Origin of the sequence: Methylobrevis albus (assembly GCF_015904235.1) — a bacterium.
GTDB classification, from domain to species: Bacteria; Pseudomonadota; Alphaproteobacteria; order Rhizobiales; family Pleomorphomonadaceae; genus Methylobrevis_A; species Methylobrevis_A albus.
The window spans coordinates 1-56,537 of the sequence record NZ_JADZLT010000039.1 but is presented as its reverse complement, the minus strand read 5'-3'; the positions used below and the strand labels follow the sequence as shown (position 1 = coordinate 56,537).

At 69.0% G+C, this 56,537-nt stretch carries 52 protein-coding genes; 19 read left to right on the top strand and 33 right to left on the bottom strand.

Annotation, left to right across the window (positions count from 1 at the left end; translation table 11 throughout):
- Nucleotides 1-168: 168 nt before the first annotated feature.
- Together I5731_RS01980 and I5731_RS01975 are read left to right on the top strand one after the other, a co-directional pair.
- Nucleotides 169-465 carry a DUF3572 domain-containing protein gene (locus tag I5731_RS01980; RefSeq protein ID WP_197309680.1) on the top strand — a complete coding sequence of 99 codons (297 nt, stop codon included), beginning with the start codon at nt 169-171 and terminating at the stop codon, nt 463-465.
- 96 nt (nt 466-561) lie between these two features.
- On the top strand, nt 562-1,866 hold the full coding sequence (locus I5731_RS01975) for a DNA polymerase IV (RefSeq protein ID WP_197309679.1): 1,305 nt from the start codon (nt 562-564) through the stop codon (nt 1,864-1,866).
- 183 nt (nt 1,867-2,049) lie between these two features.
- On the opposite strand, the gene I5731_RS01970 is transcribed toward I5731_RS01975, so the two are convergent.
- From I5731_RS01970 to I5731_RS01955, 4 genes are all read right to left on the bottom strand, one after another.
- Entirely contained in the window at nt 2,050-2,844 is a 795-nt protein-coding gene (locus I5731_RS01970; protein WP_197309678.1) for an amino acid ABC transporter ATP-binding protein, read from the bottom strand.
- A gap of 26 nt (nt 2,845-2,870) precedes the next feature.
- Nucleotides 2,871-4,001 carry an amino acid ABC transporter permease gene (locus I5731_RS01965; RefSeq protein WP_197309677.1) on the bottom strand — a complete coding sequence of 377 codons (1,131 nt, stop codon included), beginning with the start codon at nt 3,999-4,001 and terminating at the stop codon, nt 2,871-2,873.
- Nucleotides 4,002-4,007: 6 nt separating this feature from the next.
- Nucleotides 4,008-5,213, bottom strand: coding sequence for an amino acid ABC transporter permease (locus I5731_RS01960; protein WP_197309676.1), 1,206 nt, complete (start codon nt 5,211-5,213; stop codon nt 4,008-4,010).
- 344 nt (nt 5,214-5,557) lie between these two features.
- Nucleotides 5,558-6,577 (bottom strand): amino acid ABC transporter substrate-binding protein, encoded by a 1,020-nt coding sequence (locus I5731_RS01955; RefSeq protein WP_197309675.1) that lies wholly within the window; start codon nt 6,575-6,577, stop codon nt 5,558-5,560.
- A 370-nt stretch (nt 6,578-6,947) separates the two neighbouring features.
- On the opposite strand from I5731_RS01955, the gene metC reads away from it, so the two are divergent.
- The gene (metC, locus tag I5731_RS01950) at nt 6,948-8,138 is read left to right on the top strand and encodes a cystathionine beta-lyase (RefSeq protein ID WP_197309674.1); all 1,191 of its coding nucleotides are present in this window, start codon (nt 6,948-6,950) and stop codon (nt 8,136-8,138) included.
- 102 nt (nt 8,139-8,240) lie between these two features.
- On the opposite strand, the gene I5731_RS19905 is transcribed toward metC, so the two are convergent.
- Complete coding sequence (locus I5731_RS19905) at nt 8,241-8,366, bottom strand: hypothetical protein (RefSeq protein ID WP_268926550.1); 126 nt, start codon at nt 8,364-8,366, stop codon at nt 8,241-8,243.
- A 396-nt stretch (nt 8,367-8,762) separates the two neighbouring features.
- Here I5731_RS19905 and I5731_RS01945 point away from each other — a divergent pair, with 396 nt between their 5' ends.
- Both I5731_RS01945 and I5731_RS01940 read left to right on the top strand, forming a co-directional pair.
- Complete coding sequence (locus I5731_RS01945) at nt 8,763-9,455, top strand: DUF599 domain-containing protein (RefSeq protein ID WP_210336221.1); 693 nt, start codon at nt 8,763-8,765, stop codon at nt 9,453-9,455.
- Nucleotides 9,452-9,790: a DUF3253 domain-containing protein gene (locus I5731_RS01940; protein ID WP_197309673.1), complete on the top strand. Its 339-nt coding sequence runs from the start codon at nt 9,452-9,454 to the stop codon at nt 9,788-9,790. The genes I5731_RS01945 and I5731_RS01940 overlap by 4 nt, the downstream gene beginning before the upstream one ends.
- 34 nt (nt 9,791-9,824) lie before the next feature.
- Here I5731_RS01940 and I5731_RS01935 read toward each other — a convergent pair whose 3' ends face one another.
- From I5731_RS01935 to I5731_RS01870, 14 genes are all read right to left on the bottom strand, one after another.
- Nucleotides 9,825-11,111, bottom strand: a complete 1,287-nt coding sequence (locus I5731_RS01935; RefSeq protein WP_328837953.1) for an allantoate amidohydrolase — start codon at nt 11,109-11,111, stop codon at nt 9,825-9,827.
- Nucleotides 11,108-11,623 (bottom strand): 2-oxo-4-hydroxy-4-carboxy-5-ureidoimidazoline decarboxylase, encoded by a 516-nt coding sequence (gene uraD, locus I5731_RS01930; RefSeq protein ID WP_197309672.1) that lies wholly within the window; start codon nt 11,621-11,623, stop codon nt 11,108-11,110. The genes I5731_RS01935 and uraD overlap by 4 nt, the downstream gene beginning before the upstream one ends.
- Nucleotides 11,620-12,801 carry a urate hydroxylase PuuD gene (locus I5731_RS01925; protein WP_197309671.1) on the bottom strand — a complete coding sequence of 394 codons (1,182 nt, stop codon included), beginning with the start codon at nt 12,799-12,801 and terminating at the stop codon, nt 11,620-11,622. Before I5731_RS01925 ends, uraD begins: the two co-directional genes overlap by 4 nt.
- Before the next feature lie 326 nt (nt 12,802-13,127).
- Nucleotides 13,128-14,195 (bottom strand): BMP family ABC transporter substrate-binding protein, encoded by a 1,068-nt coding sequence (locus tag I5731_RS01920; protein ID WP_197309670.1) that lies wholly within the window; start codon nt 14,193-14,195, stop codon nt 13,128-13,130.
- 133 nt (nt 14,196-14,328) lie between these two features.
- Nucleotides 14,329-15,294: an ABC transporter permease gene (locus I5731_RS01915; protein WP_197309669.1), complete on the bottom strand. Its 966-nt coding sequence runs from the start codon at nt 15,292-15,294 to the stop codon at nt 14,329-14,331.
- Between the two features lie 8 nt (nt 15,295-15,302).
- The gene (locus I5731_RS01910; protein ID WP_197309668.1) at nt 15,303-16,385 is read right to left on the bottom strand and encodes an ABC transporter permease; all 1,083 of its coding nucleotides are present in this window, start codon (nt 16,383-16,385) and stop codon (nt 15,303-15,305) included.
- A complete protein-coding gene (locus I5731_RS01905; RefSeq protein ID WP_197309718.1) occupies nt 16,385-17,905 on the bottom strand; it encodes an ABC transporter ATP-binding protein in 1,521 nt (506 codons plus the stop codon). Before I5731_RS01905 ends, I5731_RS01910 begins: the two co-directional genes overlap by 1 nt.
- Before the next feature lie 76 nt (nt 17,906-17,981).
- Nucleotides 17,982-18,980, bottom strand: coding sequence for a xanthine dehydrogenase accessory protein XdhC (gene xdhC / locus I5731_RS01900; protein ID WP_197309667.1), 999 nt, complete (start codon nt 18,978-18,980; stop codon nt 17,982-17,984).
- A 3-nt stretch (nt 18,981-18,983) separates the two neighbouring features.
- Entirely contained in the window at nt 18,984-21,623 is a 2,640-nt protein-coding gene (gene xdhB / locus I5731_RS01895) for a xanthine dehydrogenase molybdopterin binding subunit (protein WP_235981480.1), read from the bottom strand.
- A complete protein-coding gene (gene xdhA, locus I5731_RS01890) occupies nt 21,616-23,094 on the bottom strand; it encodes a xanthine dehydrogenase small subunit (protein ID WP_197309666.1) in 1,479 nt (492 codons plus the stop codon). The genes xdhB and xdhA overlap by 8 nt, the downstream gene beginning before the upstream one ends.
- A 4-nt stretch (nt 23,095-23,098) precedes the next feature.
- Nucleotides 23,099-23,449, bottom strand: coding sequence for a hydroxyisourate hydrolase (gene uraH / locus I5731_RS01885; protein WP_197309665.1), 351 nt, complete (start codon nt 23,447-23,449; stop codon nt 23,099-23,101).
- Between the two features lie 125 nt (nt 23,450-23,574).
- The gene (locus I5731_RS01880; RefSeq protein ID WP_197309664.1) at nt 23,575-24,528 is read right to left on the bottom strand and encodes a LysR family transcriptional regulator; all 954 of its coding nucleotides are present in this window, start codon (nt 24,526-24,528) and stop codon (nt 23,575-23,577) included.
- A gap of 45 nt (nt 24,529-24,573) precedes the next feature.
- Complete coding sequence (locus I5731_RS01875; RefSeq protein ID WP_197309663.1) at nt 24,574-25,548, bottom strand: quinone oxidoreductase family protein; 975 nt, start codon at nt 25,546-25,548, stop codon at nt 24,574-24,576.
- Nucleotides 25,549-25,694: 146 nt separating this feature from the next.
- On the bottom strand, nt 25,695-26,843 hold the full coding sequence (locus I5731_RS01870; protein WP_197309662.1) for an MFS transporter: 1,149 nt from the start codon (nt 26,841-26,843) through the stop codon (nt 25,695-25,697).
- A 301-nt stretch (nt 26,844-27,144) separates the two neighbouring features.
- Between I5731_RS01870 and I5731_RS01865 the strand changes: the two genes are divergently transcribed.
- Nucleotides 27,145-28,806, top strand: a complete 1,662-nt coding sequence (locus I5731_RS01865; protein WP_197309661.1) for a SulP family inorganic anion transporter — start codon at nt 27,145-27,147, stop codon at nt 28,804-28,806.
- On the opposite strand, the gene I5731_RS01860 is transcribed toward I5731_RS01865, so the two are convergent.
- The 10 genes from I5731_RS01860 to I5731_RS01815 all read right to left on the bottom strand — a co-directional run bounded on the left by I5731_RS01860 (nt 28,791) and on the right by I5731_RS01815 (nt 37,958).
- A complete protein-coding gene (locus I5731_RS01860; RefSeq protein ID WP_197309660.1) occupies nt 28,791-29,264 on the bottom strand; it encodes a type II toxin-antitoxin system RatA family toxin in 474 nt (157 codons plus the stop codon). The two genes, I5731_RS01865 and I5731_RS01860, sit on opposite strands and share 16 nt — an antisense overlap.
- A gap of 15 nt (nt 29,265-29,279) precedes the next feature.
- Nucleotides 29,280-30,242 carry a lipoyl synthase gene (gene lipA, locus I5731_RS01855; RefSeq protein WP_197309659.1) on the bottom strand — a complete coding sequence of 321 codons (963 nt, stop codon included), beginning with the start codon at nt 30,240-30,242 and terminating at the stop codon, nt 29,280-29,282.
- 144 nt (nt 30,243-30,386) lie between these two features.
- Nucleotides 30,387-30,635: a GlsB/YeaQ/YmgE family stress response membrane protein gene (locus I5731_RS01850; protein WP_197309658.1), complete on the bottom strand. Its 249-nt coding sequence runs from the start codon at nt 30,633-30,635 to the stop codon at nt 30,387-30,389.
- 319 nt (nt 30,636-30,954) lie between these two features.
- Nucleotides 30,955-32,367, bottom strand: a complete 1,413-nt coding sequence (gene lpdA, locus I5731_RS01845; RefSeq protein WP_197309657.1) for a dihydrolipoyl dehydrogenase — start codon at nt 32,365-32,367, stop codon at nt 30,955-30,957.
- 70 nt (nt 32,368-32,437) lie between these two features.
- The gene (locus I5731_RS01840; RefSeq protein WP_197309716.1) at nt 32,438-32,707 is read right to left on the bottom strand and encodes a GIY-YIG nuclease family protein; all 270 of its coding nucleotides are present in this window, start codon (nt 32,705-32,707) and stop codon (nt 32,438-32,440) included.
- A gap of 536 nt (nt 32,708-33,243) precedes the next feature.
- The gene (locus I5731_RS01835) at nt 33,244-34,638 is read right to left on the bottom strand and encodes a pyruvate dehydrogenase complex dihydrolipoamide acetyltransferase (protein ID WP_197309656.1); all 1,395 of its coding nucleotides are present in this window, start codon (nt 34,636-34,638) and stop codon (nt 33,244-33,246) included.
- Between the two features lie 19 nt (nt 34,639-34,657).
- Nucleotides 34,658-34,954 carry a DUF5076 domain-containing protein gene (locus I5731_RS01830; protein WP_197309655.1) on the bottom strand — a complete coding sequence of 99 codons (297 nt, stop codon included), beginning with the start codon at nt 34,952-34,954 and terminating at the stop codon, nt 34,658-34,660.
- A gap of 8 nt (nt 34,955-34,962) precedes the next feature.
- On the bottom strand, nt 34,963-36,363 hold the full coding sequence (locus I5731_RS01825) for a pyruvate dehydrogenase complex E1 component subunit beta (protein ID WP_197309654.1): 1,401 nt from the start codon (nt 36,361-36,363) through the stop codon (nt 34,963-34,965).
- 16 nt (nt 36,364-36,379) lie between these two features.
- On the bottom strand, nt 36,380-37,438 hold the full coding sequence (gene pdhA, locus I5731_RS01820) for a pyruvate dehydrogenase (acetyl-transferring) E1 component subunit alpha (protein WP_197309653.1): 1,059 nt from the start codon (nt 37,436-37,438) through the stop codon (nt 36,380-36,382).
- Between the two features lie 190 nt (nt 37,439-37,628).
- A complete protein-coding gene (locus I5731_RS01815) occupies nt 37,629-37,958 on the bottom strand; it encodes an FtsB family cell division protein (RefSeq protein WP_197309652.1) in 330 nt (109 codons plus the stop codon).
- A gap of 574 nt (nt 37,959-38,532) precedes the next feature.
- Between I5731_RS01815 and I5731_RS01810 the strand changes: the two genes are divergently transcribed.
- From I5731_RS01810 to I5731_RS01795, 4 genes are all read left to right on the top strand, one after another.
- Nucleotides 38,533-39,948, top strand: coding sequence for a cytochrome P450 (locus I5731_RS01810; RefSeq protein ID WP_197309651.1), 1,416 nt, complete (start codon nt 38,533-38,535; stop codon nt 39,946-39,948).
- 11 nt (nt 39,949-39,959) lie between these two features.
- Entirely contained in the window at nt 39,960-40,955 is a 996-nt protein-coding gene (locus I5731_RS01805; RefSeq protein WP_197309650.1) for a lysophospholipid acyltransferase family protein, read from the top strand.
- Between the two features lie 255 nt (nt 40,956-41,210).
- Entirely contained in the window at nt 41,211-42,620 is a 1,410-nt protein-coding gene (locus tag I5731_RS01800; RefSeq protein WP_197309649.1) for a cytochrome P450, read from the top strand.
- Nucleotides 42,621-42,628: 8 nt separating this feature from the next.
- Entirely contained in the window at nt 42,629-43,609 is a 981-nt protein-coding gene (locus tag I5731_RS01795; protein WP_197309648.1) for a lysophospholipid acyltransferase family protein, read from the top strand.
- A 10-nt stretch (nt 43,610-43,619) separates the two neighbouring features.
- On the opposite strand, the gene I5731_RS01790 is transcribed toward I5731_RS01795, so the two are convergent.
- Nucleotides 43,620-44,072, bottom strand: a complete 453-nt coding sequence (locus I5731_RS01790; protein ID WP_197309647.1) for a PaaI family thioesterase — start codon at nt 44,070-44,072, stop codon at nt 43,620-43,622.
- A gap of 350 nt (nt 44,073-44,422) precedes the next feature.
- Here I5731_RS01790 and I5731_RS01785 point away from each other — a divergent pair, with 350 nt between their 5' ends.
- The 8 genes from I5731_RS01785 to I5731_RS01750 all read left to right on the top strand — a co-directional run bounded on the left by I5731_RS01785 (nt 44,423) and on the right by I5731_RS01750 (nt 51,761).
- Nucleotides 44,423-45,298 (top strand): ABC transporter permease, encoded by an 876-nt coding sequence (locus I5731_RS01785; protein ID WP_197309646.1) that lies wholly within the window; start codon nt 44,423-44,425, stop codon nt 45,296-45,298.
- A gap of 13 nt (nt 45,299-45,311) precedes the next feature.
- On the top strand, nt 45,312-46,106 hold the full coding sequence (locus I5731_RS01780; RefSeq protein ID WP_210336220.1) for an ABC transporter permease: 795 nt from the start codon (nt 45,312-45,314) through the stop codon (nt 46,104-46,106).
- Between the two features lies 1 nt (nt 46,107).
- Nucleotides 46,108-47,184, top strand: a complete 1,077-nt coding sequence (locus I5731_RS01775) for an ABC transporter ATP-binding protein (RefSeq protein WP_197309645.1) — start codon at nt 46,108-46,110, stop codon at nt 47,182-47,184.
- A 63-nt stretch (nt 47,185-47,247) separates the two neighbouring features.
- Entirely contained in the window at nt 47,248-48,129 is an 882-nt protein-coding gene (locus I5731_RS01770; RefSeq protein ID WP_197309644.1) for a phosphorylase family protein, read from the top strand.
- 87 nt (nt 48,130-48,216) lie between these two features.
- Entirely contained in the window at nt 48,217-49,704 is a 1,488-nt protein-coding gene (locus tag I5731_RS01765) for a 6-hydroxynicotinate reductase (RefSeq protein ID WP_197309643.1), read from the top strand.
- 14 nt (nt 49,705-49,718) lie between these two features.
- Nucleotides 49,719-50,603, top strand: coding sequence for a UPF0280 family protein (locus I5731_RS01760; RefSeq protein WP_197309642.1), 885 nt, complete (start codon nt 49,719-49,721; stop codon nt 50,601-50,603).
- A complete protein-coding gene (locus I5731_RS01755) occupies nt 50,596-51,180 on the top strand; it encodes an amino acid synthesis family protein (protein WP_197309641.1) in 585 nt (194 codons plus the stop codon). The genes I5731_RS01760 and I5731_RS01755 overlap by 8 nt, the downstream gene beginning before the upstream one ends.
- Nucleotides 51,177-51,761, top strand: a complete 585-nt coding sequence (locus tag I5731_RS01750) for an amino acid synthesis family protein (protein ID WP_197309640.1) — start codon at nt 51,177-51,179, stop codon at nt 51,759-51,761. The genes I5731_RS01755 and I5731_RS01750 overlap by 4 nt, the downstream gene beginning before the upstream one ends.
- Nucleotides 51,762-51,998: 237 nt before the next feature.
- Here the strand turns inward: I5731_RS01750 and I5731_RS01745 are convergent, their stop codons facing one another.
- The 3 genes from I5731_RS01745 to I5731_RS01735 form a co-directional block, all read right to left on the bottom strand.
- Nucleotides 51,999-53,303: an NtaA/DmoA family FMN-dependent monooxygenase gene (locus tag I5731_RS01745; RefSeq protein WP_197309639.1), complete on the bottom strand. Its 1,305-nt coding sequence runs from the start codon at nt 53,301-53,303 to the stop codon at nt 51,999-52,001.
- Between the two features lie 164 nt (nt 53,304-53,467).
- Complete coding sequence (locus I5731_RS01740) at nt 53,468-53,920, bottom strand: MarR family winged helix-turn-helix transcriptional regulator (protein WP_235981478.1); 453 nt, start codon at nt 53,918-53,920, stop codon at nt 53,468-53,470.
- A gap of 107 nt (nt 53,921-54,027) precedes the next feature.
- Complete coding sequence (locus tag I5731_RS01735; protein ID WP_197309637.1) at nt 54,028-54,984, bottom strand: LysR substrate-binding domain-containing protein; 957 nt, start codon at nt 54,982-54,984, stop codon at nt 54,028-54,030.
- Between the two features lie 189 nt (nt 54,985-55,173).
- Here I5731_RS01735 and I5731_RS01730 point away from each other — a divergent pair, with 189 nt between their 5' ends.
- Complete coding sequence (locus I5731_RS01730; protein WP_328837938.1) at nt 55,174-56,358, top strand: acyl-CoA dehydrogenase; 1,185 nt, start codon at nt 55,174-55,176, stop codon at nt 56,356-56,358.
- Nucleotides 56,359-56,537 lie beyond the last annotated feature (179 nt).

Sequence of the window (56,537 nt, the reverse complement as noted above, 5' to 3'; positions counted from 1 at the left end):
TGCTGTTCTTTCCGCCGACGATCCCGTCCGCCGGTGTTCGGGGTACGCTCCTCCGGACCGGCGACCATCACTGTCCCGGCGATTCCGGCGAACGGTCGCCCTGTCCACGAGTTCCGTGATAGACACCTGTTTATTACCAAGGATTCCTTTCGGAAACGCAAACACTTCATGAGAAACAAGGGTCACGATCGGCTCAATGCCGCCGATTCCGAGGCGATCGCCATCGCCGCGCTCGGGCATCTCGCCGGCGACAGCGAAGCGCTCGGACGCTTCCTCGCCCTCTCCGGCATCGGTCCCGCCGACCTGCGCGCCGCCGCGCAAGAACCCGGCTTCCTCGTCGGCGTGCTCGAGTTCTTCCTCGAGGACGAGACCCGCCTGCTGGCATTCGCGGCCAACGAGGGGCTGCGGCCGACGATGATCGCCGCCGCACGCTTCGCCCTCGCCGCCGAGATCGACGACGGCTGACGCCCTGCCCGCGATCCCTGCCCGCGTCGTCCTTGCCCGCCCAGGTCCCGCGGGCCTATCCTCGCGCCGCATCCCACGCCATCGGAGCGGCCGCCCGTGTCGACGATCGATCCGGCCCAATCATCCGGCGGCTTCTGCCGCGACTGCCTGACGCCGGCTTCCGCGACGGTGCGGCGCTGCACGGCCTGCGGCAGCCCGCGGCTCCTGCGCCACCCTGAGCTCGACCGCCTGACCATCGCCCACGTCGACTGCGACGCCTTCTACGCCGCGATCGAGAAGCGCGACGACCCGGCCTTGCGCGACAAGCCGCTGATCATCGGCGGCGGCCGGCGCGGCGTGGTCTCGACCTGCTGCTACATCGCCCGCATCCGCGGCGTGCGCTCGGCGATGCCGATGTTCAAGGCGCTGGAAGCCTGCCCGGACGCGGTGGTGATCAAGCCGAACATGGCGAAATACGTCGAGGTCGGCCGCGCGGTCCGCGCCATGATGCTGGATCTCACCCCGCTCGTCGAACCGCTGTCGATCGACGAGGCCTTCCTCGATCTCGGCGGCACCGAGCGCCTGCACAAGGCGATCCCCGCCCTTGTGCTCGCCCGTTTCGCGGCGAAGGTGGAAGCCGAACTCGGCATCACGGTGTCGGTCGGGCTCAGCGTCAACAAGTTCCTCGCCAAGATCGCCTCCGACCTCGACAAGCCGCGCGGCTACGCCGTGATCGGCGGCGCCGAGGCAAAGAGCTTCCTCGCCGGCCGGCCGGTCGGGGCGATCTGGGGCGTCGGCAAGGCGATGCAGGCGCGGCTCGCCGCCGACGGGCTGCGCACGATCGGCGAACTCCAGGCCCTCCCCGAGCGCGACCTCGCCCGCCGCTACGGCGCCATGGGCCTGCGCCTCGCGCGGCTCTCGCACGGCGTCGACCCCCGCAAGGTCTCACCCGATCACCAGCGCAAAAGCGTCAGCGCCGAGACCACCTTCGACGACGACCTCGCGGCTCTGGCCGACCTCCGGCCGGTCGCCCGGCGCCTCGCCGAAAAGGTCTCGAAGCGGCTGAAAGCCGACGGCATCGCCGGCTGGACGGTGACGCTGAAGCTGAAGACGCACGACTTCCGCATCCTCACCCGCAGCCGCCGGCTCGCCGACCCGACCCAGCTCGCCGACCGGATGTTCCAGACGGTGGAGGACCTCTTGCGCAAGGAAGTCGGCGGCCTGCGCTATCGCCTGATCGGCGTCGGCATCTCCGACCTCGTCGCCGGCGACCAGGCCGACCCGGTCGACCTCGTCGACCCCGGCATCGCCCGCCGCGCCGCGGCCGAGCGCGCGATGGACAAGGTGCGGGCGAGGTTCGGCGGCGGGGCGGTGGAAACGGGGCTGGTCTTCACGGCGCCGGGACGACGCAAGCCGGAGTGAGGCGCGGGTGACCGTCCCTTCTCCCCTCGCGGGAGAAGGTGGCGCGAAGCGCCGGATGAGGGGGCGCGGCGCATCCTGATGCGCCGCCGTCGCGGCGGCGCTGGACCCCTCATCCGCCCTTCGGGAACCTTCTCCCGCAAGGGGAGAAGGGTTCTTGCCGACGCTCCCCTGCGGAAAGCCCCCTCAGTGCAGGATCTGGCTGAGGAACAGCTTGGTGCGTTCGTGCTGCGGGTTGGAGAAGAACGCGTCGGGCTCGTTCTGCTCGACGATCTGGCCCCGGTCCATGAAGATCACGCGGTTCGCCACCTGGCGGGCAAAGCCCATCTCGTGCGTGACGCAGAGCATGGTCATGCCTTCCTCGGCGAGGCTGATCATGGTGTCGAGCACCTCTTTCACCATCTCCGGATCGAGCGCCGAGGTCGGCTCGTCGAACAGCATGATCTTCGGGTTCATGCACAGCGAGCGGGCGATGGCGACGCGCTGCTGCTGGCCGCCGGAGAGCTGACCGGGGTATTTGTTGGCCTGCTCCGGGATCCGCACGCGCTTCAGATAGGTCATCGCGATCTCTTCCGCGTCCTTCTTCGGCATCTTGCGCACCCAGATCGGCGCAAGCGTGCAGTTCTCGAGGATCGTCAGGTGCGGGAAGAGATTGAAGTGCTGGAACACCATCCCGACTTCGCGGCGCACCTCGTCGATCTTCTTGAGATCGCTGGTGAGCTCGTTGCCGTCGACGATGATCTGGCCCTTCTGGTGCTCCTCCAGGCGGTTGATGCAGCGGATCATCGTCGACTTGCCCGAGCCGGACGGCCCGCAGATGACGATGCGCTCGCCGCGCCGCACGGTGAGGTTGACGTCGCGCAGGACGTGGAACTCGCCGTACCATTTGTTGACGCCGATCAGCTCGATCGCGATCTCGTCGCTGATCTTGAGCTTCCGGGCCTCGACGCTTTTGAGTTCGCTTGAATCGACGCTGGTCATGAGAATGGTTCCCTGCCGGTTCGAGGTTAGCGGCGCTTGTGGCCGGTTTCGAGGCGGCGTTCCATGTAGAGCGAGTAACGGGACATGCCGAAGCAGAAGATCCAGAACACGAAGGCAGCAAACACGAAGCCTGTCGCCGGAGTCACCGGGCTCGCCCAGTTCGGGTCGGTGAAGTTGAGCTGCACGATGCCGAGCAGGTCGAAGATGCCGATGATCAGGACGAGGCTGGTATCCTTGAACAGGCCGATGAAGGTGTTCACGATGCCCGGGATCACGATCTTCAGCGCCTGCGGCAGGATGATCAGCCGCATCGACTGCCAGTAGCCGAGGCCGACGGCCGCCGCCCCCTCGTACTGCCCCTTCGGAATCGCCTGCAGGCCGCCGCGGATCACTTCCGCCATGTAGGCCGACGAGAACAGCGCCACGCCGACCAGCGCACGCAGCAGCTTGTCGAAATTGGTGCCGGGCGGCAGGAACAGCGGCAGCATGACGCTGGACATGAACAGCACGGTGATCAGCGGCACGCCGCGCCAGAACTCGATGAACACCACCGAGGCGGTCTTGATCACCGGCAGTTTCGACTGGCGCCCGAGCGCCAGCAGGATGCCGAGCGGCAGCGAGGCGACGATGCCGACGATCGCCACGACGAGCGTGACCAGCAGGCCGCCCCAGAGCGCCGTTTCCACGACCGGCAGGCCGAAGCCGCCGTAGAGCAGCACGTAGGCGACGAAGGGGAACACGACCAGCATCAGGATCGCGTTCTGCTTCTTGTAGGGCACCTTCGGCATGGCGAGCGGCACGAGGCCGACCACCAGCATGATGAAGACGAGATCGACGCGCCAGCGCTGGTCGAGCGGATAGCGGCCGTAGATGAACTGGCCGAACTTCGCCTTCACGAACGCCCAGCAGGCCCCCGCGCCCTCGACGAGGCAGGCTTCGCGGCTGTCGCCGTCCCAGATTGCGTCGAAGAACAGCCAGTTGATGATCGGCGGCAGCGCCCAGGCGAGCAGCAGGCCGACGGCGATGGTGAGGGCCGAGTTGAGCGGCGTTGCAAAGAGATTGGTCCGGAGCCAGGCCACCGCGCCGCGTCCCGCATCGGGGGGCGGCAGCGCGGGGAGTTCCTGCGTGCTCACATAGCCTATGGTCGGAGTCGCCATTTGTGCTTACCTCTCAACCAGTCGCATGCGGCTGTTGAACCAGTTCATGAACAACGACGTCGTCAGGCTGATCGTGAGGTAGACCAGCATGGTGATCATGATCACCTCGACGGCCTGCCCGGTCTGGTTCAGCACCGTGCCCGAGAACACCGCGACGAGATCCGGGTAGCCGATGGCGACGCCGAGCGACGAGTTCTTGGTGACGTTCAGGAACTGGCTGGTCAGCGGCGGGATGACGACGCGCATCGCCTGCGGGATGACGACGAGCCGGGTGGCGATGCCCGGGCGGATGCCGAGCGCCGCGGCGGCTTCCGTCTGACCGTAGCTGACGGCCTGGATGCCGGCGCGGACGATCTCGGCGATGAACGACGCCGTGTAGATCGAGAGGCCGAGCAGCAGCGCCATGAACTCCGGCTTCATCGCGACACCGCCGACGAAGTTGAAGCCGCGCAGTTCCGGATACTCCACGGTCATCGGCGTGCCCATGACGAGGAACGCCAGCACCGGCAGGCCGATGATGATGCCGAGCGAGGCGATGATCGTGGGGAACTGCTGCCCGGTCGCCATCTGCCGCTGCTTCGCCCAGCGGGCGAGCAGGACGGCGCCGACGATGGCCGCGACGAAGACCGCGAACACGATCGCGAACCCGTTCTCCGGGATGAAGCGCGGCACGATGAGGCCGCGGTTCGACAGGCTGGAGTTGAACGGCAGCTCGATGCCCTGGCGCGGCTGCGGCAACAGCGCGAGCACCGCCTTGTACCAGAACAGCAATTGCAGCAGCAGCGGGATGTTGCGGAAGATCTCGACGTAGACCATCGCCACCTTGCGCAGCAGCCAGTTCGGCGAGAGCCGCGCGATGCCGACGATGAAGCCGAGCAGCGTCGAGAAGAAGATCGCGAGGGCGGCGACCAGCAGCGTGTTGGTGAGGCCGACGAAGAAGGCGCGGCCGTAGGTCGAGTCGTTCGTGAATGGGATGAGCGACTGCGAGACGTCGAAGCCGGCGCGTTGGCCGAGGAAGCCGAAGCCGGACGCGATGTTGGCGCGCTGCAGGTTGGCGATCGTGTTCACCACGATCTCGTAGCCTGTCCAGATCACCGCCAGCGCGATCAGCGCCTGGAAGATGAGCCCGCGATAAAATGGGTCGTAGATGAACGCTGAGAGGCCGGGGCCGCTGCGCCCGCCGGCTTTGCCGGCATCGTTCTGAATGGCCATGCTCACCTTCCGGAGCGAGGTGGACAGCAGGAGTTCCGTGTCCCGGACGGTCCCGGGGCGACAATGGCGCACGGGAGCCTTACGCGGGTTCCGGACGATCCGGCGACGGATGGCGGAACGGCGCGAGATGCGCCGAGGGCCGGCGCCAGGTGATGGTGGCCGATATCGGCGCGCGGAGCGACGGCCTCGGTCGAGGGCCGGCACGCCACGCGCCGCGCGGGAGAACCCCGCGGTCGGCCGTCATCACGAGCGGAATACGCGCTTGAAAAGGCCGCGCACCCCGAAGTCCGAGGATCGACCGGACGGCGCGTCGACGCGCCGTCCGGTGAGGTCCGCTTCGCGGATCAGCGAACCGGCGGAGCGTACTGCAGGCCGCCGTCGGTCCAGAGCGCGTTCTGGCCGCGCGCGATGCCGAGCGGGCTGGTCGTGCCGACGTTGCGCTCGAACAGTTCGCCGTAGTTGCCGACGCCCTTGACGATGTTGACGACCCAGTCGTTCGACAGGCCGATCGACTCGCCGAAGCCGCCATCGAGGCCGAGCAGGCGCTTGACGTCCGGATTCTCGGAGCTCTTCATCTCTTCGACGTTGGCCTGCGTGATGCCGGCCTCTTCAGCGTTCAGGAGGGCGTTGTGCGTCCACTTGACGATGTTGAACCACTGGCCGTCACCCTGGCGCACCACGGGGCCGAGCGGCTCCTTGGAGATGATCTCGGGGAGCACGACGTGCTCGTCCGGGTTCGAGAAGGTCAGGCGGATGGCGTAGAGGCCCGAGGCGTCCGTCGTGTAGACGTCGCAGCGGCCGGCGTCATAGGCGGCGTTGACCTCTTCGAGCTTTTCGAACACGACGGGGTTGTAGGTCAGCCCGTTGGCCTTGAAGTAGTCCGAGAGGTTGAGCTCGGTGGTGGTGCCGGTCTGCACGCAGACCGAGGCGCCGTCGAGTTCCTTGGCCGAGGCGACGCCGAGGCCCTTCTTCACCATGAAGCCCTGGCCGTCGTAGTAGTTGACGCCGGCGAAGGCGAGGCCGAGCTGGGTGTCGCGCGACATCGTCCAGGTCGAGTTGCGGACGAGCACGTCGATCTCGCCCGACTGCAGCGCCGTGAAGCGCTCCTTGGCCGACAGCGCGCTGAACTTGACGGCCTTCGGGTCGTTGAAGATCGCCGCGGCGATCGCGCGGCAATAGTCGACGTCGAGGCCGGTCCACTCACCGGCATCGTCGGGGTTCGAGAAGCCGGCGAGACCGGTGCTGACGCCGCACTGCAGGAAGCCCTTGGCCTTGACGTCGTCGAGGGTCGCCGCGCCGGCAACCGACATACCGGCTGCGAGAATGGCGGCACCGGCGAGCGCCGGCGTGAGATAAGTTTTCATGGATGAGCCCCTGTTCCAGTGTTCCGTGTTGATCATTGGCGCACGAACAGAACAGGCGACCGATACGGCTGCCGCGCTCGACGTTCGTGATCGGGGCGACCCTCTGGAGCGGACCGCGCCCTTTGCGCCTTTCGAATACAAGGCAATTGTACGCCGGGGTCAAGCCATTCTTGCACAATGCGAAAGCACGTTCGTCAACTGCATATGAAATCAACAAAACACCGCTCTATCGTTGGCCATTCGTAGAAAAGTTTGGCATTGCACCCTTCGGGCCTTGTCCGGCCGGTGGCCCGGGCGGACAAGGAAGCCAGAATTGGTCCCGCCGCACTTGCGCGGCGCGGTCCCGGCCCGGCAGGAGTTGCGAAGGACGATGACAACCGAAGACCGCTCGAAACCCCACGAAACGGCGACGCGCCTTGCGCATGGTGGCCGCCGCCCGCGCGAGCAGCACGGCTTCGTCAACCCGCCGGTCTACCACGGCTCGACCGTCACCTTCCCCGACGTCGACACGATGCTGTCGGGCCGCCAGCGCTACGTCTACGGCCGGCGCGGCAACCCGACCAGCGATGGGCTCGAATCACTGGTCGCCGAGCTCGAGGGCGCGGCGGGCGCGGTGCTCGCGCCGTCTGGCCTCGCGGCCGTCTCGGTGGCGCTGCTGTCGTGCCTGACGAGCGGCGACCACCTGCTGATGACCGACACCGTCTACCAGCCGACCCGGCACTTCTGCGACAAGGTCCTGACCCGCTTCGGCATCGAGACGACCTACTACGATCCGACGGTCGGCGCGGGAATCGCCGCGCTCTTCCGGCCCGAGACCAAAGCGGTATTCACCGAGGCGCCGGGCTCGCAGACCTTCGAGATGCAGGACATTCCGGCGATCGCCGGCGTGGCGGCCGCGCACGGCGCCACCGTGCTGATGGACAACACCTGGGCGACGCCGCTGTTCTTCCGCCCGCTCGACCACGGCGTCGACCTTTCGATCCAGGCCGGCACCAAGTACTTCGTCGGCCATTCCGACGTGATGCTCGGTACGGTGGCGGCGAGCCCGCGCGCCTGGCCGGCGCTGAAGGCGATGCACGGCGATCTCGGCCAGTGCATCGGCCCCGACGACGCCTTCCTGGCGCTGCGCGGCATGCGCACGCTGGAAGTCCGCCTCGCCCGGCACCAGGCGAGCGCGCTCGCCGTCGCGGACTGGCTCGCCGGCCGGCCCGAGGTCGCGCGCGTGCTGCATCCGGCCCGGCCCGACGATCCCGGCCATGCGATCTGGAAACGCGACTTTTCCGGCTCCAGCGGCCTGTTCGGCTTCATTACGCGGCCGGCGCCGCTCGGCGCGGTCAAGGCGATGCTCGACGGTCTGGAGCTCTTCGGTCTCGGCTATTCCTGGGGCGGCTTCGAAAGCCTCGCCATCGTCGCCGATCCGCGCAAGTATCGGACGGCCACGACCTGGACCGAGCCCGGCCACCTCATCCGCCTCAACATCGGCCTCGAGGATCCGCGCGACCTGATCGCCGACCTCGCCGACGGTCTCGACCGCTTCACCGCCTTCGCAGAGCCGGGCTGAGCCGAGAAATGGAAAAGGCGCGGCCCCTCCGGGAGCCGCGCCTTTCCTCGAAAACACCTCTGCAAGACCGGAAACCGGCTGCCTGTCGACTGTTGTTGTTGATTAATTGGCGGCGACGGCGACGGCCTCGAAGCCGCCGAGCAGATACGCGAGCACCAGAACGCTGCCGAGGGCGAGGACCGTCCAGGTCGCGACACCCCAACAAGACTTCTGCACGTGTTCTTCCATCTTGGACCTTTGCTCCATCTGTCGCGAAGCGCTGCGGCCGTCCCGGTACGAGCGGGCGCCACGTTGTTGTCTTCGCGACGACGCAGGGTTTAACGCCGGATCGGCCCGCCCGCAAGACCCGGGGCGCTCCCCGCCCATGCAAAAACCGCAGGACCGCCGAGCGAAACCGCGCGATTTCAAATAGTTAGCGCGCAAGCCGCCTCATCCCGGCCAAAGGAACTACTCCTAAAATTCGCCGGATTTTCGCCATGATTGTGGCGAGCTCGCCATCCGGGTCACAAAGTCGCCTCGCGGGCCGCCGTCGCCGGGCCTCGGCAGGACCATTCCCCCTTGTCTCGGCGCCAAACTCGTCCCATTGGGTGGAGAACGCTGCCACCTTGCCTCGGGGGCCGACGCTTGAGCATCCTCTCCGCCTTCTCCGTGCCGGACCTCCTCGCCGCCGCCTGGTTCCTGCTGGCGTGGTTCGGCTATGGCGCCTATGCGGAAAGCTCCCGCTGGCACGGCCACTCCCTGTCGCAGCTCATGAACCTGCAACGCACCGCCTGGATCCGGCAGACGGCGGCGCGCGACCTGCGCATGATCGACACCCAGATCGTCGCCGGGCTGCAGAACGGCACCGCCTTCTTCGCCTCGACCTCGCTGCTCGCCATCGGCGGCGGCTTCGCGCTGCTCAACGCCTCCGACCGCGTGCTCGAAGTCGTGCAGGAACTCCCCTTCGACCTCGAATTCAGCCGCGCGGTCTGGGAGACCAAGGTGGTCGGGCTGCTGGTGATCTACGCTTATGCCTTCTTCAAGTTCGGCTGGGCCTACCGCCTGTTCAACTACTGCTCGATCCTGATCGGCGCCCTGCCGCCCAAGGACCAGATCGGTACGCCCGAGATGGAGGGCGCAATCCGGCGTGCCGCCGACCTCAACATCCAGGCCGGCCAGCATTTCAACCGCGGCCTGCGTGCCTTCTTCGTATCCATCGGCTATCTCGGCTGGTTTCTGGGCCCGGTCGCCTTCATCGTCACCACGACGGTGGTGCTGGCCGTGCTCGCCCACCGCCAGTTCCGTTCCGGCGCCCGAAAGGCCATAGACCCCGCATGACCCGCCCTCGCCCGCCCGCCGGCCTGATCCGCCAGACCATCCTCGACCAGATCGCCGCCAGCCGCGACGGCCGGCCGGTCTCCCCCGCCGACGTCGCGCGCAGCCTCGCAGGGTCCGACGAGAAGGCCTGGCGCCTGCTGATGCCGCCGATCCGCACCGAGGCGGTGCGCCTCGCCCGCGCCGGCCAGATCGTCATCGTGCGCAAGGGTCGCAAGGCCGATCCGCGTGATTTCAAGGGCCTCTACAGCCTCGCCGCGCCGGACTTCGTCGGCAAGCCGGACGCCGCGCCCGCGGACGATCTGGCGGATCCGTTCGGCGACGACGACGCCGGCTGACCACCGGCGCCGGGGGACGGGAGCGCGGTGCCGCTCAGGCCGCGGGGATGCTCGCGGCCAGCGCCTCGATCGCGCCGATCAGCGCCTCGACGGCCAGCGCCATGTCCTCCGGCTCGGCATATTCCATCGGATTGTGACTGATGCCGCCGCGGCAGCGGACGAACAGCATGCCGACCTCGGTCAGGTGGTGCACCGCATGGCCGTCGTGGCCGGCACCCGACGTGAGGCGGCGCGGCGTCAGGCCGAGCCGCTCGACGCCGGCGGCAAACGCCGCGGCGAGGCGCGGGCTGCACGGCGTCGTCGGGCTCTCGTGATAGGCCTCCATCACGAAGCCGACGTGGCGGCGGTCGGCAATCTCGCGGCTGCGGGCGCGGATCTCGGCCAGCGCCGCCAGCCGCGGCGGGTCGCTCGCCGCCCGCACGTCGAGGGTGAAGTCGACGCGCGCGGGCACCACGTTCACCGCGCCGGGCGACACCGATAGTTGCCCCACGGTGGCGACGAGGCTGTCGGCGGCCCCTGCCCGGCCGATGGTCTCGATCATCACCATGATCTCCGCCGCCGCGGCCAGCGCGTCGCGGCGGAGATTCATCGGCGCCGTGCCGGCATGGCCCGCCTCGCCGAGCACGGTCGCTTTCAGCCGGGTCTGGCCGGCGATCGAGGTGACGATGCCGAGCGGCAGCCGCTCGTGCTCCAGGACAGGCCCCTGCTCGATATGGACCTCGAGATAGCCGAGCACCTCGGCGGGATCATAGGCGGCGGCGGAGATCTGCGCCGGATCGAGCCCGAAGCCGACCAGCGCCTCGCGCAGGCTGACCTTCCGCGCGTCGCAAAGGTCCAGCGCCCCCGGCGGCAGCCGGCCGGCGATGGCGCTTGACGACGCCAGCGTGGTCGGGAAGCGCACGCCCTCCTCGTCGCCGAAGGCGAGCACGTCGATCGCGAACGGCAGCGCCACCCGGCGCCGGCGCAGTTCGTCGACCGCGAGGATGCCGGCGACGACGCCGAGCACGCCGTCGTAGCGGCCGGCGTTCACCACCGTGTCGATGTGCGAGCCGATCAGCAGCCGCTTCGCCCCGGGGCCGGATGCTGCGTCCAGATGGCCGCGTACGGTGCCGAGGGCGTCGATCGATGCGGTCAAGCCGGCCGTGCGCATCCAGTCGGCCACGAGGCCGGTGGCGCGCTTGTGGGCCGGGCTAAGGTAGAGCCGGGTGACGCCATGTGGATCGTCGGTGACGGCGGCGAGCGCGCCGATCAGGCGCTGGCAGCGCCGACCGAGCTCGGTGCGGTCGGAGGGCGGCAGGCTCGAGTAATCGATGTCGCTCACGGCAGAACCCGGTCCTCGATCCTGAAGCGGAAGATCCGGCCGATCTGCCGGAGCGCCGTCGCGAACTCGGCGGCGGGGTCGTTGTCGACGCGCTCGGCGAAGCCCGCGAGGATCTGGTGCTTCGTCGCGCCCTTGACGGCGAAGATGAAGGGAAAGCCGAAGCGGGCCCGGTAGCGGTCGTTGAGGTCGGTAAAGCGCGAAAACTCCTCGGGCGTCAAGCTGTCCAGCCCGGCCCCGGCCTGTTCGCGCTTCGAATCCTCGGCGATCGCCCCCGCCAGTGCCGCCCGGCCGGCAAGGTCCGGATGGGCGCGGATCAGCGCGAGCCGCGCCGCCTCCGATGCGGCCCCGACGGCGGCCTCGAACGCCGCCACCATCGCCTCGCGGTCCGCGAACGGCCGCGCCGCCGCCGCAGCCTCGGCGACCCACGGCGAATGCTCGGCGACGTCGCCGAAGGCCGCGACGAAGTCGTCGGCGCTCAGCCCGTTCACGTCCGCAATGGAAAGCGCGCTCATCGCGCCGCGATCCAGGCGCCGAGCTGTCGGCGTTCGTCGTCGGTCATGCCGGACTCGTTGCCGAGCGGCATCGCATCGGACTTCACCGCCTGCGCATCGACCAGCGGCGCATAGCGGCCGAGGTCGGCGACGGTCTCGAGCACGACGCCCTTCGGCGCCTCTTCGAAGCCTTCGTGGCTCGGCTGCGAGGCATGGCAGGCGACGCAGTGCCGCTCGACGATGCCCATGACGTCGGCGTCGGCGACCTGCATCCCGGCATGGGCGGGGTCGGTGCGCGGCGCCGTCATCACGATGGCGACCATCAGCCCGACCGCCGCCACCGGCAGCGTCCAGGCGATCTGGTTGAAATGGTCGCCGGCCTCGTGCCGGTTGATGAAGTGGCGCACCATGGCGCCGATCAGCAGGATCAGCGCGACGAGCAGCCAATTCTGCGGATGGTTGGTCAGCATCGGGTAGTGGTTGCTCACCATCATCAAGAGCACGGGCAGCGTCAGGTAGTTGTTGTGCACCGAGCGCTGCTTGCCGATCTTGCCGTATTTCGGGTCCGGCGCCTCGCCGGCGACCAGCGAAGCGACGATCTTGCGCTGGTTCGGCACGATGATCATGAAGACGTTGAACGCCATGATCGTGCCGACCAGCGCGCCGACATGGATCAGCGCGCCGCGCCCCGAGTAGATCTCCCCGAACATCCACGCCGCGGCGACGATGCCGACGAACACGATCAGCGCCAGCACCGGCGTGTTCTGCCCGATCGGCGACCGGCACAGCCGGTCATAGGCGAACCAGCCGGCGGCAAGGCTGAGGATCGAGATCAGCACCGCCTCCCCGCCCGTCATCGGCAGCACGGCGCGGTCGACGAGGTAGATCGAGGCGTTGACGTAGTACTGCGTGATCAGCAGGCCGAAGCCGGTGACCCAGGTGAGATAGGCATCCCACTTGAACCACTGCAGGTCTTCGGGCAGTGCCGGCGGCGCCACGGTGAACTTCTCGACGTGATAGAAGCCGCCGCCGTGCACCTGCCAGGCGGTGCCGAACACGCCGGGGCTCATCTTCTCGCGGGCGCGCAACGAGAGGTCGAGCGCGATGAAATAGAACGACGTTCCGATCCAGGTGATGCCGACGACGAGATGGGCCCAGCGCAGCAGGATGTTCAGCCAGTCGGCGACGAAGGTCAGCATGGGTCGGGGATCTCGGGGCTTTGATTGCGGTCGAAGAGGCGTCAAGCACGGTTCGTGCCGCGGGGGCTAGTAGCGCAGCGACCGCTGTGCCGTGTGGCCTCCCCCCTCCCTGTCCCTCCCCCGCTTCGCAGGAGAGGGGATGCAGGAGGTTGGATCATTCGCCTCACCGACGCGTCGGCCCGGCGCAGCCTACGTTTCGCGAAAGCCCCATGACCTATCGTCCCCTCTCCTGCGAAGCGGGGGAGGGACAGGGAGGGGGGAGGCCCCACGGCACGGCGACAAGCAAAAAAGGGACGCCGCGCCAACGCGCAGCGCCCCTGCCCGCCTTACTGCGGCAGCTGGTCGTCGATGCCCTTCACGTACCAGTTCATCCCGAGGATATCGCCATCCGCCAGCACCGCGCCGGCCGCGACCTTCTCCACGCCGGCCTGGTCGAGGATCGGGCCGGTGAAGGGGTGGAATTCGCCCGAGGCGATCTTGCCCTCGAGCTCCTTCGCCGCCGCCGCCACGTCCTCGGGCAGGTTGGTGTAGGGCGCCATCACGACGTGGCCTTCCTTCAGGCCGTCCCAGGTCTGGCCCGACGTCCAGGTGCCGTCGAGCACGGCCTGGACGCGGTGGATGTAATACGGACCCCAGTCGTCGATGATCGAGGTCAGCTGCGACGTCGGGGCGAAGGCGATCATGTCGGACGCCTGGCCGAAGCCTTTGAAGCCGCGCTCCTGCGCGACCTGCAGCGGCGCGGTGGAATCGGTGTGCTGGGTGATGATGTCGGCGCCCTGGTCGAAGATCGCCTTGGCGGCGTCGGCTTCCTTGCCCGGGTCGAACCACGAGCTGACCCAGACCACCTTGACCTTGAAGTCCGGGTTCACCGACTGCGCGCCGAGCAGGAACGCGTTGATGCCGGAGACCACTTCGGGGATCGGGAACGAGGCGATGTAGCCGGCGGAGCCGGTCTGCGACACCTTGGCCGCGATCTGGCCGATGATGTAGCGGCCCTCGTGGAACTTCGAGTTGTAGGTCGCGACGTTGGCGGCGGTCTTGTAGCCGGTGGCGTGCTCGAACTTCACGTCCGGGTACTTTTCGGCGACGGTGAGCGTCGGATCCATGTAGCCGAACGAGGTGGTGAAGATGATGCCGCAGCCGTCACGGGCGAGGCGCTCGATGGCGCGCTCGGCGTCGGGGCCTTCCGGCACGTTCTCGACGAAGGCGGTCTCGACCTTGTCGCCGAAGTGCTCGACCACGTCGAGGCGGCCCTGATCGTGCTGGTAGGTCCAGCCGAAATCGCCGACCGGGCCGATATAGACCCAGCAGGCCTTCAGATCGGCCGCCTGGCCGGCAGTGGTGCCGAAGCCGAAGGCAAGAGCCGTCGTCGCGAGCAGCAGCATTTTCCTCATCGTCACATCCCCTTCAGAAATCAGACTTTGTTCGTCTGGACCGGGCCGCTGGCAGACACCGGCGGCAAACTGGATGGCGGCCGCGCGCGCGGCCGAGATGCAAGGCCGGACCGCCACGGCCGCACCGAAACCCTCAGCGATCGGGCACGAACGGCCGGCCGAGGCAGGCGGGCGTGTTCAGCAGCGTCGTGCGCCGGTTCATCGAGATCAGCACCAGCACCACGATGGTGGCGATGTAGGGCAGCATGCTGAGGAACTGCGACGGCGTCTGCGTCAGCCCGCCGACCCATTCCGGCAGCCACGGCGGCAGGTTGCCACGCAGCGCCTGGACGTGGAAGGTCAGCACGGTGACCGCGCCGAAGAGATAGGCGCCGATCATGACGCGGAACGGCAGCCACGACGCGAAGACGACGAGGGCGAGCGCGATCCAGCCGCGCCCCGCCGTCATGTTCTCCACCCACTGCGGCGTATAGGCGAGCGAGAGGTAGGCGCCGGCGAGCCCGGCACAGGCGCCGCCGAAGGCGACGGCGGCATAGCGCACGGCGATCACCGGATAGCCCAGCGCATGCGCCGAGCCGTGGTTGTCGCCGACGGCGCGCAGCACGAGGCCGGCGCGGCTCTTGAACAGGAACCACGCGACGGCCGCCGTCAGCGCGAAGGAGATGTAGACGAGGATATCCTGCGCGAACAGCAGCTGGCCGACCACCGGCAGGTCCGACAGGCCCGGGATCTCGAGCTTCGGCAGCCGCACGCCCGGCTGGCCGACGAAGCTCTCGCCGAGCAGGCCCGACAGGCCGAGGCCGAGCAGCGTCAGCGCGAGGCCGGTGGCGACCTGGTTGGCGACGAGTGTCAGCACCAGGAAGCCGAACAGCAGCGCCATCACCACGCCGGCGAGCATGGCGCAGAGGATGCCGAGCGTGCCCGAGCCGGTGAGGTTCGCCGCGCCGAAGCCGGCGACCGCGCCCATCACCATCATGCCCTCGACGCCGAGGTTGAGCACCCCCGAACGCTCGACGACGAGTTCGCCGATCGCGGCGAGCAGCAGCGGCGTCGCCGCCGTGATCACGGTGAGCAGGATCGCGACGGTGATCTCAAGCATGGATGATCTCAAGCATGGGCGCCGGCCTTGCGGCTCGAGGAGATGAAGCGGACGCGGTAGAGGATCAGCGTGTCGCAGGCGAGCACGAAGAACAGCAGCACGCCCTGCAGCACCGTCGACATGCGTTTCGAGACGCCGAGCGCCACCTGGATGCCCTCGCCGCCGAGATAGGTCAGCGCCAGCACGAGGCCGGCGATCAGGATGCCGACCGGGTTGAGCCGGCCGAGGAAGGCGACGATGATCGCGGCGAAGCCGTAGCCCGGCGAGATCGACGGCTGCAGCTTTCCGATCACGCCCGAGACCTCCATGATCCCGGCGAGGCCCGCGAGGCCGCCGGAGATCGCGAAGGCGAACAGCGTCATCTTTTTCGCCGAGAACCCGGCGAAGGCGCCGGCGCGCGGGCTGGCGCCGAGCACCTTGATCTCGAAGCCCTTCAGCGTCTTCGCCAGCATCACCGCCATCAGGGCGACGACGACCAGCGTCACCAGCGCCGACACCGACATGCGGCCGTCGCCGAGCATGATCATGCGGGCAGCGGAATTGAAGCGTTCGGTCTGCGGGAAGCCGTAGCCCATCGGGTCGCGCCAGGGCCCGCGCACCAGCCAGTCGAGGAACAGCGTCGCGACATAGACCAGCATCAGGCTGGTGAGGATCTCGTTGGCGCCGAAGCGGGTCTTCAAGAGGCCAGGGATCAGCCCGTAGGCCGCGCCGCCGAGGATGCCCGCCACCAGCATGAGGGGCAGCGTGAACGGCGTCTGGAAATCGGGCAGCAGCAGCGGGATCATCGACCCGGTGATCGCGCCGATCGTGAACTGGCCCTCGGCGCCGATGTTCCAGTTGTTGGAGAGGTAGCAGACCGCGAGGCCAACGCCGATCAGCACCAGCGGCACCGCCTTGACGACGAGTTCCGACAGCGACCAGGCGTCAGTGAGCGGCGCGATGAAGAGCTGGTAGAGCCCGGCGAGCGGATCGACGCCGCTGATCAGGAACACGGCGGCGCTGAACACCACCGTCAGACCGACGGCGATCACCGGCGACAGCAGCGCCATCCGGCGGCTCTGCTCGGCGCGGCGGATGAGTTCGATCCGCATCAGGCGGCCCCCTTCTTTTCGGCGCCGCCGGCCATCAACAGGCCGATCCGCTCGCGCGTCATCGTCGCCGCCGGTTCGGGCTCGGAGAGATGGCCGCGCGAGATCACGGCTATGCGGTCGGCGATCTCGAAGATCTCGTCGAGGTCCTGGCTGATCACCAGCACCGCCGAGCCAGAGCGCGCGAGATCGATCAGCGACTGGCGGATCACCGCCGCCGCGCCCGCGTCGACGCCCCAGGTCGGCTGCGAGACGACGAGCAGCCCCGGCACCCGGTCGACCTCGCGCCCGACGACGAATTTCTGCAGGTTACCGCCCGACAGCGCGCGGGCTTCGGGGTCCGGCACGCCCTTGCGCACGTCGAAGCGCTCGGTGACGAACGCGACGATCTCGGCGGCGCGGGCAAAGCGCATCAGGCCGCGCGCGACGAGGCCGTCGGCGGTGCCGTGCCGGGTCAACACGACGTTGTCGCTGAGCGGCAGGCCCGGCACGGCGCCGTGGCCGAGCCGCTCCTCGGGCACGAAGGCGGCGCCGAGCTTGCGGCGGGCGTTGACGCCGGCATGGCCGACGGCAACCTCGTCGATCAGCACCGCCGCCGCGCGCTCGCCGAGCCGCTCGCCGGAAATCGCATCGAAGAGTTCGCCCTGCCCGTTGCCGGCGACGCCGGCGATCGCGACGATCTCGCCAGCCGCGACCTCGAGCTTCACATCGACGAGGGCGACTCCGAACGGGTCCTTCGACGGCAGGTCGAGACCGTCGAGCGTCAGCCGCGGCCGGCCGCGCTGCGCCGGCGCCCGGTGCACGGCGGCAACTTCGCTGCCGACCATCAGCCGGGCGAGCGAGGCGACGGTCTCGCGGGTCGGGTCGGTCTCGGCGACCACCTTGCCGCGCCGCATCACCGTCGCGCGGTGGCAGAGCTCGCGCACCTCTTCCAGCCGGTGCGAGATGTAGAGGATGGCGCAGCCTTCGCTGGCGAGGCGGCGCAGCGTGACGAACAGCTGGTCGGCCTCCTGCGGCGTCAGCACCGAGGTCGGCTCGTCCATGATGATGAGGTCGGGCGACTGCAGCAGGCAGCGCACGATCTCGACGCGCTGGCGGATGCCGACGGGCAGATCCGCGATGCGGTCGTTCGCCTTCAGCGGCAGGCCGTATTCGGCCGACACCTTCTCGATCGCCGCCGAAAGCTCGGCCATCGGCACGCCCTTCGGGCTGGCGAGCGCGATATTCTCGGCGACAGTCAGGGCGTCGAACAGCGAAAAATGCTGGAACACCATGCCGATGCCGAGTTTTCTTGCAGCGGCCGGCGACTCGATCGTCACCCGCTCGCCCTTCCAGAAGATCTCGCCCTCGTTCGGCTGCAGCGCGCCGTAGATGATCTTGACCAGCGTCGACTTGCCGGCGCCGTTCTCGCCGAGCAGCGCATGGATCTCGCCCGGCGCCAGCGCCAGGCTGACGTCGTCGTTGGCGACGTTGTCGCCGAAGCGCTTGACGATGTGGCGCGCCTCCAAGAGCCGCGCGGCCACCGGTTCGCCGGCTGCGGCGCGGCCGTCGGAGAGGGCCGGATCGATGCTGACGTTCACCCGCTCTCCCCCGTTGTCGTCACGATGCCGCCCGCGCGGCGATGTTGTCCTGCATGGAAATCAGCGCCTCGTCGCGCGCCAGCACCTCGGCCGCGACCGCGACGGCGATGGCGGCGGGCTCCTTCGAGCGGATGCCCGGCGCGCCGATCGGGCAGGCGAAGCTTTCGGCGAGCCCCGGCTCCAGCCCCGCCGCCTTCAGCCGGCTCGCAAAGCGCGCGCGCTTCGTGGCGCTGCCGATCAGCCCGACGTGCCCGAACCGCCGCGCATCCAGCGCCGCGTGCAGGATGGCGAGATCGAGCGCGTGGTCGTGCGTCATGATGAAGACGAAGGCGCCGTCCGATGCCCTCGCCAGCACCGACGCCGGGTCCGCGGTCTCGACCGCCGTCACCGTCGCCGGCAGGGTGCGCGGCAGCTGGCCGGGGCGATTGTCGACCCAGGTCAGCCGGAACCCCGGCAGCATCGCGACGACCAGCATCAGCGCCCGGCCGACGTGCCCGGCGCCGAACAGCACGATCTCGCGGGAGCGGGTGCCGAAGCTCTCGGTCAGCCGGCCGTCGCCGCCGAGCACCGCATCGGCCCGGTCGGCAGCGCCGGCGACGACGCGCCGGACCAGCCCACCGTCGGCCGTGGCCGTCTCGGCGACGGCGACGAAGCCGCCGGCGCGCTCGAGCGCCGCCAGCCGCTCGACCTCATCGAGCCGTGCCCGGGAAAATACGTCGACGGCGATCGTCATCACCCCGCCGCAGCACTGGCCGAGTTCCGGGCCGAGCGCGAAGCGGTGCAGGAAGAAGCGATCCTTGCCCTCGGCCGCCGCCGCGGCCGCCTCGGCGAGCGCCTCGAACTCGAAACGGCCGCCGCCGATCGTGCCGCGAAAGCCGCCGTCCGGGCGCACGACGAGCCGCGTGCCGGTCTCGCGCGGCGTCGATCCGCGCGTCGCGATCACGGTCACCAGCGCCGCGGCGGGGGCCTCGGCGAGGAAGGCGGCGAGCGCCCCGAACACGTCGAGCGACCGGCCCATGGGTCAGGCGCCCCCCCGCCGCGTCGCGTGGATCGCCTTCATGATCGCCTCCGGCGTCGCCGGCGCGTCGAGCGGCGGCACGACGCCGGGCTTGATGCTGCCGATCGCGTCGAAGATCGCGGAAAAGACGCTCGCCGGCAGCATCAGCGGCGGCTCGCCGACGGCCTTCGACCGGAAGATCGTGTCCTCGCGGTTGCCGGGGCTGTCGTAGAGCTTCGTCACGAAATGCTCGGGCACGTCCGATGCGGTCGGGATCTTGTAGGTCGAGGGCGCGTGGGTGCGCAGCCGGCCCTCGCCATCGAAGACGAGTTCCTCGGTGGTCAGCCAGCCCATGCCCTGCACGAAGCCGCCTTCGATTTGGCCGATGTCGATGGCGGGGTTCAGCGACTTGCCGCAGTCGTGCAGGATGTCGACGCGGTCGACGCGCATCTCGCCGGTCATCGTGTCGATGGTGACTTCCGAGCAGGCGGCGCCGTAGGAGAAATAGAGGAACGGCCGGCCCTCGGCCTTGTCGCGGTTCCAGGTGATCTTCGGCGTCTTGTAATAGCCGGCGGCGGAAAGCTGGATCCGGGCGAGGAAGGCCTTCTTGACGATCTCGCGGAACGGCACCGCGCCGTTGCCGATGATCACCTGGCTGTCGCGGAAATCGATCTGTTCGGCCGGCGTGCCGTATACCAGCGACACGAAGTCGATGAGGCGCGCCTTGATCTCGCGGCAGGCCGCCTGCGCCGCCATGCCGTTGAGATCCGAGCCGGACGAGGCCGCCGTCGGGGCGGTGTTCGGTACCTTGGCGGTGTTGGTCGCGGTGATCTTCACCTTTTCGAGCGGGATGCCGAATTCCTCGGCGACGACCTGCGCCACCTTCAGGAACAGCCCCTGCCCCATCTCGGTGCCGCCGTGGTTGAGATGCACCGAGCCGTCCGTATAGACATGCACCAGCGCGCCGGCCTGGTTGAGATGGATCAGCGTGAACGAGATGCCGAACTTCACCGGCGTCAGCGCCAGCCCCTTCTTCAGGATGCGGCTTTTCGCGTTGAAGGCGCGCACCGAGGCGCGGCGCTTCCAGTAGTCGCAAGAGACCTCGAGCTGGCCGACGATGTCGGCGAGGATGTTGTCCTCGACCTTCATGCCGTAGGGCGTCACGTCGCGGCCGGGGCCGTAGAAGTTGCGCTTGCGCACCTCCAGCGCATCGAGGCCGAGCGTCACCGCGATGGAATCGATGATGCGCTCGGCGGCGATCACGCCGTGCGGGCCGCCGAAGCCGCGGAAGGCGGTGTTCGAGCAGGTGTTGGTCTTCAGCCGCTGCGAGCGGATCGTCACCGTCGGATAGAAGTAGGCGTTGTCGGCGTGAAACATCGTCCGGTCGTTGACGCCGAGCGAGAGGTCGGCCGAGTAGCCGCAGCGCGAGGCGAAATCGAGGTCCACCGCGAGCAGCCGGCCCTCGCCGTCATAGGCGACGTCGAAGCTCGCGACCTGGTCGTGCCGCTTGCCGGTCATGATCATGTCGTCGTCGCGGTCGAGCCGCATCTTGCACGGCCGGCCGGTGACCTTTGCCGCCAGCGCCGCCAGCGCCGCCCATTGGTTGGCCTGGCTCTCCTTGCCGCCGAAGCCGCCGCCCATGCGGCGCGTCTCCACCGTGATCGCCGCATCGATGACGCCGAGCACCTTGGCGACCGTGTGCTGCACCTCGGTCGGGTGCTGGGTCGAGGAGTAGACGAGCATGTCGTCGTCCTCGCCGGGCACGGCCATCGCGACCTGCCCCTCGAGGTAGAAATGCTCCTGTCCGCCGACGGCGATCTGCGACTTCAGCCGGCGCTGGCTGTTGGCGAGCGCCTTGCCGACGTCGCCGCGGCCGAAGCGATAGTCGGGCAGCACGTGGCTGTCCGCGGCGAGCGCGTCCTCGACGGTGACGAGCGGCTTCAGCGGCTCGACCTCGAAGCGCGCCAGCCGCACCGCCCGCCGGGCCGCCTCGCGCGTCGTCGCCACGACGCAGAACACCACCTGGCCCCAGAACAGGATCTCGCCCTCGGCGAGCATCGGGTCGTCGCCCATCGCCGACGACACGTCGTTGATGCCGGGGACATCCTTTGCGACCAGCACGTCGACGACGCCCGGCGCCTTGCGCACCTCGGAGAGGTCGACGGCGAGCAGCTTCGCCCGCGCATGGGTCCGGCACCAGCCGGGCGCGAGGTGCAGCGTGCCGGCCGGCTCGCGCATGTCGTCGATGTAGACCGCGGCGCCGGTGACGTGCTTGACGGCGCTGTCGTGCCGGATCGGCTGCGACACCACCGCCAGCGTGCGCGGCAGGGCGGCCTGAGCCGGCGGCGGGGCGACCGCGACGTCGCCCTCCGGCGGGACGGCGCCCTCGCTGACGATGTCGGCCTCCGCCGGTTCGCCGGCGTCCGGCGCCGGCTCGCCGGCCGCGGTGGGTTCGTCGGCGTCCACGAGGTCGGTGCTTTCCGGTGCCGGCTCGTCGGCGGCCGGGCCGAGATCCGGCTCGGCGAGGAAGGACTCGGGAGCCTCGGCCGCGACCACGACATCGTCGGGCGCGATGTCGGGCTCGGGCCGCATCTCCGGCTCGGAGGCCGGCGACGTGTCGCCCGCCTCCGGTGCGGCGTCGGGGAAGAGTTCGGGATCAGCCATGGGCCGTCGCCTCGATCTCGCGGTGCCCGACGACGCGGGTCATCGACGTTGGCGCGCCGGCAGTTTCCACCAGGGCTTTCGCAAGCAGCGCCCGCGCCGTCTCCAGACGGTACTCGGCGCTCGCGCGCATGTCACCGATCGGCCGGAAGTCCTCGGCGAGCGCCTCCAGCGCCGGCGTCCAGCTGCCGGCCTGTCCGGGCCGCGCCCCGACCAGCTTCGCCTCCGTCGCGGCCGCCCGCTTCGGCGTCGCCGCCATGCCACCGAAGGCGACGCGCGCCTCGGTGATGACGCCGCCGTCCAGCGTGAAGCGGAAGGCGCTCATGATCGCCGAGATGTCCTGGTCGAAGCGCTTGGAGATCTTGTAGGCGCGGAACACCTGGTCCTCGGCGAGCTTCGGCACCAGCAAGCCGGCGACGAACTCGCCCGGCCGGCGATCCTGCTTGCCGTAGTCGATGAAATAGCTCTCGACCGGCAGCACCCGGCTGTCGTCGCCGAGCCGGAGTTCCACCGCGGCGCCGAGCGCGATCAGCATCGGCGGCGTGTCGCCGATCGGCGAGCCGTTGGCGACGTTGCCGCCCACCGTGCCGGCCGAGCGCACGTGCTTCGAGCCGATGCGCCGGAACACCTCGCCGAGGTCGGGGTCGATCGCCGCCATGTGCGGCGCGACCTCGTCATAGGTCGCGGCAGCCCCGATCAGCACGGCGTTGCCGGCGTCCTCGACCCGGTCCATGCCCAGCACGCGGCCGAGATGGATGATCTTCGGCAGGCTGCGCATTTGCTTCGTCACCCAGAGCCCGACGTCGGTGGCACCCGCGACCAGCGTCGCATCGGGATGGCGGGCATAGAGGTCTGCGAGGCCGTCGACGGTGCGCGGGGCGGCGAAAAACCTCTCGTCGTCGCCGACGAAGATGTCGCGGCGGTCGGCGAGGAAGTCGAGCAGGCCGGTGGTCGCACCGGCTTCCGCCGAGAACTTGTCGTCCGCCGGCCCCGCGCAGGCCGCCTTCGCGGCATCGACGATCGGCCGGTAGCCGGTGCAGCGGCAGAGATTGCCGGCGAGCCAGTCGGTGATGGTGCGCCGGGTCGGCTCGGCGTCGGCGTGGTAGAGCGTGAACAGGCTCATCACGATGCCCGGCGTGCAGAAGCCGCACTGCGAGCCGTGCAGGTCGACCATCGCCGCCTGCACGGGGTGCAGGTCCTCGCCCTCGGCGAGATCCTCGACGGTGACGATCTCCTTGCCGTCCATCATGCCGACGAACTGGATGCAGGCGTTGACCGGCCGGTAGACCATCCGGCCGCCCTCGGAGGTGCCGATCGCCACCGTGCAGGCGCCGCAGTCACCCTCGTTGCAGCCCTCCTTGGTGCCGACGGCGCCTTCGCGCAGGCGCAGATAGTCGAGCAGCGTCTCGGTCGGCCCGAAGTCGGCGAGCTCGACGATACGGCCGTTGCGGAGAAAGCGGATGGTGTCGCGCATGCCGTCAGCTGCCCCGATAGGTCGAATAGCCGTAGGCCGAGACCAGCAACGGCACATGATAATGCTGGTCCGGATTGCCGATGCCGAAGCGGATCGGCACCACGTCGAGGAACGGCGGCTCGGTGAGCGACGCCCCCGTCGAGCGCAGGTAGTCGCCGCAGAAGAAGCGCAACTCGTAGACGCCGGCGGTGAAGTTGGCGCCCTCCACGATCGGCGCGACGCGGCCGTCGGCGTTGGTGACGCCGCTGGCGACGAGCGACGCCGTCGCGCCGTCGATGCGCGACAGCTCGACGACGAGCCCGGCCGCCGGGCGCCCGGTCGCCGTGTCGAGAACATGCGTCGTCAATCGGCCCAAGTGCGCCCCCGCCTTCTCAATCGCAGATTCGGTCCGGTCCGGCCCGTCCCCGTGGTCGCCGTCGCCGCCGATTTAGGCATGCTCATCATGGTTGCATGATCCCGGCCGAACACGAAAGCATGAATTCACGGACGGATCGATGCCGGATCGGCATCATCCCCGCGCATCGCCTCGGCGAGCTCGCGCACCGCGAAGGCATGGAAGGTGGCCGGCGCCAGCTTCAGCGTGGTGTCGCCGCGCGAGATCACTGCGAACTGGTCGATCGGCAGGTCGGCATCGGCGAGCGGACGGAACACCAGCGTTCCCGCGGCGAGATCGGCTTCGAGCCCGACCCGCGTCTGGAACGCCACCACTCCGCCGCTGCGCGCCGCGGCCTTCATCAAGCCGAGCGTATTCGCTTCCAGCGCCACCCGGAAGCCACCCGCCCGCATCGCGGCCGTGGCGTCGAGCGCGGCGCGCAGGGAGAGCCCCTTCGCCGGCAGCGCCAGCGGGTGACGCAGGCAGTCGGCGAGCGTCACTTGCCGGAGTTGAGCCAGCGGATGCTCCGGCGCCACCACCGCGCCGATTCGGATGTTGCGGCGAAAGCCCGTATCGAGCGACGCGCGCTCGCGCGGATTGAAAGTGAGGCCGAGGTCGGCCTGCCCCGCCAGCACCAGCCGCTCGGCCTCCTCCGACCCGGTGACGGTGACGACGAGGTCGATGCCGGGATAGGCCGCGGCGAAGCGCGCCATGATGCCGGGCAGGATCGCCTCGCCGACGCTCTCGACCGTCGAGATGCGCACCCGGCCGAGCTTCACCCCGCGCAGCGCGTCGATGTCCGCCACCACGGTCTCGAAGTCGCGCAGCGTGTCGGAGACGTGGCGCAACAGGATCTCGCCGGGCGCCGAGAGGCGGATCGAGCGGCCGACACGATCGAACAGCGTCACGCCCATCGCCTCTTCCAGGGCGAGGATCTGCCGGTTCACCGCCGACGAGGCGATGTTGAGCTCGCGCGCGGCGCCGCGGAACGAGCCATAGCGCGCCACCGCCGCGAAGTAGCGGAGCGAGGGCCCGAACAGCTGGCGACTGCGGTCGGTCATCGATACGGCTCGTCGCTGTCGGCGGCCCGGCGGTGCATGGCCTCGTCAGGGCAGCAGGATGGTCGAGCCCGTCGTCGCACGCGATTCGAGCGCCCGGTGGGCATCGGCGGCGGCGGCGAGCGGGAAGTCCTGGTTGATCGCGATATGCACGGTGCCGTCGGCGATCACGCCGAAGAGGTCCGCGGCGGTGGCGAGCAGGTCCTCGCGCTTCGCCACGTAGCTGAACAGCGTCGGCCGGGTCGCATAGAGCGAACCCTTCTGCGACAGCAGCCCGAGATTGAACGCCTCGACCGCCCCCGAGGCATTGCCGAAGGAGACGAACAGGCCGCGCGGCTTCAGGCAATCGAGCGAGGCGGGGAAGGTGTCCTTGCCGATCGAATCATAGACCACGTCGCAGCCGGCCCCGCCGGTGAGCTCGCGCACCCGCTGGGCAAAATTCTCGGTGCGGTAGTTGATGACCTCGTCGTAGCCGTTCTCGAGCGCAAGGGCGCACTTCTCGTCCGAGCCCGCGGTGCCGATGATGCGGCAGCCGAGCGCGCGTGCCCACTGCCCCGCGATCAGGCCGACGCCACCGGCGGCGGCATGGAACAGGATCGTATGCTCCGGCCCGACCTTGAAGGTCTGGCGCAGCAGGTATTGCACGGTCATGCCCTTCAGCATCGCGGCCGCCGCGGTGCGATCGTCAACGCCATCGGGCAGCGGCACCAGCCGGTCGGCCGGCACGAGGCGGCTTTCGGCATAGGCGCCCATCGGCCCGGCATAGGCGACGCGGTCGCCCGGCTTCACCGCCGTGACGCCCTCGCCAACCGCCTCGACGATCCCCGCGCCCTCGCTGCCGAGCGTCAGCGGCAGGCCGGCCGGCGCCGGGTAGAGGCCGGAGCGGAAATAGACGTCGATGAAGTTGACGCCCACCGCCGTCTGGCGAAGCAGCGCCTCGCCGGGCCCGGGCGCGGCGAGGGCGACCTCCTCGAAGCTGAGGACTTCCGGCCCGCCGTGCTGGTGCACGCGTATCGCCCGCATCGTCGTTCTCCCACCCGTCGCGCGGTCCAGTCCAGACCGCATGGCTTCGCACCCGGCGACCGGCAGGCGAATCCCGCCGTCGCTTCAATCGGTTGGACCGAGGATAGGACGTTCGCGCGCGGCTGTGAACCGCCGATTGCCTCCCGTCAGGTGCCGGCGGGTCGGGCGACGATCCGGGCGTGGCCGGCGAACAGAAAGGAGAGCACCGACAGCGGCACCAGCGCGAGGAACGCGGCCGGCAGGCCGAAGGCTTCGCTGATCAGGCCGATCACCGGCGGGCCCGTCAGCAACGCCATCATGGTGACGAGGGTCAGCCCGGCGAGGTTCGCCGCCGCCCCCGGCCCGCCGCGGCTCGCTGCCGCCGCGGAGGCGACCGGATAGACCAGCGACACGCCGAGGCCGATCACGCCGAGCGCCACCCAGGCGACGACGATGTTGGGCGCGGTGGCGAGGCCGACGAGGCCGGCGATCGCCGCCACGGCGGCGAACTGCACGATGCGCACGCCGTCGATCCGCGCCCGCACGGCATCGCCGAACATCCGCCCCGTCGCCTGCACCAGCGCGAAGATCGCGTAGCCGAGACTGGCGTAGAACGGCGAGGCATCGAGGACCTGGCGCAGGAACAGCGTGCTCCAGTCGTAGACCGCGCCCTCCGCCATCGTGACCCCCGCCGCCATCACGCAGACGCCGAGGATGACCACCGACGGCAGCGAGAATGCCGCCGATCCACTGCCCTCCCGCGCCGGCTGCGGCGGCAGCTTCGGAAACACGGGGCGCAGCGCGAGGCTGAACAGGATGCCGGCCGCGGCGGCGCCGATCAGATGCGCCGTCACGCTGATGCCGAGCTCGGCGAGCACGCCGGAAATCAGCGCGCCGCCGACCATGCCGAAGCTCCAGAAGCCGTGGCTGCGTGACAGGATGTTCTGCCGGTAGTGCTGTTCGGCGCGGGCCGAGGCGAGGTTCATGCCCACCTCCATCACGGCGTTCGCCGCGCCCAGCGCCAGCAGCGCGGCGGCGAAGGCGAGCCAATGGCTGGCAAATCCCACCGGCACCAGCGCGATCGCCATCGCCACCCCGGCCCAGGACGTGGCCGCGCGCTCGCCGACCCGCTCGACCAGCCGCCCGACCACGGTCAGCGTCAGCATGGTCGCGAACGGCGCGGCGAACAGCGCCAGCCCCAGCGTCGCCTTGTCGACGCCGAGCACGGCCTGGATGTCCGGCACGCGCGTCAGCACGCTGGAGAGCAGGAAGGCATTGACCAGGAAGGGCAGCCCGGCCTGGAAGACGAGAGGCAAGGTCGGGGTTTCCGGGATGAGGAGGACGGATGGCGTCGGAGCGGGCGCCGGCAATGGTCGTTCGTTGACGCATGATCCGGGCAAATGCAAGGCCGATGGACGAGGCGTCAAAAGGGAGCGGAGAGACCGCTGCGTCCTCGTCGCCGATCCAGCGTGCCGGTCCGCTCGGTCATGATCCCGGACGGGCGGTCGGCCTTCCATCCGCACCTACGTATCATTCCTGATGGACTCACCCCGGGCGCGGGTCCACGGTGCGCGCTTGATACGGTATCATAACACCGCATCTGCTGGATCCGCACCGATGTCCATCAAACGCCCGACCCCGCCGCCCACCCCGGGCGCTGCGGCTCTGTTCACGCCGAAGCTGATCAGCGCCCTGCGCGAGGGCTACAGCCTCGCGTTGCTGCGCGCCGACGCGATCGCCGGGCTGACGGTGGCGATCGTCGCGCTGCCGCTGGCGATGGCGATCGCCATTGCAAGCGGCGCCACGCCGGACCGCGGGCTGGTGACGGCCGTGGTCGCCGGCTTCCTGATCTCGGCCCTCGGCGGCAGCCGGTTCCAGATCGGCGGGCCGACGGCAGCCTTCATCGTCGTGGTGTTCGACGTCATCCAGCGCCACGGCTACGAGGGCATGCTGGTCGCGACGCTGCTCGCCGGGCTGATGCTGATCGTCGTCGGCGCCCTGCGGCTCGGCACCTACATCAAGTACATCCCCTACCCCGTCGTCACCGGCTTCACCGCAGGCATCGCCGTCTCGATTTTCGCCTCGCAGCTGAAGGAAGCGCTCGGCCTCGACGAGGCCCTGCCGCCCGAGTTCCTCGCCAAGCTCGCGGCGGTCGCCAGCCGGCTCGGCTCCGCGTCGCCGGCAGCGATCATCGTCACGGTCGGCTCGGTGGCGCTGATCCTCACCTTGCGCAAGCTGAAGCCGCACTGGCCGGGCTTCCTGATCGCGGTGCTGATCGCCAGCCTCGGCGTCGCCGTCTTCGGCATCGACGTCGCCACCGTCGGCTCGCGCTTCGGCGACGTGCCGCGCGGCCTGCCGATGCCCAGCCTGCCGGTGTTCGATTTCGCCCTCGTGCAACGGGTGTTCCCCGACGCGATCACCATCGCGCTGCTCGCCGGCATCGAATCGCTGCTCTCCGCCGTCGTCGCCGACGGCATGACCGGCCGCAAGCACCGCTCGAACGGCGAACTCGTCGCGCAAGGCATCGCCAACATCGCCTCGGTCTGCTTCGCCGGCCTGCCGGCGACCGGCGCCATCGCCCGCACCGCGACCAACATCCGCGCCGGCGCGCGCACCCCCGTCGCCGGCATCCTGCATGCCGTGTTCCTGCTGGTCTTCATGCTGGCGGCAGCGCCCGTGCTCGCCTATGTGCCGCTCGCGGCGCTTGCCGCGATCCTGATCATCGTCGCGATCAACATCTCGGAGGCGCGCCACATCCGCCACATCCTTGGCACCGCCGGCAACGGCGACCGCTTCGTCCTCGTCTCGACTTTCCTGCTCACCGTGCTGGTCGATCTCACGGTGGCGATCCAGTTCGGCGTCGTCGCCGCCGCGGTGCTGTTCGTCCACCGGATGGCGGAAGCGGTGGAGATCGAGACGCACGAGAAGCTGATCGAGGAGGACGCACCCGACGCGCCGCACGCGCCGCGCGCCGCGTCCGCGGCTGGCATCGTCACCTACCGCATCGACGGGCCGTTCTTCTTCGGCGCGGCGCAGCGGCTGTCGTCGGTGCTCGACCGCATCGGCGAGACGCCGCGCGGCTTCGTGCTCGACATGACGACGGTGCCGTTCATCGATGCGAGCGGCGGCGCGGCGCTGACGAGCTTCCTCGACCGCGCCCGCGCCGACGGCGTCACCGTGCGGGTCGTCGGCGCCCGGCCGGCGGTGGCCGAGGCGGTGCGCAAGCTCGCTGCGGAGGTCGGGCTGCCGATCGTATTCGGCGCTCAGGCGGCGCCGTAGACCGCGTCCGCCCGCGCCTCGAAGGCGTCGGCGAACTTCCGGAACGCCCGGTCAAACACGGCGCCCATCACGGCGGCGAGCGTGCGGCTGCGGAATTCGTACTGGATGAAGAAGCCGACGTCGGAGGGGGCCTCGCCCGCGGCGCCGGCCGGGTCGGCGGGCGTGAACGTCCAGCGGTTTTCGAGCTGGCGGAACGGCCCGTCGAGATATTCGACCAAGATCTGGCGATTGTCGCGGTCGAGCGTCACCTTGCTGGTGAAGGTCTCGCGCAGCAGCGAATAGCCGACCGTCATGTCGGCGACCAGCACCTCGCGGCCGTCCGGCTGCGGCCGGCGCGCCCGCACCACCAGCTTCTCGCACATCGGCACGAATTCAGGATAGCGCTCGACGTCGGCGACGAGGTCGAACATCGCGTCCGCGGAGTGGCGCACGCGGCGCGAAGTCTCGAAACTTGGCATGAAACAGCGGTTTCCTCAGCCGGTGCGGGCGAGCTTTTCGGCCCGGGCCGCACGCAGGCGCTCGAAGTCCTCGCCGGCGTGATGCGACGAGCGGGTCAGCGGGCTCGACGACACCATGTGGAAGCCCTTGGTATAGGCCACCGTCTCGAAGGACTTGAACTCCTCGGGCGTCACGAAGCGGATCACCGCGTGGTGCTTGCGGGTCGGCTGCAGATACTGGCCGATGGTGAGGAAGTCCACCTCCGCCGTGCGCAGGTCGTCCATCAGTTGCAACACCTCGTTCCGCTCCTCGCCGAGGCCGACCATGATGCCGGACTTGGTGAACATCGTCGGATCGAGTTCCTTCACCCGCTGCAGCAGCCGGATCGAGTGGAAGTAGCGCGCGCCGGGCCGCACGGTGAGATACTTCGACGGCACGGTCTCGAGGTTGTGGTTGAAGACGTCGGGCTTCGCCGCGACCACCTTTTCCAGCGCGCCGGGCTTGCGCAGGAAGTCGGGGGTGAGGATCTCGATCGTGGTCGACGGCGAGCGGGCGCGGATCGCCCGGATCACCTCGACGAAATGCTGCGCGCCGCCGTCGGCGAGGTCGTCGCGGTCGACCGAGGTGATCACGACGTGATGCAGGCCGAGCTTCTCGACCGCGCGGGCAACGTTTTCCGGCTCGAGCGGGTCGAGCGGCCCCGGCATTCCGGTGCGCACGTTGCAGAAGGCGCAGGCGCGGGTGCAGGTGTCACCCATGATCATCATGGTCGCGTGCTTCTTCGACCAGCACTCGCCGATGTTCGGGCAGCCGGCTTCCTCGCACACGGTGACGAGGCCGTTCTCGCGCACGATACTCTGCGTCTCGCGATAGACCGGCGAGCCCGGCGCCTTGACGCGGATCCAGTCCGGCTTGCGCAGCACGGGCGTATCCGCGCGCTTCGCCTTTTCGGGATGCCGCGGCCGGGGCGCATTCACCGTGTCGAGAATGGTGACCATCGTTCTGACCTTCCGGTTTTCCGCCGACGGGCCGGGCCCGAAACGACGAAAGGCAGGCTGCCGGTTGCCCGGCGCCTGCCTCTCATACCTAGTTCAGCCGGGCGGTCTCGTCGACCGCCGGCGATGCAATTCTGCTGTGTTCCGTCAGCGCCGGATGAGGCCGAGCAGGAACAGCAGGATGATCGCGCCCACCGTCGAGACGACGATGCTGCCGATCCAGCCGGCCTGAACCCCGAGACCCAGAGCGTTGAAAACGAACGCACCGATGAACGAACCGACGATACCGACGATCAGGTTGGTGATCAGCCCATGATTGCGCCGCATCACCTTCTCGGCGATCCAGCCCGCCAGGATACCGATGATGATCGTCGCGATAATGCCCACACCCGTCATTGTCTTCTCTCCACGAAAATAGCCTTCGCGGTGCACAATGCACTCGCGTCGGCTCTTGTTCCAAGTGAAGGGCAAAATTCATATGACGTCCGGGGCAGTTCAGGGGAACGATGTCGGGTGCGAGGGCGGTCGTGCCGTGGGGTCTCCCTCCTTCCCGTCCCTCCCCCTCCAGGCGGGAGAGGACGATGGGCGAGAGAACTTTCGCCAACGAGGGCTGCGCCGAAGCGAGGCGCTTCTGACGACGGCGCCCAAACCTCCTGCGTCCCCTCTCCTCGCGAAGCGGGGGACGGACAGGGGGGGCTGCCCCACGGCAAGCCCCTCAGATGTGGATCGCGCGACCGTAGGCGGCCAGAACGCTCTCGTGCATCGTCTCCGACAGCGTCGGGTGCGGGAACACCGTGTGCATCAGGTCTTCCTCGGTGGTCTCGAGGTTCATCGCGACGACGAAGCCCTGGATCAGCTCGGTGACTTCCGCGCCGACGAGATGCGCGCCGAGCAGCTGGCCGGTCTTCGCGTCGAAGATCGTCTTGACGAGGCCGTCGGATTCGCCGAGCGCGATCGCCTTGCCGTTACCGATGAACGGGAACTTGCCGACCTTGATGTCGTAGCCGGCTTCCTTCGCCTTCCGCTCGGTGAGCCCCACGGAGGCAACCTGCGGGTGGCAGTAGGTGCAGCCGGGGATCTTCGCCTTGTCCATCGGGTGGACGTGCTTGCCGGCGATCGCCTCGACGCAGATGACGCCCTCGTGCTCGGCCTTGTGGGCGAGCATCGGCGGGCCGGCGACGTCGCCGATCGCATAGACGCCGGGCATGCTGGTGCGGCCGACGCCGTCGACCACCACGCAGCCGCGTTCGGTCTTGATGCCGAGATCCTCGAGGCCGAGGCCCTCGATGTTGCCGACGACGCCGACGGCGGCGATCACGCGGTCGACGGTGATCGTCTCGGTCGAGCCGTCCTTCTTCTCGATCGTCGCCGTCACGCTGTCGGCGCCCTTGTCGAGCTTCGCGACCTTGGCCTCGAGCAGGATCTTCATCCCCTGCTTCTCGAAGCGCTTCTGGGCGATCGCCGCGATCTCGTGGTCCTCGACCGGCATCACCTGGCTCATCACCTCGACCACGGTCACCTCGCAGCCCATGGTGCGGTAGAACGAGGCGAACTCGATGCCGATCGCGCCGGAGCCGACGACGAGCAGCTTCTTCGGCATCGCTTCCGGCACCATCGCCTCGAAATAGGTCCAGACGAGCTTGCGGTCGGGCTCGAGGCCCGGCAGCACGCGCGGCCGCGCACCGGTCGCGACCACGATGTGCTTCGCCGCATATTCGCCGGCACCCAGCGCGCCCTTCGGCGGATTGTCGGCGGCCGTGACCGCGACCTTGCCGCCCTTCAGCAGCTTCGCCGTGCCCCAGATCACGTCGACCTTGTTCTTCTTCAGGAGCCCGCCGACGCCGCCGTTGAGCTGCGCCGACACCCCGCGCGACCGCTTGACGATGGCCGCCGTGTCGAAGCCGACGTTGTCGGCCGACAGGCCGTAGTCCTTGGCATGCGTCATGTAGTGGTAGATCTCGGCCGAGCGCAGCAGCGCCTTGGTCGGGATGCAGCCCCAGTTGAGGCAGATGCCGCCGAGATGCTTGCCCTCGACCACCGCCGTCTTGAGCCCGAGCTGCGCCGCCCGGATCGCGGCGACATAACCGCCGGGTCCGGCGCCGATGATGATGACGTCGTATTGGGACATGGTTTGCTTGCCCTCTCGTCGTATCCCGGGCCGCTGTTGGCCTCTGTTCGGTCGTTTCGACCCGCTCTGGCTAGCGCGCAATTCCGTCGAAGAGATCGATCCAGTCCGGGTTGGACGCTTCGATCAGCTCGATCTTCCAGGCACGTCGCCACGTTTTAAGCTGCTTTTCCCGCAAGATCGCCGCATCCATCGTCTGATGTTGCTCAAACCAGACGAGATCCTTGACCGCATATCGTCCCGTGAAACCCGGCACCGCGCCACAGCGGTGATCGTAAACCCGCTTCAGCAGATCCGAAGTGACGCCGATGTAGATCGTGCCGTTCCGTCCACTTGCGAGCATGTACACGCAAGGCTGCTTCACGAGATTTCTCCATACGGCAGGATAAGTCCCTCGTCACTTGGTCTTCGTGGTCGTCATCCCCGCAGAAGCGCGGATCCAGCTCTCGCTGGGGAAGCGCGCGTCGTGTTGCATCGGCAACGACCAGTTCGGACCAGGCGCGCGGCGCGATCCTGACCATCAGGCGCCCGTCGTATTGTGAGTTGGATCCCCGCTTCCGCGGGGATGACGACCACCGAGAAGCCTCGCAAATGGGGTCGGCACACGCTGCCTTCCCCTTCGCTCGAAGCCGATGCCAACTTTCTCAGCCCTGCAGCCCGTCATCCCCGCGAAAGCGGGGATCCAACTATCCGCGGGAGCAACGCTTCGTCGGTCTCGGCTGTGCCGCGACCAGACAAAACGAGGCGTCGGAGGCGTTCAAACGGCAGGCCCGTCGAAGTGTGAGTTGGATCCCCGCTTTCGCGGGGATGACGATTGTCGGAGGCCAAGGAACAGCTCGCCACCCTCCCCACAAGGGGGAAGGATTCCCCCCGCCCCCTTCACACCAGCATGCTCATCGGCTTCTCGATGAACCCCTTGAACGCCTGCAGCAGTTCCGCGCCCAGCGCCCCGTCGACCGCGCGGTGATCCGTCGAGAGCGTCACGCTCATCACGGTCGCGACCGCGAGCTCGCCCTTCTTCACCACGGCGCGCTGTTCTCCCGCGCCGACGGCGAGGATGGTGGCGTGCGGCGGGTTGATCACCGCGGCGAAGTCCTTGACGCCGAACATGCCGAGGTTGGAGACCGCCGTGGTGCCGCCCTGGTACTCCTCGGGCTTCAGCTTGCGGTCCCGGGCGCGCTTGGCGAGGTCCTTCATCTCGTTGGAGATGGTGGAGAGCGTCTTTTCCTCGGCCTTGCGGATGATCGGCGTGATCAGGCCGCCTGGGATCGACACCGCGACGCCGACGTCGGCGTGGCGGTGCTTCAGCATGCCGCCGTCGGTCCACGAGACGTTGGCGTCGGGCACCGCCTTCAGCGCCAGCGCCATCGCCTTGATGACGAGGTCGTTGACCGAGAGCTTGTAGGCCGGCTTGCCGCCGACCTCCGGCGCCGCGCTGTTGAGCTGGGCGCGCAGCGCCAGCAGCGCGTCGAGCTCGACGTCGACCGTGACGTAGAAGTGCGGCACGGTCTGCTTCGATTCCTGCAGGCGGCGCGCGATGGTCTTGCGCATGCCGTCGTGCGGAATGACCTCGTACGAGCCCTTTTCGAACAGCTTCAGCACCGCGTCGTCGGACGCACCCGCGGGCGCTGCCGGCTTCGGGGCCGGCGCAGCAGCGGCCGGGGCGGACGCCTGCGGCGCGGGCGCGGCGGCGGCCGGAGCCGGGGCGGCGCCGGGCTTGGCGTTCTCGACGTCCTTCAGGATGATGCGGCCGTGCGGGCCGGAGCCGGCGATCGCACCGAGGTCGATCCCCTTCTCCTTCGCGATGCGCCGGGCGAGCGGCGAGGCGAAGATGCGCTCGCCGTCCGCCTTGGCAGCCGGCGCAGGCGCGGCGGTGGCCGGAGCAGGCTCCGCCTTCGCCGGGGCCGGAGCAGGCGCCTCGGCCTTGGCCGGAGCAGGCGCCTCGGCCTTGGCCGGCGCCGGCTCGTCCGCTTTCGGCTGCGGCTGCACGACGGCCGCCTCGCCGCCGCCCGCTGCCGCGGCCACATCCTCGCCCTCGGCGGCGAGCAGCGCGATCAACTCGTTCACCGCCACGTCCGCGGTGCCGGCCGGCACCACGATCTTCGCGACCGTCCCCTCGTCGACGGCTTCCACTTCCATGGTCGCCTTGTCGGTCTCGATCTCGGCGATGACGTCGCCGGAAGCGACCTTGTCACCCTCCTTGACGAGCCACTTCGCGAGGTTGCCCTTCTCCATCGTCGGGGAAAGGGCCGGCATCAGGATCTTGATCGGCATGGTTTCTTCTCCCCAACGACTAGTTATTCTGCGTCGAAGTCGTCCCGAGGTCGGTCGGATTTTCCAACTCGGCCATCATCATGCGGACAATTCGAGCTTCCACCTCGGCCTCGGACACGCCGTCTTCCGCGTTGAAGGCGCGCGACACGTGACGAATGACGTCAACGAGCAGCAGGCCCCACGTGTCCGGCTCGTCGAAGCCGCGGATCAGCGACACCGACAGACCGCCGTCGGAGATGAAGGCCCGGAGGACCTCACTACCTCCTTCGATCTGGACGTCGGCCGGCACGGGCAGTTCATCGACTGGTTTCGACATGCCTCACCTCAAGTCCGGTAGGTCACGGCCTTCACCGCTTCGATGACCTCGGCGACGTTCGGCAGCGCGAGCTTTTCGAGGTTGGCGGCGTAGGGCATCGGCACGTCCTTGCCGGTGATGCGCAGCACCGGCGCGTCGAGGTAGTCGAAGGCGTGCTGCATGATCTGCGCGACGATCTCGGCGCCGACGCCAGACTGCGGGAAGCCCTCCTCGACGGTGACGCAGCGGCCGGTCTTCTTCACCGAGGTGATGATCGCCGGCACGTCCATCGGGCGGATGGTGCGCAGGTCGATGATCTCGGCGTCGATGCCCATGCCGGCGAGTTCGTTCGCCGCCTTGATGGCGTAGGTCATGCCGATGCCGAAGGAGACGATGGTGACGTCCTTGCCCTTGCGGTGGATGCGCGCCTTGCCGATCGGCAGCACAAAGTCGTCGAGCCGCGGCACGTCGAAGGTCTGGCCGTAGAGGATCTCGTTCTCGAGGAATACGACCGGGTTCGGATCGCGGATCGCGGCCTTCAGCAGGCCCTTCGCGTCCGCCGCCGAATAGGGCATCACGACTTTCAGGCCCGGCACCTGGCTGTACCAGGCGGCGTAGTCGTGGCTGTGCTGCGCGCCGACGCGGGCGGCGGCGCCGTTCGGGCCGCGGAACACGATCGGGCAGCCGAGCTGGCCACCGGACATGTAGAGCGTCTTCGCCGCCGAGTTGATGATGTGGTCGATCGCCTGCATGGCGAAGTTGAACGTCATGAACTCGACGATCGGCCGGAGGCCGGCGAAGGCGGCGCCGACGCCGAGGCCGGCGAAGCCGTGCTCGGTGATCGGCGTGTCGATGACGCGGCGGTCGCCGAATTCCTGCAGCAGGCCTTGCGTGATCTTGTAGGCGCCCTGGTATTCGGCGACCTCCTCACCCATCACGAAGACGTCGCCGTCGCGGCGCATCTCCTCGGCCATCGCGTCGCGCAGCGCCTCGCGCACCGTGGTCGGCACGAAGTCGGTGCCGGCGGGAACTTCGGGCACCTCGGCCGGCTCGGATTTCGGCTGCGCCGGCACCTTGGCGGCGGGCGCCTCGGCGGCGGCCGGCGCAGGCGCCGAGGCCGGCTCGGGGGCGGCGGCGGGCGCCGGGGCCGGCTCGGCCTTGGCCGATCCGATGGCGCTCTCGTCCTCGCCCTCGGCGAGCAGCACGGCGATCGGCGTGTTGACCTTCACGCCCTCGGTGCCTTCCTCGACCAGGATCTTGCCGATGGTGCCCTCGTCGACGGCTTCGACTTCCATCGTCGCCTTGTCGGTCTCGATCTCGGCGATCACGTCGCCGGAGGAGACCTTGTCACCTACCTGCTTGACCCACTTGGAAAGTTTGCCCTCTTCCATCGTCGGAGAGAGCGCCGGCATCAGAATTTCGGTCGGCATCTTGCTTTCCCCCCGCTTACTTCAGGATGTCGGTCCAGAGCTCGGACGCATCCGGCTCCGGGTCGACGGTCGCGAAGTCGGACGCTTCGGCGACGATCGCGCGTACGTCCTTGTCGATGGCTTTGAGGTCGTCTTCGGTCGCCCAGCCGGACTCGATCAGCCGCAGGCGCACCTGCTCGATCGGGTCGTGGTCGGTGCGCATCTTCTGGACTTCGTCCTTCGAGCGATACTTCGCCGGGTCGGACATCGAATGGCCGCGGTAGCGATAGGTCTGCATCTCGAGGATGTACGGACCCTTGCCCTCGCGGCACCAGGTCACGGCCCGCTCGCTGGCGGCTTTCACCGCGCGAACGTCCATGCCGTCGACCTGCTCGCCGGGGATGGCGAAGGAGAGGCCGCGCTTGGAGAAGTCGGTCTGCGCCGAGGCGCGGTTCACCGACGTGCCCATCGCGTACTTGTTGTTCTCGATGACGTAGATGACGGGCAGCTTCCAGAGCTCCGCCATGTTGAAGCTCTCGTAGACCTGGCCCTGGTTGGCCGCGCCGTCGCCGAAATAGGCGACCGAGACGTTGTCGTTGCCGCGATAGCGGTTGGCGAAGGCAAGGCCGGTGCCGAGCGGCACCTGCGCGCCGACGATGCCGTGGCCGCCGAAGAACTGCTTCTCGCGGCTGAACATGTGCATCGAGCCGCCCTTGCCCTTGGAGTAGCCGCCGCGGCGCCCCGTGAGCTCGGCCATCACGCCCTTCGGATCCATGCCGCAGGCGAGCATGTGGCCGTGGTCGCGGTAGCCGGTGATGACCTGGTCCTCACCCTCGCGCAGGCACATCTGCATGCCGACGACGACGGCTTCCTGGCCGATGTAGAGGTGGCAGAAGCCGCCGATCATGCCCATGCCGTAGAGCTGGCCGGCCTTTTCCTCGAAGCGGCGGATGAGCAGCATCATCCGGTAGGCTTCGAATTCCTCGTCCTTGCTGAAATCGGCGAGGTCGGGCGCGGAATTCTTCACTGCGGCAGTCGGATCGCTCGCGGATGCGCGGCTGCGACCGCGCTTCGGGGCGGTGGCGCGTTCGGCCATGTCGGGCTCCTCCCGTAGGTCCGTCTTGTGACGTCTTTTACGAGCGGCAAACTAGCGCAGTCGGCGCGGCAATCCAAGGCCGGTGAAGGTCGGCATGGCGCCCATGCATGAGGCGCAACACTCTGATATATCTATCGAAATGTGATTTAACCGAAATTTGGTTTATCTTTTTGAATTTACGGGATGCAAGTTACATCCGCGGTTCGACGCGCGGACGCAGCACCACGAGTTCGTACGGATGCACGACATTGAGCGCCTCGCGGGCGCGCTCGTCGGCGAGGTCCTGGTCGATCGCCGGACCGCGCAGCAGCCGGACGCGCAGCTCGAGATGGTCGCGCTCCTCGGCCAGCCGGATCAGCTCGCCGTTGAGCTGGCTCGCCCGGCTTTCGAGCAGCGCCCGGCCCGCGATGCCGTACTCGCCGTGGAAGGCGTGATAGGCAAAATAGCCGAGAAACAGCGCCGTGACCGCCGGAAGCACGAAACGGCGCAGGCGGGAGGGACGATACTGACGGGTCGCCATGATACGCTTGCTACTGTCGCGAGGATCGCCGGCCACACTGCCGCGCCACCAGAGACTGAACGGTCAGGGTAAAGAGAGCGTTACGGCGGGGCGCCGGACGTGCTTTCCGGCAGTTCGGACGAGGGGCCTCAGGCGGTTATCCACGCGGGGCGGCCAGGGAATCGCACGTCAAGGATACCGGCGATGCGGTTCTTTCCGCCTGCATTCCCGCCTCTCCATCCGTCCATTGTTCTTGCCTCCCCATCCGTCATGGTCCGCGCAGGCGGACCATCCACGAAGGCCCCTGGCAAGGCGCCGGCCGCAGATTTTCAGCCGCCGGGTTGGCGAAGGTCGGCCGCGACGCTTGTCCGTGAGGCTCTCGTGGATGGTCCGCCTGCGCGGACCATGACGGGAAGTAGCTGGCCCATCACGAAACGACCCCTCCGCCCTCCCCGCCCCCCACCTCCGTCTTGCGCCCCCATCCCCGCGGGGCTAGAGCAACAGGGGGCCTCGGTTGCACTGCGGCAGGCTGCGGCGGACGGGGACCCGTGGCACGGGGGAGCGCGGCGCCGGGCGTCGCGGGCAACGGAACGGCATGGCATCGCTGCGCGAACGACTGATCGGACCGGCGCCCGTCATCGTCGAGGAACACGGGCCGGACAGCTTCGTCCCCGCCCATCCCGCCTTCTTCGCCACCAAGCGCAACCACCTGCAGCTGGTGCTGCAGGCGCGGCAGGATTTTCTCTGGATCTGGCGCCGCAACGACTACCGCAACCGCTATCACCAGATGAACGTGTTCGGGCGCCAGCTCGTCATCGTCAATCACCCCGAGGGGGTGAAGTACGTGATGGCGACGCGGCACGAGAATTTCGAGCGCAAGAGCCCGCAGATGCGGCGCGCGCTGGAATACCTGCTCGGCGACGGCCTCTTCATTTCCGACGGCAGCACCTGGCGCCAGCGCCGGCCGCTCGTCGCCGACATCGTGCACAAGAACCGGGTTCCGACGTTCGGCCGGGTGATGGAAGAGGTCGCCGGCGAGATGGCGACGCGCTGGGCGACGCTGCCGGAGGGCCGCGAGCTCAACGGCCTCGTCGAGATGGCCGCCCTCACCGCCGAGATCATCTCGCGCACCGTGTTCGGCAACGACCTCGGCGAAGCGAACGCGCACGAGGTGATCGACGGCTTCTCCGGCTACCAGAACCTGATCGACTCGATCAACATCGGCTACTTCCTCGGCTTCGACGAGGGCCTGCCGGTGTGGCGCTCGCGCAAGCTGACCCACTCGGTGCGCCGGGTGCACAAGGTGATCGACAAGGTCGTCGACGACCACCTCGCCGGGCGCGGCGACAACAATTCGATGGTCGAGCTCCTGGTGCGCCGGCAGCAGCGCAATCCCGAACTCGGCCTCGACCGCGACGCGCTGCGCAACGAGGCCGCCACCATCTTCATGGCCGGGCACGAGACGACGGCCGCGACGCTGACCTGGGCCTGGTACCTGTTGTCGAATTCGCCCTGGGCGGAGCGCGCTGTGCACGACGAGATCGCCCGCGTCTGCGGCGACCGTCGCCCGAGCGTCGACGACGTGCCGGCGCTCGACTACTGCCGCGCCGTGATCGAGGAGACGCTGCGGCTCTATCCGCCGGTGCCGATCCTCGCGCGCCAGGCGAAAGAAGCCGACCGCATCGCCGACATCGACGTCAAGCCGGCGGCGATCGTCATGGTGGTGCCGTGGCTGCTGCACCGCAGCGTCGACCTCTGGGAGCAGCCGAACAACTTCCGGCCCGAACGCTTCCTCGGCCAGCGGCCGGTGCCCTACGGCTACATTCCCTTTGCCATCGGCCCGCGCATCTGCCCCGGCCTCAATTTCGGCCTCACCGAATCGATCCTCTGCCTTGCGATCCTCGCGCAGAAGTTCAGGGTGCGGGTCGTGCCGGGCACCAAGGTGGAGCCGCGCTGCCGGCTGACGCTGCGCCCGCGCGGCGGCCTGCCGATCACCGTCACCCCGCGCTGAAGGACACCCCCGTGGTCAAGACCAAGGATCGAACGCGCGAAAAGAGCGGCCGCGCCGCCTGGAAGTTCGAGGCGCCGCCGGCGCCGACCTTGTCCGACCTGCGCGCCGGCGGCGAGCGGCGCAAGGCCTGGGTGAAGTACCACCTCACCGACAACGTCCAGAACGTCCTCGACCTCGCCACCCACTTCGGCCTGAAGCTGATCCCGATCGAGGCCTGCTCGGCGATCGGCGCGCGCCTCGCCCGCTTCGCGGTGCCGCGCTGGCACAAGGTCGCGCTGCAGCGTGCCCGCGCCAACATCCGTGAGCTGAAGCCGGACTGGTCCGACGCCGAGGTCGAGGCCGCGGTCTGGCGCAATTTCGACAACCAGGGCCGGCTGATGACCGAGTTCTCGGTGCTCGAGGAACTGGTGCCGAAGGGCCGCGTCACCTTCCACAACACCGAGCCCGCGCAGGCGGCGGCCGCCGCCGGGCCGGTGATTCTGCTCGCGCTGCATCTCGGCAACTGGGAGGTGCTGGCGCCCGGCATCGTCGCGCTCGGCATCCACCCGACCGACAACCACGTGCCGCCGAAGCAGCGCGCCCGCGCCTGGATCGCCAACCGGGTGCGCGAGCGCATCGGCATCCGCTTCCTGCCCGCGGGCGTCGAGGCGATAAGGCCGGCGATCAAGATCCTGAAAGCCGGCGGCGCGATCTCGATCTTCGGCGACGAGGGCTTCCAGAAGAAGATCATGGCGCCGTTCTTCCACCGCGAGCCGCATCTCGAAGGCAACCTCGCGATCGCCGTCCGCCTCGCCCGCCACACCGGCGCGACCATCGTGCCCGGCTACGTGCTGCGCACCAGGGGCTGCCGCTTCGAGCTGCACGGCATCACGCCGATCACCCTGCCCCCGACCGACGATCCGGCCGGCCGGCTGCGCGAGGACGTGATGATGCTCAACGACGCCATCGAGCCGGTGATCCTCGCCCACCTCGACCAGTGGTATTTCATTGACAACCGCCTGCACTGACGGGGGGCGGGCCACCCGGCGGCTGCCCCGCGGCAGGTTGCGCGTGGGCGAATCCCAACCGCGGATCACCCGCGATCCATTCCTCAACTCATGATATTAGCCGCCCAGGTCCGCGGCCGAAGATCATGCATTTTCAGCCATTATCCGCACGTTTGTTCATCATATGACCGATTGCCTGCGGCGCCCGCGGCGTGGCATCGTCCGCCCGTCCGCAGCGGCGATTTCGACGGTTCGCCAGGCAAGAACTGGCCAACCATGCGTTTTCCTTTTCGGGTCGATCCGCCGCGGATCATCGAGACCCGTGGCGACGGAACGTTCGAACCCGCACGGCCCGAGCCGCTCAGTGGCCCGCGCGACTATCTGAAGCTGTTCCTTCGCGCCCGGCACGACTACCTCGGCGTCTTCCGCGGCGGCGACTATGGCAACCGCGTCTCGCAGATGCAGAAGTTCGGGCGCCAGCTCGTCATCGTGAACATTCCCGAGGAAGTGAAATACGTCCTCGCGACGCGGCACGACAATTTCGAGCGCAAGAGCCCGCAGATGCGCCGGGCGCTGGAATGCCTGCTCGGCGACGGCCTGTTCATCTCCGACGGCGAGACCTGGAAGCGGCGCCGGCCCTTGGTCTCCGACATCGTGCACAAGAACCGCGTGCCGCAGTTCGCCCGGCACATGGAGGAGGTGACGCTCGATCTCGCGCGCCGCTGGGACACGCTGCCCGAGGGCACGGTGATCGATGCGATGGCCGAGATGGGCGGCCTCACCGCCGAGATCATCGCCCGCGCCGTGTTCGGCGACGACATCGGCCCCGAGGCGGCGAGCGAGGTCGTCGCCGGCTTCACCAGCTATCAGGGCCTCGTCGACAACATCAACCTCGCCTATGTCGCCGGCTTCGACGACGGCTGGCCGATGCTGCGCACGCCGCGGCTGCGCCGGGCGATCGGCCGGGTGAGCCGGGTCATCGACCGGGTGGTGACCAACCACCTCGAAGGCCGCAGCCGCGACGGCTCGATGATCGAATTGCTGGTGCGGCGCCAGCAGAAGAACCCGAACCTCGGCCTCGACCGCGACGCGCTGCGCAACGAGGCCGCGACGATCTTCATGGCGGGCCACGAGACCACCGCCGCGGTGCTGACCTGGGCCTGGTACCTGCTCGCCAACGCGCCCTGGGCCGAGGCGGCGGTGCATGCCGAGATCGAGCGCGTCTGCGGCGCCCGGGCGCCGACCGTCGACGACGTGCCGCGGCTCGACTATTGCCGCGCCGTCGTCGAGGAGACGCTGCGGCTCTATCCGCCGGTGCCGCTGCTCGGCCGCCAGGCACGCGAGGCCGACCGCGTCGGCGGCATCGACATCCTGCCTGCGGCGTTGGTCACGGTGTCGCCCTGGCTGCTGCACCGCAACCACGACGTCTGGGACCGGCCGCACCACTTCGTGCCCGAGCGCTTCCTCGGCGGCTGGCGGCCGGTGCCCTATTCCTACATCCCCTTCGCCATCGGCCCGCGCATCTGCGCCGGCTTGCAGTTCGGCCTGACGGAGGCGATCCTCTGCATGGCGATCCTGGCGCAGCGCTTCACCGTGCGACCGCTGGCGGGGATCGAGGTGCGGCCGGCATCGCGGCTGACGCTCAGGCCGCAGGGCGGCCTGCGCGTGACGGTGCATCCGAGGTAAGGCGGCGCATGCGGACGAAGACAAGGCAGGACGACCTCGCCGGCCGCCGCGCGTTCGTCTGGGAGGAACCGCCCGCCCCGACGCTGGCCGATCTCAGCTCCGGGCCCGAAGGCCGCCGCCGCTTCGCGCGCTACTGGATCCGCGACACGCTGCGCGACCTCTCGGTGCTCACCAGCCACCACGCCCTGCGGCCGCTCCCCGCCGCCGTCGCCTCCGCCCTCGGCGCCTTCAGCTTTGCCCAGAGCGGCCGCTTCTATCCCGGCCGCTCGCGCCGCATGCGCGCCAACGCGGCGCGGCTGCGCCCCGACCTCGACGCCGACGCGGTCGTCCGCGCCGGCTGGGCGAATCGCGGGCGGCTGATGTCGGAGTTCTCGGTGTTGCCCCGGCTCGATACGCCGGAGACCCTCGTCGTCGAGGGCGCCGACCACCTGCTGGAAGCGCGGCGGCGCGGGCCGGTGATCGTGCTCGCGATGCACCTCGGCAACTGGGAACTGCTGCTGCCGGTGTTCCGGCGCCTCGCGGTTCCCGTCGCCACCTTCTACATGCCGCCCGAAAGTCGCGCCGAGCACCGCATCGCCTGCCGGGTGCGCGAAACCTTCGGCGGCACCCTGCTGCCGCCGGGCGTCAAGGGCGTCAGGCCGGCGCTGAAGCGGCTCGCCCGGCCGGACGGCGTCGTGGTGATCTTCGGCGACGAGGGCTGGGACGGGCGGATCATGGCGCCGTTCTTCGGCCGGCCGACCCATCTCGCCGGCAATCTCGCCATCGCGGTCCGCCTCGCCCGCCATTCGGGGGCGACGATTGTGCCGACCTATGTGGAGCGCACCGCCGGCACCCGCTTCACCTGCCGCTGGCTGGACCCGATCGTGCTCGGGCCGGTGGACGATGCCGGCGCCGCCCTGCCCGCCGACGTGGAACGGCTCAACGCCGTGATCGAACCGATCGTCCGCCGCCATCTCGACCAGTGGTTCTTTCTCGACCACCGGCTCTGACGGCCCTCGGTCAGACGCGCTGGGAGGCCGGCGGGATCGAGTAGGTCGCCGAGGCGTGCGCGAACACCGGCCCGCCCTCCGGCGCCGTGATCTCGCAGGTGGTGACGGCGAGCCGGCTCCCGAGTTTGATCACCTTCGCCCGGGCATGCAGCGGCCCCGGCGCCGGCTTGCGCACGAAATCGATCGAGAGATGCGTCGTCACCGTCAGCGCCACCGTGCCGATCTGCGCGAGAATCGCCAGCCAGCAGGCGATGTCGACCACCGTCATCAGCGTCGGCCCCGAGACGGTGCCGCCGGGGCGGATGTGGTTCGGGCCGGCCTCGAGGCGCACGGTGGCGAAGTCGGGGCCGACCTCGTGCACCGCATAGACCGGCGGCAGGCCGGCGACCGGTGGGCCGTTCAACTCGGGATACTCGCGGGCCAGGAAGGCGTTGAGTTCGTCGACCGTGACCCGTGGCTCCATGACCGTCTCCTGCCCGCGCGGTATGCCCGCATCTGCCGATGACGGCTTGCGTAGCATGCGGCGGCGACGGGCTCCATGTGACGAACGTCGCCCGCCCGCGGCCTTCGGCTGCATGTCGCCGCCATGCCGCACTGCACAATGGATGAGCACGCCCGAAATCGGGCTTGCAGCCGGCTCCCATTTGGATATGTTCGTGTACGAACGATATGCGCGTGAGCTTGGTTCGAGGCGGCGAGGGGCGATCGGCGGGGATGCGCCGACCCGGGCGGCCGGACTTGCGCCCACCGCCTGCGTCGCCGACCATCGCCGCAGCGCCGGCGAATCCGGCGACATTGACCGGGAGACGCGGGATGACGGCACTGGTCAGCGCATCGACGAGGCGGCTTCGCGCCATCCTCGGCCTTACCGGCGGCACCTATCTCGTGCTGCTGATCACCATCCTGCTGCCGCTGGCGGCGATGCTCTATTTCAGCTTCCTGACCGTCACGCCGATCGGCGGGCGCACCGCCTCGTTCACGCTGAAGCACTACACCGACATCTTCACGAAGCCGCTCTACCGGGTCAACGGCCAGCGCTCGCTGATGCTCGGCTTCCAGGTGACGCTGATCTGCTTCGCGCTCGGCTACCCCGCGGCGCTGTTCCTCGCCCGCCACATCAAGAACCGCTGGCGCGAGGCGCTGCTGCTCCTGATCGTGCTGCCGTTCTGGAGCAACGGCCTCGTGCGCACCTTCTCATGGACCATGGTGCTCACCGACAGCGGCCTCGTCGGCCAGGCGCTGCAGGCGGTCTGGCCCGGTGCGCCGTCGATCGACCTGATGTTCTCCTACCCGGCGATCGTCATCGGCCTCGTGCACGCCTACCTGCCGTACATGATCCTCACCTGCTACGTGTCGCTGCAGGCGATCGACGACAGCCTCGCCGAGGCCGCGCGCAGTCTCGGGGCGTCGTCGTTCACGATCTTCCGCCGCATCACCCTGCCGCTCAGCCTGCCCGGCGTCGTCGCCGGCACGGTGCTGATCTTCGTGCCGGTGCTCGGCTCCTTCATGGAGCCGCGCATCCTCGGCGGGCAGCAGGCGATCATGCTCGGCACGCTGATCGAGAACCAGTTCACGGCCTCGTTCAACTGGCCGCTCGGCGCGGCGCTCGGCTTCACCATGCTGGCGGTCGTCATCCTGATCATGGGCATCTGCTACCCGGTGCTCAAAAAACACCTGTCGGCGAACTGAGGAGGAGACGACCATGGCATCGACCTCCGGCCGCACGGGCGGCATCTTCGCGATCGGCTACGTCGGCGTGATCCTGCTCTTCCTCTACGTGCCCATCCTCGTGATGATGCTGATGGCGTTCAACGCCTCGCCGCTCTACCAGCTGCCGTTCGACTTCGACCTCGTCTGGTTCAAGGCGCTCGCCGGCAACGACCAGCTGCTGACGGCGGCGCGCAACAGCGTGCTGATCGCCATCGCCAACACGGTGATCGCGACGACGCTCGGCACGCTGACCGCCCTCGCCTTCGCCCGCTACCACTTCTTCGGCAAGTCGCTGCTGCAGATCCTGCTGATCCCGCCGATCACCATCCCCTGGCTGATCACCGGCACCGCCATGCTGATCTTCTTCTTCTGGACCGGTATCGGCCGCGGCCTGCACGCGATCCTGCTCGGCCACGTCGCGCTGTCGCTGCCCTATGTCGTGATCATCGTCGGCAGCCGGCTGAAGAGCTACGGCGTGGCGCTGGAGGAGGCCGCGGCGACGCTGGGGGCCAACGGCTGGCAGACCTTCTGGCGCGTTTCGGCGCCGCTGATGGCGCCGGGCATCGTCGCCGCCGCGCTGTTCGCCTTCGCGATCTCGTTCGACCAATTCGTGATCTCGTACTTCCTCGCACCCGTGGGCGTCTCGACCCTGCCGGTGGAGATCTATTCGGCGATCCGCAAGGGCTTCACGCCGGAGATCAACGCGATCTCCACGATCATCATTCTGGCGTCGATGGCGATGATGCTCGCCTTCGCGCGCTTCAGCAAATTCGGTGGAGAGCGCTGATATGAGCGTCGTCGGCATCACGAAGGTCGCCAAGCGCTACGGCAGGGTCACCGCCCTCGAGGATGTGTCGATGACCATCGCCGACGGCGAGTTCTTCGGCCTGCTCGGCCCGTCGGGCGGCGGCAAGACCACCCTGCTGCGCTCGATCGCCGGCTTCATCGACCCCGACGACGGCGAGATCAGCATCGACGGCAAGCCGGTGAAGAACATTCCGATCAACAAGCGCGACATCGGCATGATGTTTCAGAACTACGCGCTGTTCCCGCACATGACGGTGACCGACAACATCGGCTTCGGCCTGTCGGTGCGGCACCGGCCGAAGGCGGAGATCGAGGCGCGGGTGACGGAACTCCTCCGCCTCGTCCGGCTCGAGGGCTTCGGCGAGCGCAAGCCGCGCCAGCTCTCCGGTGGCCAGCAGCAGCGCATCGCACTCGCCCGCGCCCTCGCCACCAACCCGCGCGTGCTGCTTCTCGACGAGCCGCTCGGCGCGCTCGACAAGAAGCTGCGCGAAGAGATGCAGTTCGAGCTGAAGCAAATCCAGCGCAACGTCGGCATCACCACCGTGTTCGTGACGCACGACCAGGAGGAGGCGCTGACGCTGTCCGACCGCATCGCCATCATGTCGGAGGGCAAGGTGCTGCAGATCGGCGCGCCGCGCGATATCTACGAGCGCCCGCGCACCCGCTTCGCCGCCGGCTTCCTCGGCACCGCCAACTTCTTCGAGGGCACGGTCTCCGGGCGCGAGGGCGGGCTGACCCGCATCCTGCTCGCGGGCGGCACCGCGATCTTCACCCGCGACGAGGCGCCGGAGGGGCGCAGCGTCACCATCGCGGTGCGGCCCGAGAAGTTCACCGTCGGCGGCGCGACGCCGGCGCCCGCCTCCGACGCCCAGGTCAACCGCATCGCGGGGCGCATCGCCGGCGAGGTCTTCGCCGGCAACAGCGTCACCTACCGCATCGACGCCGCCGGCCGCATCGTCACCGTCTACATGCAGAACCGCATGACCGAACGCCTCGGCCCCGACGCCCCGGTGACGCTGACCTGGGACCCCGCCCATTCGATCGTGCTCGAGGATTGAGCGCGCCGCCCGCGCAATTCCGGTTCGCAATCGCCATATCAGACCCCTGACGGACAGAGCCCCATGACCCACCCGATCCCCAAGGTCGATCACGCCATCATCTGCGGCAGCGCCAGCTGGGGCATCCGCTTTCCCGAGGACGTCGCCGAGCCGGGCGTCACCGTGCTCGAGCGCGACCTCACCTTCGCGACCCCCTACGGCGACGTCGGCGAGTGGAAGCTGGTCGAGCTCGACGGTTCGATCACCGCCGACGGCGCGCCGCGCCGGGTGCTGGTGGTGTTCTCGCACGGCTGGCCGCTCGACGAGATCGACCACGAGGGCACCCGCCGGGTGTTCTCGGTGCTGCAGCAGGCCGGCGTCACCAAGGTGATCGCCATGTCGACCATGGGCGCCCTCAACAAGGCGATCCTCGAGAGCGACTTCGTCGTCTGCTCCGACATCATCGAGCTGACCCAGACCAAGTACTCGCTCCTCCCCGGCCGCACCCGCTTCGACTGCTCGGGCAAGCAACTGTTCTGCCCAATCCTCGGCGGCGTCGTGGAAGCGACGGCGAAGGAATTCTGGCCGAAGGAGGCGCGCGTCTACGGCCCCTCCGCCGGCCTCGTCTCGGCGCACAGCTGGGGCCCGCGGCTGCAGAGCCCGGCGGAGGCGACTGCCTACCGCTCGCTCGGCGCCGACCTCGTCAACCACAGCCTCGCGCCCGAAGCGACGCTCGCCCGCGAGATCGGCGCGAGCCTCACCAATGTTGCCTTTGTGACCGCGACCTATCTCGGCTATTTCACGCCGGCGCAGCGCCCGATCATCGGCAACGACCGACGGCTGGAGCTCGCGCCGATCGCCTCGCGCATTGCCCTGCACGCCTGCGCCCGCTTCCCGGCGGACGCCGACTACCTCGGCCCGGCGCTGCGCTCGTCGCAGCCGGCGATCCACTACGACAACCGATGAAGCGACCGGGCCGGCGGCGACATGCCGTGCGGCTCGGTGCTTTTCCCCGCAACGACGACCCGACGACGCACCGGCCAGGATCCGCCCATGTCCCTCCTCGCAGAACCCCTCGCGCCCAAGGACGACAAGATCCGCTGCGATGCCTGTCCGGTGATGTGCTTCATAAAGCCCGGCGCCACCGGCGCCTGTGACCGCTACGCCAACCATGACGGCGAACTGGTGCGCGTCGACCCGCACGTGCTGCTCGACCGCACCGTTGCGCTCGGCGGCGAGATCGTGCCCTTCGCCCGCACTGAAGACTGGGACGGCCGCATCGTGCCGGAGAAGGAAACCTTCGTCACCGCGATCGGCGCCGGCACCACCTATCCCGACTACAAGCCGGCGCCGTTTATCGTCTCGTCCGAGGTCGACGGCATCGACATGGTCACCGTCGTCACCGAGGGCATCTTCAGCTACTGCGGCGTCAAGGTGAAGATCGACACCGACCGCTTCGTCGGGCCGGAGACCAGCATCGTCCGGGTGCAGGGCGAAGCGATCGGCCATGTCACCAGCGGCGAATACGGCTCGCAGATGCTGTCGCTCGGCGGCGTGCACCACCTCACCGGCGGCTCGAAGAAAGAGGGCCGCATTACCTGCGAGGCATTGCTCGACCTCTGCAACGGCAAGGCCGTGGAGATGGCCATCGACGGCGGCGCGACGCTGATCGTGCAGGCCGGCAAGCCGCCGATCGTCAACGGCGTCACCGAGCAGCGCATGCGCGTCGGCTGCGGCTCGGCCACCATCGGCATCTTCGCCAAGCAGTGGCACGGCAAGGTCGACGAGGTCGTCGTGGTCGACGACCACATCACTGGCGTGCTGTCCGAGCACCAGGCCGGCAAGCTGCTCGGCATTCCCGACACCGGCATCAAGCTGAAGGGCCGTCGCTCCACTCCCGGCCGTTACTTCCAGGTCGCCCAGCCCGGCACCGGCTGGGGCGGCACCGACATCGAGGACCCGCTGGCGATCCTCGGGCCGTTCGATCGCAAGGTCGCCTGGCCCGGCCTCAGCCTGCTGATGGTCTCGACCACCGGCGAGCACTCGGCCTATTTCGAGCTCGACGCAGACCTCGTGCCGGTCGAGAAACCCCTGCCCGCCGCCCTCGTCGAACCGGTCGAGCGCATCGCGGAAAACTGCGAGCCGGCGCTTTCCACCGTGCTGTTCATCGGCGGCGCCGGCGGATCGCTGCGCGCCGGCGTCACCGAGAACCCGGTGCGGCTGACGCGGTCGGTGAAGGACGCGATCACCTATGTCACCTGCGGCGGCGCACCGGTCTATGTCTGGCCCGGCGGCGGCATCACCTTCATGGTCGACGTCACCCGCCTGCCGGAGAACGCCTTCGGCTATGTGCCGACCCCGGCGCTGGTCGCGCCGATAGAGTTCACGCTGAAGCTCGCCGACTACGAAGCGCTCGGCGGCCACATGGACTACGTGCGGCATCTGTCGACGCTCGACCCGGAAGGCCAGCTCAAGCTGCCGCAGCGCCTCGACAACCCGTGGCCCTTCGCGCCGCAGGGCGCCAAGCGCTCGCACGGCTGAAGGAGATCCCGGCGATGTTCGATCCGCCGATCGCCCGCCTGCTACCCGACGGGCGCCGCCTGCATCTCGGCGAGGGGCCGATCGACCTCGTCATCCGCGCCGACGGCGCGCCTGAGGCAGTCGCCGCCGCCTACCGGGCGGCCGCGCAGCGCTTCGAGGGGCTGCTCGCCGAACTCTGCGACGAACTTCCCCTGCTGCGCAGCCCGGTGCTCGCCGGCACGCCGGTGCCGGAGGGTCCCGTCGCCCGCCGCATGCACCGCGCCGTGGCGCCGTTCGCCGAGCGGATGTTCATCACGCCGATGGCCGCCGTCGCCGGCGCCGTCGCCGACGAGATCCTCGCCGCAATCGTCGCCGCCGGGCCACTCGAGCGCGCGTTCGTCAACAACGGCGGCGACATCGCGCTGCACCTCGCCCCCGGCGCATCCCTCTCCGCCGGCCTCGTCGACCGGCCCGACCGGGCGCAGCTGTTCGGCCGCACCGAGATCGCCCACGCCGACCCGGTGCGCGGCATCGCCACCAGCGGCCGGCACGGCCGCAGCTTCTCGCTCGGCATCGCCGACGCCGTCACCGTGCTCGCCGGCACCGCCGCCGCCGCGGATGCGGCCGCGACCATGATCGCCAACGCCGTCGACCTGCCCGGCCATCCGGCAGTGACCCGCGTGCCGGCGAACGAACTCCAGCCAGACAGCGACCTCGGCTCCCTGCGCGTCACCCGCGCCGTCGGCCCGCTCGGCGCCGCCGAGATCGACGCGGCGCTGGCGCGCGGCCTCGCCGCGGCGCTCCAGTTTCGAACCGACGGCCTCATCGCCGAGGCCGCCCTGCATCTCGCGGGCACGACCCGCACCACCGGCCCGGCGCTGCCGGCCGGGACCGACCGGAGGACTCTGATCCATGCCTGACCTCGCCATCCGCAAGCGGATCGTCACCGTGGAGGAGATCTTCCACGAGGGCGGGCCGCCGAGCGCCACGCCGCTGAAGCGCGGCGCCGTCATCGCCGTGATCGCCAACCCCTTCGCCGGGCGCTACGTCGAGGAAATCGCCTCCTTCATGGACGTGCTGAAGCCGCTCGGCCTCGAGATGGCCGAGACGCTGCTCGCCGCCATGGGCGTCGAGGCGTCTGCGATCGAGGGCTATGGCAAGGGCGCCATCGTCGGCGCGGCGGGCGAACTGGAGCACGGCGCGCTTTGGCACGTGCCGGGAGGCTACGCCATGCGCGAACTGCTCGGCGACGCCAAGGCGATCGTCCCCTCGACCAAGAAGCTCGGCGGCCCCGGCACGCGGCTCGACGTGCCGGTGACGCACGTCAACGCGTCCTATGTCCGCAGCCATTTCGACGCGATGGAGGTCGGCGTGCCCGACGGCCCGAAGGCCGACGAGATCGCCGTGGTGCTGGTGATGACCACCGGCGCGCGCATCCACGCCCGCGTCGGCGGCCTGAAGGCGAGCGAGATCGAAGGAAAGGACGGGCTGCGATGAAAGCGAAGATCCGCAAGATCGTGACCATCGTCGACGAGGTGTTCACCGAGATGGGCCGGCCGGTCGATCCGCCGACCCGCCGCGCCGCCGCCGTGGCGGTGATCGAAAACCCCTTCGCCGGCCGCTACGTCGAGGATCTCACCGAGCTGATGGAGATCGGCGAGGAACTCGGCGGCCTGCTCGGCCAGCGCGCGGTCGACGCCCTCGGCATCGAGGGCAGCACCGCGGAAAGCTACGGCAAGGCCGCCGCCGTCGGCGAGAACGGCGAACTCGAACACGCGGCCGCCATCCTGCACCCGAAGCTCGGCGCCCCCTTGCGCAAGGTGCTCGGCAAGGGCGCGGCCCTGGTGCCCTCGTCGAAGAAGCGCGGCGGCCTCGGCGTCGTGCTCGACGTCCCCCTCGGCCACAAGGACGCCGCCTTCGTCCGCAGCCATTTCGACGGCATGGAAGTGCGCATCAACGACGCACCGCGCGCGGGCGAAATCATGGTCGCGGTGGTGGTGACCGACAGCGGCCGGCCGCTGGCGCGCGTCGGCGGGCTGAAGGCGAGTGAGGCGAAGGGCGAGGACGGGCTGCGGTGAGGCTGGTGGGCGGCTGAGTTCGGTGGGCGCCGACTGATTCTCCGGTGGGCGCGGCCTCCCCCCTCCCTGTCCCTCCCCCGCATCGCAGGAGAGGGGACGCAGGAGGATGGATCACCTCAATCAACAGCTCTTCGGTTCGGCGCTGCCTTCGTTTTGCGAAAGCCCTCTCGCCCATCGTCCCCTCTCCTGCGAAGCGGGGGAGGGACAGGGAGGGGGGACAGCGCCGGCGGCAGGAACTCACCCCTCCCGCACATGCTCCCGCAGCGTCTTCCCCGCATAGGCCTTCCGGAACAGCCCCCGCCGCTGCAACTCCGGCACCACCGCCCGGGCAAAGCTCTCGTGGCTGGTCGGAAACGTGTTCGGCGTCAGCACGAAGCCGTCGCAGGCGCGGGAGGTGAACATTTCCTCCAGTTCATCGGCGACCGTCGTCGGCGAGCCGACGATCTGGTTCGGCAGCAGCCGCTTCGCCGCCTCGGTGACGGTGAGGTTGCCCTGCCGGCGCATCTGGTCGAGCAGATCGACCGAGCCCTGCATCCCTTGCGTGCCCTGCAGGGCGCCGAGTTGCTCGCCCTCGCGATATCGGCTCATGTCGACGCCGACGCTGCTCGACGTCGCGGCGACGTTCAGCTCTTCCTCAGCCAGCGCATCGAGAAACGCCGCCTTCTCGCGGGCGATCGAATCGGTCTCGCCGACGACGACCGAGGTCTGCACCAGGATCGCGCAGTCCTCCGGGCGGCGGCCGTAGGCCGGCAGCCGGCCTTTGAGGTCGGCGTAGAACGCCTGCATCTCGGCCTGTCCGGCCTGCGCGGCGAACACGACTTCGGCCCAGCGTGCCGCGAACTGGCGCCCGCGCTCCGACGAGCCCGCCTGCATCAGCACCGGGTGCCCCTGCGCGCTCTGCGGGATCGACAGCGGCCCGCGCGTGCGCACGCTGGCCCCGACGTAGTTGGCGTAGTGCACCTTGTCCGGGTCGGCGAAGCGGCCGCTCGCCTTGTCGTGGATGAAGGCGTCCGGATCCCAGCTGCCCCAGAGCTTCAGGCAGGCCTCGACGACCTCGTCGGCGTGGTCGTAGCGCGCGTCCTTCGCCGGCAGCGCGTCGAGGCCGAAGTTCTTCGCCTCGAGGTCCGTCGCCGAGGTGACGATATTCCAGGCGACGCGGCCCTTGCTCAGCACGTCGAGCGACAGCAGCGTGCGGGCGAGGTGATAGGGGTTGAACAGCGTCGTCGACAGCGTCGCGCCGATCCCGAGCCGGCTGGTCGCCCGCGCCATGATCGGCAGCACCACCATCGGGTCGAGGAAGCTGATCTGGCCGCCGCGGCCGACATAGGCGGCGTGGCTGCCGGCGTGGATGTCGTAGAGGCCGAAAAGATCGGCGAAGAAGCAGCCGTCGAAACAGGCATCCTCCAACACCCGGGCGATGTGCTCATAGCGCGATGGCTCCAGGATGTCGGTGAGCGTCGCCTCCGGATGGCGCCAGCCGCCGCCGTGCAGCGCGGTCGGGCCGGTCTTGAGATAGGCGACGAGGTGCATCTGGCGGGGCATCGGCAACTCCGGACTCGGATGGAAACCAGGAAACGGCAGTGCACCGGACCGACCGCCCCGGCGGTGCCACGGCACGAGGGGTCGGCGGCCGGACCGACGCCGTCGCGATCCGTCGCGGTCCATCCCTGGCGACGGACCGCGAATTGCCGTTCAATCGCAAGCTCTCAGCGGAGCTTCTTCAGCAACTGAATGAAAGTCTCGCGCTCGTCCGCGTCGAGCGGCGCGAGCGTTTCCTCACTGACCGCGAACGCCGGCTGCAGGTGCGCCCGCACGATCTCGCGGCCGAGGTCGGTCAGCGCGACCAGCCGGCGGCGGCCGTCGGTGGCGTCGGGTTTCACCTCGGTCAGGCCGCGCCGGGTCAGCCGGTCGATCACGCCCTTGATGGTGGCGACGTCCATCGCCGTCAGCCGGCCGAGCAGGTTCTGCGACAGCGGGCCCTTTTCCTCGAGCTTCACCATCGACGCCCACTGCGTCGGCGTCATCACGTCGCCGAAGCGTTCGAGAAACAGGGCCGCATGGCGCTGCCCGACCTGGCGCAGGATGAAGCCGACCTGCTCTTCGAGCCGGTAGCCCTCGACGCCCTCGGCGGCCATGGCCTTCACGTCGCCTGCGGCCATCGAACCTACCTCTCGCTCAATCAATGACATGCGAAATCAGGATATCGACCCGGCACGCAAGGGGGAATCGCCCTGCCGTCACCGAAGTCGTTCGCGGACGAATGAAACTAGTCGTCCGGGCCGGTTGGCGTCAACGCGGCTTCACAACCTACAGAGCAGTCGCGGGCCATGCAAAGCAGCCAGTCGCGGAAAAGCGCCAGCGCGGGCGAGATGTCGCGTCCGCGGCTGTGGACAAGATAATAGCCGAGGTCGCTGCCGATCCGCATGTCGAACAGCCGCACCAGCGAGCCGGCCTCGAGTTCCGGCCGGACGAGGAACTCCGGCACCAGCGCGACGCCGAGCGAAGCGACCGCCGCCTGCACCACGAGACCGAACTGCTCGAAGCGCAGCCGCGGCCCGTCGAGCCGGTCGAGCCCCGCCGTGACGGCGAAATCGTCCCACGCCGCTGGCCGCGTCGCCTGCACCAGCAGCGGCACGCCGCCGAGCGCCGCCGGCGTTTCGAGGCTGTGCAGGCGTGCGAACGCCGGGGCGGCCACGACGACGAGGTCCTCGCCCATCAGCGGATACATCTCCGCGCCCGGCCAGTCGGCGCGGCCGAAGTGGATCGCCGCGTCGAGCCGCTCGGCGACGAGGTCGAACGGGCGCAGCCGGGTCGAGACGCTGATCTCGATGCCCGGGTGGCGGGCGACGAAGTCGGCGATGCGCGGCACCAGCCAGCGGGTGCCGAAGGTCGGCAGCGTGGCGATCGCCAGCGTGCCGCCGCGCCCGCGGTGGGCAATCGTGCGCGTCGTCGCCGAGACGAAGGCCTGCAACGCCTCGCGCACCTCGCGGGCATAGAAGGCACCGGCCTCGGTCAGCGTCACCCGCTGGCGCGCCCGCTCGAACAGCGCGATGCCGAGCTGGTCTTCCAGTAACTTGATCTGGCGGCTGACCGCGCCTTGGGTAAGATCGAGTTCGCTGGCGGCGCGCGTGAAGCTGCCGTGCCGCGCCGCCGCCTCGAAGGCGACGAGCGCGGAGAGCGGCGGCAGGTAGCGACGTGGCAACGGGGCGGACGAAGCGTCCATGTGAAAGACCTTGTGCGGGCAGCGACTGGCTCCAGGTCATGACTATAGCTCATCAACTCATGAGCGATCATCGTTTGTGCAGGAATCAGTTCCGCCCTATCGCTTGCCGCCAGGCATCAAGGGCCGCGCCGATCGGCGGCGGACCGGCAAGCGCCGTGAAACGGCGCAACGACATGTGAGGAGACCGCGGTGGCCGGCTATCAGAAGTTCCAGTGGGACGACGCCTTCCTGCTCGAGGACGAGCTCTCGGCCGAGGAGCGGATGATCCGCGACACTGCCCGGGCCTATGCGCAGGAAAAGCTGCAGCCGCGCGTCCGCGAAGCCTTCGCCGACGAGCACACCGACCGGGCGATCTTCGACGAGCTCGGTGCCCTCGGCCTGCTCGGCATCACCGTGCCGGAGGAATACGGCTGCGCCGGCGCCTCCTACGTCGCCTACGGCCTCGTCGCACGGGAAGTCGAGCGCGTCGATTCGGGCTATCGCTCGATGATGAGCGTGCAGTCGTCGCTGGTGATGTACCCGATCCTCGCCTACGGCAGCGAGGCACAGCGCCAGAAGTATCTGCCGAAGCTCGGCAGCGGCGAATGGGTCGGCTGCTTCGGCCTCACCGAGCCCGACGCCGGCTCCGACCCCGGCGGCATGCGCACCCGCGCCGAGAAGATCGACGGCGGCTACCGCCTGATCGGCTCGAAGACCTGGATCTCCAACTCGCCGATCGCCGACGTCTTCGTCGTCTGGGCGAAGTCGGAAGCGCACGGCGGCGAGATCCGCGGCTTCGTGCTCGACAAGGGCATGAAGGGCCTCACCGCCCCGAAGATCAAGGGCAAGCTCAGCCTGCGCGCCTCGATCACCGGCGAGATCGTCATGGACGGCGTCGAGGTGCCGGAAGACGCGCTGCTCCCCGACGTCTCAGGCCTCAAAGGCCCGTTCGGCTGCCTCAACCGCGCCCGCTACGGCATTTCCTGGGGCGTGATCGGCGCGGCGGAAGCCTGCTTCCACGCCGCCCGGCAGTATACGCTCGACCGCAAGCAGTTCGGCCGGCCGCTCGCCGCGACGCAGCTCGTCCAGAAGAAGCTCGCCGACATGGAGACCGAGATCACCCTCGGCCTCACCGCGGCGCTGCGCGTCGGCCGGCTGTTCGACGCGGGCAAGCTCGCGCCCGAGATGGTCTCGCTGGTGAAGCGCAACAACTGCGGCAAGGCGCTCGACATCGCCCGCGCCGCCCGCGACATGCACGGCGGCAACGGCATCTCCGACGAGTACCCGGTGATGCGCCACATGCTGAACCTCGAGACGGTCAACACCTACGAGGGCACCCACGACGTCCACGCGCTGATCCTCGGCCGCGCGATCACCGGCCTCGCGGCGTTCTGAGCCGCGCGGCGAGATCGCGATTGCCAAGGGGACGCGCTTCGATCAATTTCGTATGCACACGAACGACGACGAGGGGTCGCGGGCATGGCGAGGCGGGGGGAAGCGGCGCAGGCTGGTATCCACCGCGTCATGCGGACCGGGGCTGAGCTCCCTGCCCGCTCCTCGCCGATGGCCGGCGC

What these genes read in the sequence shown, in the direction of transcription:
- I5731_RS01960 (WP_197309676.1), bottom strand. Translation starts at nt 5,213, where the DNA reads ATGGCCATTCAGAACGATGCCGGCAAAGCCGGCGGGCGCAGCGGCCCC.
- I5731_RS01910 (WP_197309668.1), bottom strand. Translation starts at nt 16,385, where the DNA reads ATGCGGATCGAACTCATCCGCCGCGCCGAGCAGAGCCGCCGGATGGCG.
- I5731_RS01970 (WP_197309678.1), bottom strand. Translation starts at nt 2,844, where the DNA reads ATGACCAGCGTCGATTCAAGCGAACTCAAAAGCGTCGAGGCCCGGAAG.
- lipA (WP_197309659.1), bottom strand. Translation starts at nt 30,242, where the DNA reads ATGGTCACCATTCTCGACACGGTGAATGCGCCCCGGCCGCGGCATCCC.
- metC (WP_197309674.1), top strand. Translation starts at nt 6,948, where the DNA reads ATGACAACCGAAGACCGCTCGAAACCCCACGAAACGGCGACGCGCCTT.
- I5731_RS01775 (WP_197309645.1), top strand. Translation starts at nt 46,108, where the DNA reads ATGAGCGTCGTCGGCATCACGAAGGTCGCCAAGCGCTACGGCAGGGTC.
- I5731_RS01825 (WP_197309654.1), bottom strand. Translation starts at nt 36,363, where the DNA reads ATGCCGACCGAAATTCTGATGCCGGCGCTCTCTCCGACGATGGAAGAG.
- I5731_RS01840 (WP_197309716.1), bottom strand. Translation starts at nt 32,707, where the DNA reads ATGCTCGCAAGTGGACGGAACGGCACGATCTACATCGGCGTCACTTCG.
- I5731_RS01735 (WP_197309637.1), bottom strand. Translation starts at nt 54,984, where the DNA reads ATGGACGCTTCGTCCGCCCCGTTGCCACGTCGCTACCTGCCGCCGCTC.
- I5731_RS01860 (WP_197309660.1), bottom strand. Translation starts at nt 29,264, where the DNA reads ATGCCAAGTTTCGAGACTTCGCGCCGCGTGCGCCACTCCGCGGACGCG.
- I5731_RS01815 (WP_197309652.1), bottom strand. Translation starts at nt 37,958, where the DNA reads ATGGCGACCCGTCAGTATCGTCCCTCCCGCCTGCGCCGTTTCGTGCTT.
- I5731_RS01795 (WP_197309648.1), top strand. Translation starts at nt 42,629, where the DNA reads ATGCGGACGAAGACAAGGCAGGACGACCTCGCCGGCCGCCGCGCGTTC.
- I5731_RS01770 (WP_197309644.1), top strand. Translation starts at nt 47,248, where the DNA reads ATGACCCACCCGATCCCCAAGGTCGATCACGCCATCATCTGCGGCAGC.
- I5731_RS01755 (WP_197309641.1), top strand. Translation starts at nt 50,596, where the DNA reads ATGCCTGACCTCGCCATCCGCAAGCGGATCGTCACCGTGGAGGAGATC.
- I5731_RS01800 (WP_197309649.1), top strand. Translation starts at nt 41,211, where the DNA reads ATGCGTTTTCCTTTTCGGGTCGATCCGCCGCGGATCATCGAGACCCGT.
- I5731_RS19905 (WP_268926550.1), bottom strand. Translation starts at nt 8,366, where the DNA reads ATGGAAGAACACGTGCAGAAGTCTTGTTGGGGTGTCGCGACCTGGACG.
- I5731_RS01750 (WP_197309640.1), top strand. Translation starts at nt 51,177, where the DNA reads ATGAAAGCGAAGATCCGCAAGATCGTGACCATCGTCGACGAGGTGTTC.
- xdhC (WP_197309667.1), bottom strand. Translation starts at nt 18,980, where the DNA reads ATGGGCCGGTCGCTCGACGTGTTCGGGGCGCTCGCCGCCTTCCTCGCC.
- I5731_RS01810 (WP_197309651.1), top strand. Translation starts at nt 38,533, where the DNA reads ATGGCATCGCTGCGCGAACGACTGATCGGACCGGCGCCCGTCATCGTC.
- xdhB (WP_235981480.1), bottom strand. Translation starts at nt 21,623, where the DNA reads ATGGCTGATCCCGAACTCTTCCCCGACGCCGCACCGGAGGCGGGCGAC.
- I5731_RS01915 (WP_197309669.1), bottom strand. Translation starts at nt 15,294, where the DNA reads ATGCTTGAGATCACCGTCGCGATCCTGCTCACCGTGATCACGGCGGCG.
- xdhA (WP_197309666.1), bottom strand. Translation starts at nt 23,094, where the DNA reads ATGCGCGACACCATCCGCTTTCTCCGCAACGGCCGTATCGTCGAGCTC.
- lpdA (WP_197309657.1), bottom strand. Translation starts at nt 32,367, where the DNA reads ATGTCCCAATACGACGTCATCATCATCGGCGCCGGACCCGGCGGTTAT.
- I5731_RS01780 (WP_210336220.1), top strand. Translation starts at nt 45,312, where the DNA reads ATGGCATCGACCTCCGGCCGCACGGGCGGCATCTTCGCGATCGGCTAC.
- I5731_RS01980 (WP_197309680.1), top strand. Translation starts at nt 169, where the DNA reads ATGAGAAACAAGGGTCACGATCGGCTCAATGCCGCCGATTCCGAGGCG.
- I5731_RS01740 (WP_235981478.1), bottom strand. Translation starts at nt 53,920, where the DNA reads ATGGCCGCAGGCGACGTGAAGGCCATGGCCGCCGAGGGCGTCGAGGGC.
- I5731_RS01875 (WP_197309663.1), bottom strand. Translation starts at nt 25,548, where the DNA reads ATGCGGGCGATACGCGTGCACCAGCACGGCGGGCCGGAAGTCCTCAGC.
- I5731_RS01830 (WP_197309655.1), bottom strand. Translation starts at nt 34,954, where the DNA reads ATGTCGAAACCAGTCGATGAACTGCCCGTGCCGGCCGACGTCCAGATC.
- I5731_RS01955 (WP_197309675.1), bottom strand. Translation starts at nt 6,577, where the DNA reads ATGAAAACTTATCTCACGCCGGCGCTCGCCGGTGCCGCCATTCTCGCA.
- I5731_RS01765 (WP_197309643.1), top strand. Translation starts at nt 48,217, where the DNA reads ATGTCCCTCCTCGCAGAACCCCTCGCGCCCAAGGACGACAAGATCCGC.
- uraD (WP_197309672.1), bottom strand. Translation starts at nt 11,623, where the DNA reads ATGAGCGCGCTTTCCATTGCGGACGTGAACGGGCTGAGCGCCGACGAC.
- I5731_RS01785 (WP_197309646.1), top strand. Translation starts at nt 44,423, where the DNA reads ATGACGGCACTGGTCAGCGCATCGACGAGGCGGCTTCGCGCCATCCTC.
- I5731_RS01920 (WP_197309670.1), bottom strand. Translation starts at nt 14,195, where the DNA reads ATGAGGAAAATGCTGCTGCTCGCGACGACGGCTCTTGCCTTCGGCTTC.
- I5731_RS01760 (WP_197309642.1), top strand. Translation starts at nt 49,719, where the DNA reads ATGTTCGATCCGCCGATCGCCCGCCTGCTACCCGACGGGCGCCGCCTG.
- I5731_RS01865 (WP_197309661.1), top strand. Translation starts at nt 27,145, where the DNA reads ATGTCCATCAAACGCCCGACCCCGCCGCCCACCCCGGGCGCTGCGGCT.
- pdhA (WP_197309653.1), bottom strand. Translation starts at nt 37,438, where the DNA reads ATGGCCGAACGCGCCACCGCCCCGAAGCGCGGTCGCAGCCGCGCATCC.
- I5731_RS01850 (WP_197309658.1), bottom strand. Translation starts at nt 30,635, where the DNA reads ATGACGGGTGTGGGCATTATCGCGACGATCATCATCGGTATCCTGGCG.
- I5731_RS01940 (WP_197309673.1), top strand. Translation starts at nt 9,452, where the DNA reads ATGACCCGCCCTCGCCCGCCCGCCGGCCTGATCCGCCAGACCATCCTC.
- I5731_RS01880 (WP_197309664.1), bottom strand. Translation starts at nt 24,528, where the DNA reads ATGACCGACCGCAGTCGCCAGCTGTTCGGGCCCTCGCTCCGCTACTTC.
- I5731_RS01835 (WP_197309656.1), bottom strand. Translation starts at nt 34,638, where the DNA reads ATGCCGATCAAGATCCTGATGCCGGCCCTTTCCCCGACGATGGAGAAG.
- I5731_RS01965 (WP_197309677.1), bottom strand. Translation starts at nt 4,001, where the DNA reads ATGGCGACTCCGACCATAGGCTATGTGAGCACGCAGGAACTCCCCGCG.
- I5731_RS01790 (WP_197309647.1), bottom strand. Translation starts at nt 44,072, where the DNA reads ATGGAGCCACGGGTCACGGTCGACGAACTCAACGCCTTCCTGGCCCGC.
- I5731_RS01745 (WP_197309639.1), bottom strand. Translation starts at nt 53,303, where the DNA reads ATGCCCCGCCAGATGCACCTCGTCGCCTATCTCAAGACCGGCCCGACC.
- I5731_RS01925 (WP_197309671.1), bottom strand. Translation starts at nt 12,801, where the DNA reads ATGCTGACCTTCGTCGCCGACTGGCTGAACATCCTGCTGCGCTGGGCC.